Origin of the sequence: Caballeronia sp. INML2 (genome assembly GCF_023631365.1) — a bacterium.
Lineage (GTDB): Bacteria > Pseudomonadota > Gammaproteobacteria > Burkholderiales > Burkholderiaceae > Caballeronia > Caballeronia turbans.
The window spans coordinates 1-57,671 of record NZ_JALQDH010000042.1; the positions used below are offsets into that span (position 1 = coordinate 1).

Genomic DNA, 57,671 nt, shown 5'->3' on the forward strand with positions numbered 1-57,671 from the left:
TGGAGCGAGTCGCGCATCAAGAAAGTGATGGGCGAAAACTGGATGCGCTTCTTCGGCGAAGTCTGGAACGTCTGATCACCAACGACAAATACAAGGAACCCTGCGATGCAACCTCAACTGCCTATCGACGTCGATCCGCAAACCGGCGTCTGGACCACCGATGCGCTGCCGATGCTCTACGTGCCGCGCCATTTCTTCACGAACAATCACGTCGCCGTCGAGGAAGCGCTCGGCCGCGATGCGTATGCGGAGATTCTGTACAAGGCCGGCTACAAGTCCGCGTATCACTGGTGCGATAAAGAAGCCGAGAAGCACGGCATCAGCGGCATGGCCGTGTTCGAGCACTACCTTAAGCGTTTGTCGCAGCGCGGCTGGGGCTTGTTCGACATCGTCGAAGCCGATCCGGCGACTTCGCATGCGCGCATCCATCTGCGTCACTCGTCGTTCGTGCTCCAGCAGCCGGGCAAGCAGGGCAAGCTCTGCTACATGTTCGCGGGCTGGTTCGCCGGCGCGATGGACTGGGTGAACGACACTGCGCCCGACAGCGCGAAGAAAGGCCCGCGCTCGAAGTCGATCGAGACGCAATGCGCCGCCGAGGGACACGATCATTGCGTGTTCGAAGTGTCGCCGCTGTAAGCGCCACGCACCGAAGCAAATCCATTCCGAGGTCGATCGCAATGCGTTACCCGAACCTTTTCAAGCCTCTCCAGCTCAACAAGCTCACGTTGCGCAACCGCATCGTCAGCACCGCGCATGCGGAGGTCTATGCCGAACCGGGCGGCCTGCCCGGCGACCGCTATATCCGCTACTACGAGGAGAAAGCGAAGGGCGGCGTCGGCCTCGCCGTGTGCGGCGGTTCGAGTCCGGTTTCGATCGACAGCCCGCAAGGCTGGTGGAAGTCGGTGAACCTCGCGACCGACAAGGTCATCGATCCGCTCGCGCGTCTTGCCGAAGCGATGCATCGTCATGGCGCGTTCATCATGATCCAGGCGACGCACATGGGCCGCCGTTCCGCCTGGCACGGCGAGCACTGGCCGCATCTGATGTCGCCATCTGGCGTGCGCGAGCCGGTGCATCGCGGCAACGCGAAGATCATCGAAGTGGAAGAGATCAAGCGCATCATCGCCGACTTCGCCGCGGCCGCCAAGCGCGTGAAGGATGCGGGGATGGACGGCATCGAGATCTCCGCGGCGCACCAGCATCTGATCGATCAGTTCTGGAGCCCGCGCACCAACTTTCGTACCGACGAATGGGGCGGCTCTCTGGAGAACCGCTTGCGCTTCGGCACCGAAGTATTGAAAGCCGTACGTGAAGCAGTGGGCGCGGACTTCTGCGTCGGCCTGCGCATGTGCGGCGACGAGTTCCATGAAGACGGGCTTTCTCACGAGAACCTGAAAGAGATCGCGCAGGCGATGTCCGAAAGCGGCCTCATCGATTACGTTGGCGTAATCGGCTCAGGCGCGGATACGCACAACACGCTCGCCAACTGCATGCCGCCGATGGCGCTGCCGCCCGAGCCGTTCGTCCATCTCGCGGCGGGCATCAAGTCGGTCGTGAAGCTGCCGATCATGCATGCGCAGAGCATTCGTGACGCGGGTCAGGCCGAGCGCCTCCTCGCGAACGGCATGGTCGATCTCGTCGGCATGACGCGGGCGCAGATCGCCGATCCGCACATGGTCATCAAGATTCGCGATGGCCGCGAGGACGAAATCAAGCAGTGCGTCGGCGCGAACTATTGCATCGACCGTCAGTACAACGGCCTCGACGTGCTGTGCGTGCAGAACGCGGCGACCTCGCGTGAGGCGACGATGCCGCATGTCATCGAAAAGACGCGCGGGCCGAAGCGCAAGGTCGTCGTGGTCGGCGCGGGCCCCGCGGGCCTGGAAGCGGCGCGCGTCGCGCGTTCGCGCGGCCATGACGTCGTGCTGTTCGAAAAGAACGATTACGTCGGCGGTCAGATCATGCTCGCCGCAAAGGCGCCGCAGCGTGAGCAGATGGCCGGTATCGTGCGCTGGTTCGACATGGAGACGAAGCGTCTGGGCGTCGATCGCCGTCTCGGTGTCGCAGCCGACGACAAGATGATCATGGCCGAGAAGCCGGACATCGTCGTGCTCGCGACGGGCGGCTCGTCGTTCACGGGCCAGGTGCCCGCGTGGGGCGTCGAGCAAGGCCTCGCGGTCGGCTCGTGGGACATCCTCTCGGGCAAGGTCGAGCCGGGCAAGAACGTGCTCGTCTATGACGGCGTCTCGACGCATGCCGGCGCGGGCGTCGCGGACTTCATCGCGTCGAAGGGCAATAACGTCGAGATCGTCACACCGGACGTGAAGGTCGCCGACGACACCGGCGGCACCACGTTCCCGATTTTCTATCGACGCCTCTATGCGCAGGGCGTGATCCACACGCCGAACTACTGGCTCGACAAGGTGTACGACGAAGACGGCAAGAAGATCGCCGTCATCCGCAACGAGTACACGGAAGAGCAGGAAGAACGCGCGGTGGATCAGGTCGTGATCGAGAACGGCATCACGCCGAACGACGCGCTTTACTGGAAGCTCAAGCCCGAGTCGCTCAATCGCGGGCAAATCGATGTGCATACGTTGTTCGCATCGCAACCGCAGCCGTGCCTGAGCGAAGAACTCGGCAACGGGCGCTTCCTGCTGTTTCGCGTCGGCGACTGCATCTCGATGCACAACATCCACAGCGCGATCTACGATTCGCTGCGCCTCTGCAAAGACTTCTAACGAGGTATTCGACGATGAACCCCGTGTTTGTCATCACCGCGCTGCTGTGGCTTTCGGTGGCGGGCCTCGCGTTCGCCCTGCTCAAGCGCGCAGCGTATTGGCGCGAAGGGCGCGCGACGGCGGCCGGCGCGTACGGATGGGCGAATCTGCTCAACATCCCTAAGCGCTATTTCGTCGATCTGCATCATGTCGTGGCGCGCGACCCGTATATCGCGAAGACGCACGTGGCGACCGCGGGCGGCGCGATTGCCGCAATGGCGCTCGTCTTCATCAACTACGGCCTCGCGATCTACTCGCCGTGGCTCGACCGCGCGATCTTCCTCGCGGCGATCATCATGCTCGCCGGCGCGGTGTTCGTGTACCGGCGCCGTCATGCGAAGAACGTGCCCGCGCGCCTGTCGCATGGACCGTGGGACAGCCTGCCGCTTCTGCTCGGCTCGTTCGCGCTCGGCCTTGCGTTGTTCATGCTGCTGCCCGCATCGTGGATGTCCGGCGCGCTCGCGATCATCGTCGCGCTGCTGATCGCCGCGGGCGCATACACGATGACCTTCGGCGCGGCGCAGGGCGGCCCGATGAAGCACGCGATGGCGGGTCTGCTGCATCTCGCGTTCCATCCGCGTCAGGAGCGCTTCAGGGCGAACACGCACCAGGAAGTCGTGCCGCCGACCGCGCTGAAAAAGCCCGTGCTGGATGCGAAGGAATACGGCGTCGGCAAGCCGGTCGAGTTTCGCTGGAATCAGCTGTTGAGCTTCGATGCCTGCGTGCAATGCGGCAAGTGCGAAGCTGCGTGTCCCGCGTTCGCGTCGGGTCAGCCGCTCAATCCGAAGAAGCTGATTCAGGATCTGGTCGTGGGCATGGTCGGCGGCTCGGACTCGCAATACGCGGGCAGCCCGACGCCCGGCATTCCCGTCGGCAGGCACACGGGCGGTCCGGCCAGGCCGCTCATCTCGCAGATGATCGAAGCGGACACGATCTGGTCCTGCACGACGTGCCGCGCGTGCGTGCAGGAGTGCCCGATGCTGATCGAACACGTCGATGCGATCGTCGACATGCGGCGCAACCAGACGCTCGTCGAAGGCAGCGTGCCGGGCAAGGGGCCGATCACGCTCGCGAATCTGCGCGAGACGGGCAGTCAGAACGGCTACGACATCGGCGCACGCTATGACTGGTCGGTGGATCTGCAAGTGCAGGTCGCGCAACCGGGCCGTCCGGTGGATGTGCTGCTGATCGCGGGCGAAGGCGCGTTCGACATGCGCTATCAACGCACGCTGCGCGCACTGGCGAAGGTGATGAACAAGGCGGGCGTCGACTATGCGGTGCTCGGCGGCGCCGAAACGGATACCGGCGACACGGCGCGCCGTCTGGGCGACGAAGCCACGTTCCAGCAATGCGCGTCGAAACTGATGAACACGCTTTCGCAGTACCAGTTCCGCCGCATCGTCACGGCCGATCCGCACGTGCTGCACAGCCTGCGCAACGAATATCGCGCGCTCGGCGGCTATTACGAAGTGCAGCATCACACCGCGTTCATGGCCGAGCTCGTCGCGAGCGGCAAGCTCTCGCCGAAGGCCGCCGCCGTGCTCGCGGACAAGAAGATCACGTATCACGATCCGTGCTATCTCGGCCGCTACAACGGCGAAACGGAAGCGCCGCGCAAGCTCTTGAAGACCATCGGCATCAAGGTCGTCGAGATGGAACGTCACGGCATGCGCGCGCGCTGCTGCGGCGGTGGCGGCGGCGCGCCGCTGACCGATATCCCCGGCAAGCAGCGCATTCCCGATATCCGCATCGCCGATGCGAGATCGGTCAGCGCCGATGTGGTCGCGGTCGGTTGCCCGCAATGCACCGCGATGCTGGAAGGCGTGGTCGGTCCTCGTCCCGAAGTGCTCGACGTGGCGGAACTCGTCGCCGCAGCGCTGGAGTGAAGCCATGAACGACATCAAACGAATCGATCCGCGCCGGCCTTTCATCGTTACGGCCGCCGGGCTGAAGCGCATCACGCTCGGTGAAGTCGGCAACGGCGTCGTGCTGGATTTCACGCACGGCGGTCACAGGGAGGCGGTGAAACCGCGCCGCACGACGAAGCGCGCGACACGCTCGCTGCTCGTCGCGGCGCATACGGATCGCGGCGCGCTCGACGATCACGCGCGCCAGGCGCTCGCCGCCGCGGCCTTGCTCGCGGACGATCAGACCGACGTCGTGCTGATCGCGTTCGGCGAATTCAAGGACGATGCCGCGGCGCTGGGCGCGGATCGTTTCATCGAACTGCCCGCGTTCGACCGGCGCAACTACGCGCCCGATGAAGAAGTGCGGGCGTTGACGGCATGCGTCTCGGCTTTCGCACCGGCGCAGATCTTCATGCCCGACAACGCGACCGGCGACGGCGATCTCGGCCGCCGTTACGCCGCGCGCGCCGACGCGTCGATTGCAACGCACGTCGTCGAGCTCGATGCGGCGCATGCCGCGTCGTATGCGCATGCGGGGCGCGCGGTCGCATCGCGTGCATTGCCCGATGTGGTTCTGCTTGCAGCCAATGCCGTCGATGCGAAGCTGCCTTTCGTCGGCGCGGGCGAGGCGGTGAATCCGGAGGGTATCGTGCCGGCATCGAAAGCGAGCGCGTACGTCGATCTCGGCATCGAGGAAATGGACGCCGCGCAGGTCGCGCTGGAAGAAGCGGACTTCATCGTGTCGGCGGGCAACGGCGTGTCCGACATCGCCGCTTTCGAGGCACTTGCGGGCACGCTGGGCGCGGCGATCGGTGCGAGCCGCGTCGCCGTCGACGATGGCAAGTTCACGCGCGACAAGCAGATCGGCGCAACGGGCAAGACCGTGGAAGCGAGCGTGTATATTGCGTTCGGCATTTCGGGCGCCGTGCAGCACTTGCAGGGCATCAAGGATTGCCGTCACGTGATCGCCGTGAATCTCGATGCGAGCGCGCCGATTGCGAAGCGCGCGAACCTTACGATCGTCGCGGACACACAGGAAACGATCAAGGCGCTGACCGATGCCGCCGCCGCCGCGCGCGCCGCGCGTGCCAACGGCACATCGATCCTGCAGACCGCGCGCGTGGCCGAAGGAGTTGCAGCATGAAAATCGCCGTTCTGGTTTCCACCGGCCGCCATCCCGTCAGCGGCACGGCGCGCTACAGCCGCAACGATGCGGCCGCGTTGACGATCGCCATCGACATTGCCAAAGCGCAGCGCGCGCAACTCGACGTGCTGCACGCAGGCGATCCCGCGAATCCGGCGCTCGCCGAATATCTCGCGCTCGGCGCGCCGAAAGTCGAAGTGCTCAACACGCAAGGCGACGCGTGCGCCGCGCTCGGCGCGCGGCTCGCGGGTTATGACCTCGTGTTCACCGGCACGCGCGCCGAAGGCGCATTCGACAGCGGCACGCTGCCTTACAAGCTCGCGGATGCGCTGAACGTTCCGCTCGTCGGGGCGGCCGTCGATGTCAGCGTGACGCAGGAAGGCGTGGAAGTGCGCCAGTTCATGCCGAAGGGTTTGCGCCGCCGCGTGCGCACGACGCTGCCCGCGCTCGTCGCGGTGCATCCGCTCGCCAACGCCGCGCCGCGCTATGCGTATGCGCGCATGCGTGAAGGCCACGTCGCGCCGGTCGCCGCGAGCGCCCCCGCCGACAAGGAAGCTGCGGCATGGAACGTCGGCCCCATCACGGCGAAGCCGAAGAAGCTGGCCGCGCCCGAGAAGCGCTCGGGCCACGCGCGCATGCTCGGCGCGACGACGACCGAAAGCCGCGGCGGCAGCGTCGTAATTGAAGGGAGTTCCGTCGAAAAAGCACAAGTGATTCTGGCGTATTTGCGCGAGCATCAACTCGTCGATTACTGATTTTCAGCCCAGCCGGGCGACCCACACAAGAAAGCAGCAGCCCGCGTTCAAAGGTGTTTGGCGGGGCACCAGACGTGACGCAAAACGGAGCACACGATGAAAGTTTCGGCAGACGTTCGCGCTTTGATCGAACGCCGCAAAAAGGGCCACACGCTCGAGGCCCCGTTCTACACGAGCGAAGAAATCCACGCGCTCGACCTCGATGCCATTTTCCGCAAGACCTGGATTCAGGTCGCCGTAGAACCGGACATTCCCGAGCCGGGCGACTACACCACGATCGAGATCGGGCACGATTCGATCCTGATCGTGCGCGACGACGACATGGAGATCCGCGCCTTCTACAACGTGTGCCGCCATCGCGGCGCGCGCCTGTGCAATCAGGAGAAGGGCTCGCTCGGCAATATCGTGTGCCCGTATCACAGCTGGACTTACAACCTCTCCGGCGACCTGATGTTTGCCGAGCATATGGGCGACCAGTTCGACCGCTGCAAGCACAGCCTGAAGAAAGTGCACGTGCAGAATCTGGCCGGCCTCATTTTCATCTGCCTCGCCGACGATCCGCCCGCCGACTTTGCCGTGATGCGCGAAGCGATGGAGCCGTATCTTGCGCCGCATGGCCTGAAGGACTGCAAGATCGCGGCGAGCATCGACATCGTCGAGAAAGGCAACTGGAAGCTCACGATGGAAAACAATCGCGAGTGCTATCACTGCGTCGCGAACCATCCGGAACTGACCATTTCGCTCTATGAATATGGCTTCGGCTATCAGCGCTCGCCTGCCAACGAGGAAGGCATGGCGGCGTTCGAGAAGACCGTCGAAGAGCGCACGAAGCAATGGGAAGCGATGTGCCTGCCGTCCGCCGAAATCGAACGCCTCGCCGATCTCGTCACCGGCTTTCGCACGCAACGGCTGCCGCTCGACCGTGAAGGCGAATCGCAGACGCTCGACGCGAAGGTCGCATCGAAGAAGCTGCTCGGCGGTTTCGAGCGCGCGGACCTGGGCGGGCTGTCGTTCTGGACGCAGCCGAATTCATGGCATCACTTCATGAGCGATCACATCGTGACGTTCTGCGTGATTCCGCTTGCATCGGGTGAAACGCTCGTGCGCACGAAATGGCTCGTGCACAAGGATGCGCGCGAAGGCATCGATTACGACGTCGACAACCTCACGGCAGTGTGGCGCGCGACGAACGATCAGGACCGCACCCTCGTCGAGTATTCGCAGCTTGGCGTCGCCAGCAACGCGTACGAGCCGGGTCCGTATTCGCCGTTCACGGAAGGCCTCGTCGAGAAGTTTTGCGAGTGGTACATCGGACGTCTTGCCGATTACGCCGATACGCCGCAACACGGCGTCGATGCGTCGCACGGCGAGAAAGTCGTTTCCTTCATGCGCTAAAGCAGTCGTAGCAGGAGCAGAACATGATGCGCGATCAGGCTACGTTCGAGCCGACCGAAAGCCGCGTGACCCAGCCGAAATTCTGGGGAACGCTGCCCGTGCGCTGGGACTGCGACACCGACGAGACGCTCGTCTGCTGTCACGTCCGGCAGGAAACGCACGACGTCAAGAGCTTTTTCTTCAATGCGCCCGGCGAGCGCACGTTCGTATTCGAGCCGGGGCAATTCATCACGCTCGAACTCGATATCGACGGCGAGCAGATCAACCGCTGCTACACGATCTCGTCCGCGCCGACTCGCCCGCACACGATCTCCATCACGGTGAAGCGGGTGCCGGGCGGCAAGGTGTCGAATTGGCTGCACGATAACGTCGTCGCGGGCTCGACCGTGCGCGTGCTCGGGCCGTCGGGCGAATTCACGTGCGCGCGTCATCCGTCGCGCAAGTACCTGTTTCTGTCGGCGGGCTCGGGCATCACGCCGCTCATGTCGATGAGCCGCGCGCATCACGAGCTCGGCGACGATGCCGACATCGTGTTCGTGCACAGCGCGCGCACGCCCGACGACATCATCTTTGCGCGCGAGCTCGATCTGATCGCGTCGAATCACAAGAACTTCCGCACGTCCTTCGTATGCGAGCGTATCGGCGCGCGCACGAGCTGGCCGGGCGTGACGGGCTTTCTGAGCCTGCCGTTGCTCAAGCTGATCGCACCGGACTTTCTCGAGCGCGAAATCTTCACGTGCGGCCCTGCGCCATACATGAAGGCGGTGCGCGACCTGCTCGACGAAGGTGGTTTCGATCGCAAGCATTATCACGAGGAGAGCTTCTCGTTCGGTGTCGTCGAAGACGTCGCGGCGGAGCTGACGACTGCGCATGTCGCCGATGCGCTCGCGACGCAGACGGATTTCGTCGAAGCGCGTGAAGAAGCGGCCGGTTTCGAACCGGCGCCGATTGAACCGATCTCGACGATCGAGACGATCGAAGTCGCGCCAGTCGAAACGAGGTTCAAGGTGAGCTTCGCGAAGAGCCGGCGCGACATCGAATGCGGCAGCGGCGAACACGTGCTCGATGCCGCGAAGAAAGCGGGCGTGCGTCTGCCTTCTTCGTGCACGCAGGGCATGTGCGGCACCTGCAAGGTGAAGCTCGTGTCCGGCGAAGTGAGCATGAAGCACGCGGGCGGCATTCGTCAGCGCGAGATCGATCAGGGCATGGTGCTGCTGTGCTGCAGCAAGCCTTTGAGCGATCTCGTCGTCGATAAGTGAAGTCCTCGGACCCTGATCGGGGTGCGTCGTTTCTTGACAACTGAGTGTCGGAAAAGTGCGTTACGGGCCAATTCTGGCTGGTGATTCTGTTCGCTACACGGCGTGGGGCCGCAAAGGGGAAACCAAATGAAACCGATGAGAAGAATGCTCGTACTTGGGGCGATGACCGCTGCCCTGGCTTCGAGCTTTATGGCAAGCGCCGCGGATAAGCCGACGATCAAGATCGGTTACGTCGAGGGCTGGGACGATAGCGTTGCGACGTCGAATGTCGCGGCACGAGTCATCGAGAAGAAGCTGGGTTATCCGGTGCAGCTCGTGCCGGTGGCGGCGGGCGTGATGTGGCAGGGCGTCGCGCGCGGCGATCTGGATGCGACGCTTTCGGCGTGGCTACCGGTCACGCATGGCGCGTACTGGAACAACTTCAAGTCGAAGGTCGTGAATCTGGGGCCGAACTTTCAGGATGCGAAGATCGGTCTGATCGTGCCGGAGAATGTCGACGTCAACAGCCTGTCGGATCTCGAAGCGAAGAAGGCGGAATTCGATTCGCGCATCGTCGGCATCGACGCGGGCGCGGGCGTGATGCAGAAGACGAGCGAGGCCATCAAGGCCTACAACCTCGACTACAAGCTGCTGCCGAGCTCGGGTTCGGCGATGACGGCGGAACTGGCGCGTTCGGAAGCGGCCAACAAGCCGATCATCGTGACTGGCTGGAAGCCGCACTGGATGTTCGCCAAGTACAAGCTGAAATTCCTTGAAGATCCGAAGAAGGTTTTCGGCGATGCCGAGCACGTGGATAGCGTGGTCAATCCTGATCTCGAGAAGAAGGCGCCGCAGGTGGTGGCCTTTTTGAAGAAGTTTCAGTGGAAGCCAGGCGAGATCGATAGTGTGATGCTTGCTACGCAGAATGGTGAGAAACCGCAGGCGGCGGCTGATGCCTGGATCAGCGCGCATGGGGATCGGGTGGATAGCTGGACTAAGTGAGGTTTTTTTGCGTTGGGCAACGCTGGAGCGTCGTGGGTTTTATTTCCTGCGGCGCTTTTTTTTTCGCCGGATCCCGTTTTGTTATTGGTTTATTAGCGTTGCCCCTGTGCGGGGCGGCAGTCACTTTCTTTGCTGCTGCAAAGAAAGTAACCAAAGAAAGCAGCTCGATATGCCCGCGGTCACACGCAGTTTGGCCATGCTTGCCAGGCGATCGTGGGCTGCCTAAGTGTCGCCCTCAAAGGTCTGACCGGGCTTGGCTCGCGCACGGTCTGTCGCCTCGCACCGCTTGACTCACTGGCTCAGCGCCAAATGGCTCCGGCCCGCTTCGCGGCCGTTGGGTCAATCGGGTCCGCCCGTAATGTCTTGCTAATGCTTCCATCTCACTGCGTGGGTGCTTCGTTGGTTTCCCTTGTAGACCCAGCGGCAGCGCGTAGCGCTGTGCCGGCGCTATTTGGTGCTGAACCAGCAAGTGGAGTGGTGCGATGAGACAGACCGTGCGCGATCCAAGCGCGGTTGGGCCTATGAGGGCGACACTTAGGCAGCCCACGATCACATGGCAAGCATGGCCAAACTGCGTGTGACCGCGGGCGTGTGGAGCTGCTTTCTTTGGTTACTTTCTTTGCAGCAGCAAAGAAAGTGACTGCCGCCCCGCATAGGGGCAGTGCTAATAGACCACAAACAAAACGGGATCCGGCGAAAGCCGTTCTTCGGGGCAGCGCTAATAAACCAAAAAGAACCCGGAATCCGGCGCTACCGCAAAACCACCGTCCGCTCCCCATTGATAAACACCCGCCGCTCGATAAACGCCTTGACAGCCCGCGCCAGCGTAATGCACTCCACATCCCGCCCGGTAGCCAACAACCGCTCCGGGCCATAAGAATGATCGACCCGCTCGACTTCCTGCTCGATGATCGGCCCTTCATCGAGATCATCGGTGACGAAATGCGCCGTCGCGCCGATCAACTTGACCCCTCGCGTATGCGCCTGATGATAAGGCTTCGCACCCTTGAACCCCGGCAAGAACGAATGATGAATATTGATCGCACGCCCGGCAAGCTTGCGACTCGTCTCGCCAGAAAGAATCTGCATATACCGCGCAAGCACCATCAACTCCGCGCCTGAAGTCTCGAACAGATCGAGCAAACGCGCTTCCTGCTGCGACTTCGTATCGGCGGTGATCGGCAGATGGTGAAACGGCAAGCCATGCTGCTCGGCCAGATGCGCGAGATCAGTATGATTCGACCCGATACCGACGATATCCATCTTCAGCTCGCCCATGCGCCAGCGGAACAGCAAATCGGCGAGACAGTGCTCCAGCTTCGACACCATGATGAGCACCTTCGGCCGCACTGCGAGATCGTGCATCGCCCAGGTCATCGAGAAGCGCCCGGCAATCGGCTCGAATTCGCGCTTCAGCATCGCCAGATCGAGCGGCTCTTCAGGACGCGCGCCATGAAATACACAGCGCACGAAAAAGCGTTCCGATAAATCGTCATCGAAGACGGTGAGCTCGTCGATATAACCGTGATGCCGCTCCAGAAAACCGACGATGGCGGCGACCTGGCCCGCCGCGCTCGGGCACGAAACGGTAAGCACCAGTTGATCAAAGCGGGAATCGGCTGCCATGCGTGCTCCACATTCGAATGGTTGCAGCGCCGCGAAATGCGGCGAGCGTACGCGCTAGTAGAGCAAACGCGCGCTCGTCCCGGATAGAAGCGAACCGCCGAGCGAATAGTACGAAAGCGTCAGCCGGCGACGTCGCATTCGTCGAGCAGCCACTCGCTGAACGCGCGCACGGCCGCCGGCGGCTCGCGCGGCGTGACGAGCACGTAGCCGCGATCGGTGACGAGCGGCGCATCGCAGAGTGCGACGAGCTGCCCCGTCGCGACGAGTTCGTCGATGAGCGGCGCCCAGCCGAGCGCAATGCCCTGGCCCATCACCGCCGCATGCGCGACGAGCGCATAGCTGTTGAACGTGAAGCCGCCGTGCGTCGGCGGCGCCGTGAGGCCTTGCGCTTCAAACCACGCGCTCCACGAGAGCCAGCGCTCGGGAAAGGTCGGTTCGAGATGCAGAAGCGGCAGTCCGAGCAGATCGGCGGGCGACACGGGTTCGCTCCTGCCCGCGATCAGCGCGGGGCTGCATACCGGCATCACGCGCTCGGCAAAGAGCTTGACGGCGCTCTTCGTGCCCCATTCGGCTTGCGTATCGCCGAATACGATGACGACATCCGCATGATCGCCCGATGCGCTCGGCAGGCTCTGCGACGTGATGATCTTCACATCGACATCGGGCATCAGCGCCTTGAACTGCGGCAGGCGCGGCATCAGCCAATAGGTGGCGAAGCCGAAGTCCGTCGAGAGCGTAAGCGTGCGTTGCGCGTGACGCGCGCGGATCTCCGATGTCGCCGCGCGAATGAGGTCGAGCCCCTGACGCACCGCATCGAAAAGGCGGGCGCCGTCTTCCGTGAGCGTGACGCCGCGATGCCCGCGCTCGAAAAGCGGCGCGCCCAGCGATTCCTCCAGCTGCACGACGCGCTGGCTCACGGCGGGTTGCGTCGAGCCCAGCTCGCGCGCTGCTGCCGTGAAGCTCGCGAGACGCGCGGCGGATTCGAACATCGATAACGCCTGCATCGGTGGCAGGCGGTCCGGCCGCGGCATAACTCCCCCTTATGAACGCATAACGTTTTGCTGTCTTCACAGCCGCGATTTAAACGGCAATAGTGACGCTGAACGCTTCAATCAAAGATTCTATTCGAGGCACGCATTCATGCTTGAGACGAAACAAAATATCCTCGTGTTGATGGCCGATCAACTCACGCCCTTCGCGCTCTCCGCATACGGCAATCGCGTGACGAAGACGCCGCGCATCGATGCGCTCGCGAAAGAAGGCGTCGTGTTCGAATCCGCGTATTGCGCAAGTCCGCTGTGCGCGCCGTCGCGCTTCTCGCTACTCGCGGGCAAGCTGCCATCGAACATCGGCGCGTACGACAACGCCGCCGAATTTCCCTCCGAAACGCTGACCTTCGCGCACTATCTGCGCGCCGAAGGCTATCGCACGATCCTCTCGGGCAAGATGCATTTCTGCGGCGCGGATCAGTTGCACGGCTTCGAGGAGCGCCTCACGACCGACATCTATCCCGCCGATTTCGGCTGGACGCCCGACTGGCAGAACTCCGATGCGCGCCCGACGTGGTATCACAACATGAGCTCGGTCATCGACGCGGGTCCGTGCGTGCGCACCAATCAACTCGACTTCGACGACGAAGTGACGTTCACCGCGCGTCAGAAGCTCTTCGATATCGCACGAGAGCGCAATGCGGGCCGCGACGCTCGGCCTTTCATGATGGTCGCATCGCTCACGCATCCGCATGATCCGTATGCGATTCCGCGCAAGTACTGGGACATGTACCGCGATGAAGATATCGACATGCCTTCGTATCGCGATTCGCTCGACGCATGCGATCCGCATTCGAAGCGCCTGCGTCACGTGTATGAGGCGGACCGCACGCCTCCGACCGAGCAGCAGATTCGTCACGCGCGCCGCGCGTATTACGGCGCGGTGTCCTACGTCGACGATCAGTTCGCATCGATCCTCGAAGCGCTGGAACAGGCCGGCCTGGCCGACGATACGATCGTCGTCGTCACGTCCGATCACGGCGAGATGCTGGGCGAGCGCGGCCTCTGGTACAAGATGACGTTCTTCGAAGGCGGCTGCCGCGTGCCGCTCATCGTGCATGCGCCGAAGCAGTTCCGTGCGCGTCGCGTGGCGGAATCGGTCTCGCATCTCGACGTGCTGCCGACGCTCGTCGAGTTCGCGCGTGGAGAAGCGCCACAATCGTGGCCCGACAGCATCGACGGCCGAAGCCTCGTGCCGCATCTGCGCGCTAGCGGCGGCCATGACGAAGCGATCGGCGAATATCTCGCGGAAGGCGCGGTCGCGCCCATCGTGATGATCCGGCGCGGGCGCTTCAAATTCATTCACTCGAGCGTCGATCCCGATCAGCTCTTCGATGTGAAGGCGGACCCGTTCGAGCGCGAAAATCTCGCGGGCGATGAACGTCACGCCGCGCAAGTGGCCGAATTCCGCGCTGAAATCGCGCGCCGCTGGAACCTCGACGCGTTGCATCAGGACGTGCTGAAAAGCCAGCGGCGGCGCCACTTTCATTTCGCGGCGACGACACGCGGCACGATCCAATCGTGGGACTGGCAGCCTCACGTCGATGCGAGCCAGCGCTATATGCGCAATCACATCGATCTGGACGATCTCGAAGCGATGGCGCGCTTTCCCGCCGTCGAGCACTGAGAACGCGATTCCCTTCACCTTCATCATCCCATCCGACAGGAACGCACCATGAATAAGGGGTTCATCCATGCGCTCTTCGCCGCCGCGCTGGCGTGCGTGGCGTCTCACGCGTTTTCAGCCGAGCCGCAGGCCTGCACGCAGGTGCGCATGGCGGGGCCCGGCTGGACCGACATCGACGCGACCAACGCGATGAGCGGCATCGTGCTCAAGGCGCTGGGCTATCGGCAGAACGTCGCGAACCTGTCGGTGCCGATCACGTATCAGGGCATGAAGAAAGGGCAGATCGACGTCTTCCTCGGCAACTGGATGCCCGCGCAAGCGCCGCTCGTGAAGCCGTTCTTCGAGGAGAAATCGATCGACGTGGTGCGCCCGAATCTCTCCAACGCGAAGTTCACGCTCGCCGTGCCGGACTATGTGGCGGCGGCCGGCGTGCACTCGTTCGCGGACCTCGCGAAGAACGCCGACAAGTTCGATAACCGCATCTACGGCATCGAGCCGGGCGCGCCCGCGAATCAGAACATCAAGCGCATGGTCGACGACAAAGCCTTCGGCCTCGGCGACTGGAAGCTGGTCGAATCGAGCGAAACCGCGATGCTCACGCAAGTGGAGCGCGCGGTGCGCGACAAGAAGTGGATCGTGTTTCTCGGCTGGGAGCCGCATCTCATGAACACGAAGTTCAAGCTCGCCTATCTGGATGGCGGCGACAAATATTTCGGCCCGAACTACGGCGGCGCGACGGTCAATACGGTGGCCCGCAGCGGCTACGAGCAGCAATGCCCGAACGTGAGCCGGCTCTTCAGGCAGATGGCGTTCAACGTCGATCTTGAAAACGGCGTGATCGCCGACGTGCTGGAGAAGAAGACCAATGTCGATGCAGCCGCGACGGATGCGCTTAAGCGTCATCCGGAACTGCTGAAGTCGTGGCTCGACGGCGTGACCACGGCGAGCGGCGGGAACGGCCTGGAAGCCGTTCAGAGCGCGCTCGGGGTGAAGTGAAGGAAAAGAGACGAGAGAAGCGGAGAACTCGATCAGCCGAGCTGCATGCTGGCGCGATCCTGTACGCCCATCAGCACGGCGCGCATGGACGACTGGATCGCGACGAAATGCACCATCAGGCTGTCCGCCTGCTGGAAGTACCACGGCGTGTTGATGGTCATGCAGTCGAGGCCGTGCTCGAGCTTCCAGCCGAGCCGGTCGATCAGCAGGTTCGCGATGATCGTCTGGTCGCCGCCGTTCGCGTAAGTGGTCGATTTATCGGGCGCCGCGCTCACGTGCTCGTAGATCTCTTCGACGAACGCGATGGTCGCGGGCTTGCTGCGGAAACCGAGCACGCCGGCGTTGATGACCCACGGGCCGATGTCGTGCGCCGCGAGAATGTCGCGTCCGACGAGCAGCGGTTCGAGCGGCTCGCGCTGATTGAAGAAGAGGATATCGGCATCGACCCAGATCACCCATTCGTGATGCGGCAGATATTTGCGCAGGAACCACGGCTTGAGCCACGTGCCCGATGTGCCCGGCCCGACTTCGGCGGGCGTCTCGCGATAGACGTAGAGCGTGTAGCCGTGGCGTTCGCAATAGCGGCGCATGTTCCGTTCGGCGATTGCGCCGTACGCGCGCACGTTGGGCGTGTAGTACGTGACGAGCGCGATGGGCTTGCCGGGGTTATAGACGCTGCACGCCTCGTCCGGCGTCGCGCTTTGTGCCGGAAACTGCAGCAGCGGCAGGCCCTTCTGCTGACAGTCGTTGATGTGCCCTGCGAGCGCGTTGCGAAAGCTCGACGGGATGCCGCCGTAGACCGCTTCCTCGGCCACCACGATGGTCCAGAGGTGCGGGTACTTCGTCCAGACCGGTTCGAAGCGCGGACCGCAATGCATCGTGCACGTGATCCCGCCGCGTGCGCCGTGCGGCTCGATGTAGTCGAGCGACGAGAGCATCGCGACCTCGTTTTGCGGCGCGCCGCCGAGCTTGCATTGCCCGATGAAATAAACGATGAGCTGGCGGATTTCCGCCGTGTTGCGCCAGATCTGCACGGCCGTCTGATGCGCTTCGCCATTCCCGGATACGGCCATGAGCGTGTGTTGCCGTCCGTCGGCGATCGGTTCGACGGGATGCATATTCAGCACGATGCAGTCTTCGCCCATGCACACGAGCAGCGCCATATCGGCCATCTGACGCAGGTGATGCAGGACGGCTTCGTACTTGAGCAGCAAACGTTGTGAAGGGCAGGGTATGCCCGCCATCGAGATGGTGGCGTGGTCGTAACCCAGGCGCGCCGCGTAATGCTTGTGGTTGATGAGAACTTCGGGTGCTTCGGCTTGGAGGATGCTCAGGCAGCGGGTCGTCATATCGTTCGGATCGAATTCAGGTCGTGCGGCAATGCGGGTTTTTTACAGATTCGGAAGTATGGGAGCCATACCCTGCCGTGCATATCGGGCATGTCCGAAATCGAAAGAGTTCTATCGACGCCGCACGCCGCAATGCCGTAGTCGCAACTGGGCAGATTTGCGTCGCACCGGGTCGAGCCGCGACATATATGGGGCCTTATTTTTGACAACGTCGACGCAACGCATCTTCATCGCGTCGCATAGCCGCTCAAGGGCACTTCGGCAGTTACCGGCAACGTCAGCCTGGCGCTATGTCCTCACGCCGCGCGCGAGGCAGGGCATCGCTTTTTCCAACGCAATATCGATCAAGACGAGCAAAGGACCAGCATATGAAAAAAGGACATGCCGCGAAGATCGCCGGCCTCGCGTTTGCAGCGGGGACCGCGACCATGCCGATGGCGGCGCATGCACAAAGCAGCGTGACGCTCTACGGCATTCTCGATGCGGGCATCACCTGGGTGAGCAACACCGGCGGCTCGCACGTGGTGAAGTTCGACGACGGCATCTCCTACGGCAACCGCATCGGCTTTCGCGGCACGGAGGATCTGGGCGGCGGATTGCAGGCGGTTTTCGTGCTGGAGTCGGGCTTTCATCTCGGCAATGGCCAGTACGCATTCGGCGGCGCCGAGTTCGGCCGGCAGGCCTATGTGGGCCTCAAGAACCAGTGGGGCACGCTCTCGCTCGGCAATCAGCTCGACATGACCGAGGAGTTCGTCTATCTCTACAACATCTCGGCGTGGGCGAGCGGCTATGCGATTCACCAGGGCGACTTCGACCGCATGAACGGCGACCGCCTGCCGAACTCGATCAAGTTCCTGTCGAACAACTTCGGCGGCTTCACGTTCGGCGGCATGTATTCGTTCGGCAACCAGGCGGGCAACTTCCATCGCAACAGCGCGTGGAGCGTGGGCGCGCACTATGCGGCGAACACCTTCAACGTCGGCGCGGCGTACACGCAACTCAACAATCCCAACGGCATCTATGCGTTCGATCCCTACGCGATGATCGGCGCACGCACGTTCCTCGGCCAGCCCACCGTATCCGTCGATCCGGCGACGGGCGCCGTCACCGATCTCTACAGCGCGAACCCGTTCCCCGTCGATAAGCAAGGCGCGTTTGCCGTGGGCGCGGCGTGGACCATCGGCAACCTGATGCTGTCGGGGAACTTCACGTACACGACCATCAAGGGCCTCGGCCAGACGTCGCACATGCAGGTGTACGAAGGCGGCGCGTCATATAGCTTCATGCCCGACCTGAGTCTCTACGGCGGCTATCAGCACACGCGCTTCGAAGGCAATCACTGGAATCAGGGTTCGCTCGGCCTGCACTATCTGCTCTCGAAGCGCACCGATGTCTATGTCTCCGGCGACTATCTGCGCGCATCCGGTCCGATCGATGCGGTGATCGGCTACAGCTTCACGCCGTCGTCATCGAATACGCAGGCCGATGTGCGTGTCGGCATGCGGCATTCGTTCTAGGGAACAGACCTAAGCCGCGGCGAGCCGCGCGGGCAGGACGGCGCGCAGTGCGCTGCGGTCCTGCCTCGGGCTCGTGCCGAAGCGCGTGCGATACGTGCGCGAGAAATGCGACGGCGATTCGAAGCCGCACGCGACGCAGACGGCAAGTATCGACATGTCGGTCTGCTGAAGCAGTTCGCGCGCGCGCGTGAGGCGCAGGCCGAGATAGAAATGCGTCGGCGTGTCCTTCATCGACGCGCAGAACAGCCGTTCGAGCTGACGCCGCGTCACGCCGATGGATTCGGCAAGCGCATCGGGCGAGAGCGGCTCCTCCATATGCTGCTCCATCAGTTCGATCACCTGGATCAGCTTGCGATTGTGGATGCCGTAGCGCGCCGCGATCTGCAGACGCTGGTGATCCGAGCGCTGCCGGATGCGGCCCAGCACGAACTGCTCGGACACCTGCGCGGCGAGGCTCGCGCCGTGCTCGCGCGCGATCACGTCGAGCATCAGGTCGATCGAGGCCGTGCCGCCCGCGCACGTGATGCGCCGCGTGTCGATTTCGAAGAGCTCCTGACTCGTCTCGATAGCCGGATAGCGTTCGGCGAACGCCGCTGCCGCTTCCCAATGCAGCGTTGCGCGCTTGCCCGCGAGCAGCCCCGCTTCGGCGAGGATGAAGCTGCCGGTGTCGATGCCGCCGAGCGTCGCGCCTGCACGGTCGAGCCGCTTCAGCCAGTCGCCGATCGCGCGCGTGTAGCCCGAGAGCGGCTCGAATCCAGACACGACGAACACGGTGCGCGCGTCGCTCACCTGATCGAACGCGCTTTCGGCGTTGAGCGTGATGCCGTTGCTCGCGGCGACGGGCCCGCCATCGACGCTCAGAATATGCCAGCGATACAGGTCGCCCGCGAAGCGATTCGCGACGCGCAGCGGTTCGATCGCGGACATGAATCCGATCGACGAGAATTCGGGCAGCAGAAGGAAATGGAAATCGTGGGGCGCGGACATCGGATCGATAGCGACGGGTCGATGAGCAAGCCGTCCACGCTAGCAAGCGCAAAAAACGCGCGCAATCCGGCGCGCCCCGTAGGGCGGCCGGATTCGGTGCTACTTCTATGCGGAGTCAGGCGCTCGCGAGCGCGTTCGAGAGCGTCCGCGCGACGGTGGCGAGCTGCGGCTCGACGACGAGATCGGTGTGCCTGCCATCGACCTGCATGACCTGCAGGCCACGCTTCGCTACGCGCTGCCAGACCGGTAGCGGATCGCTGCGCGAGTTGTCGAGCAAGCTCGCGCGCACGTAGACGATCGGACCGCCTTCATAGCGGCGTGGCTTGTAGGTCGACATCGCGACGCGCATCGATTCGCGCACGCGCTGCAGCACGGGCGGCAGGGCGGCCGCATCGGGCGCGGGCTTGTGCGCCTGCTTGCCCATGCGCATGCGCACGCGGTCGGTGATGACCGCCGCCTTGCCGCGCATGTAGCCCAAACGCTGGCTCGCTTCGAGCGAGCGCAATTCGCGCAGCCGTTCCACGACCACCGCGGCCTGATAGCGCGTCCACTGTGACAAGGGCAGGCAGCGCGTGTGAACGTAGGTATCGAGCAGGCAGAGCATTTCGATCTTCTCGCCCGCCGCGACGAGCTGCTGCGCGATCTCGAACGCAATCAGGCCGCCGAACGAATAGCCGACGAGCGCATACGGCCCGCTCGGCTGCACCTCGCGCATACGCAACACGTAGTCGCGCGCCATCGCTTCGACGCTATGCTGCGGGGCTTCGTCGCCGTCGAGGCCGAGCGCCTGCAGGCCGTAGACGGGCCGCTCGTTCTGCACCATGCCCGCGAGCGTCAGGCACTCCATCACCGAACCGGTGATGCTGTGCAGCATGAAGAGCGGCCGGCCGCTGCCCGCGCGCATCTGCACGAGCGTCGAGTCTCCCGCGCGCATGTCCGCGCCGGCGACGAGAACCGCCGCGAGGCGCGCGATGGTGGGCGCGACGATCATCGTCGAAAGCGGCAGCGTGCGGCCGGTCGCGCGCTGCACGTCGGCGAGCATGCGCGCGGCGAGCAGCGAATGGCCGCCCAGTTCGAAGAAGTTGTCGTCGCGGGCGATGGGCGAGAAGCTGAAATGCTGCTCCCAGAGCGCGCACAGATACGCTTCGATCTCTTCGGCCGATTTGCCCGGCGCGGGCAGATCGCGCTTCACGCGCGTGAGCGACGGATGCTCGCGAATCTGATCGAGACATTCCGGATTGGCGAGCGACGAAACGTTGCGCGCGGGCAGCCCGTTGACCGCATCGCGCGCGGCCGCTTCCGACGGCTTGTTGTTGTGCGTGACGGGCAGGCCGTCGACTTGCGCGATCACGTCGGGCACGAGCGCGGCGGAGCCCTGGCGCGTGAGGTCGCGGCGCACGCGCGCGGCGAGCGCAGCGTTCAGTTGCTCACCGGGCCGCAGCACGAGCAGGAGCACGATACGCTGGCCTGCATCGCCCGCATTGGCGCCGGTCTGGGCCACGACCATCGCATGACGGATTTCGTGAATCTCGCTCAGGATGCGGTAGATCTCGCCCGGGCTCACGTTGATGCCGCGCACGTTGAGCACGCCGTCGCTGCGCCCGTGCAGGCGCGCGGAGCCCTCCGGCGAGAACTCGATGACGTCGCCGTGCGTCCACACGCCTTCGTTGGCCGCGAAATAGGCCTTGTGAAAGCGCGAGCCGTCGTCGTCGCCGAAGAAACCGAGCGGCCTCGACGGGAAGGGATTCGTGCAGACGAGCTCGCCCGGCATGATCGTGCTCGCGCCCTGATCGAACGCCTGCACGTCGAGGCCGAGACTCTTGCACTGCGCTTCGCCCGCATAGACGGGCAGATTCGGATTGCCGAGCACGAAGCAGCCGATGATGTCCGTGCCGCCCGAAATCGATTGCAATTGCAACTGCTTCACGTGCTCGTAGACCCACTGGAACTGCGAGTCGTAGAGCACGGCGCCGGTCGACATCATCGCGCGCAGTGCGGAGAGATCGAACTGCGCGGCGGGCTCGATGCCCGCGTCCTCGCTCATCTTCAGATAGGCGGGACTCGTGCCGAAGACGGTCGCGCGTTCGCGGGCGACGAGGCGCCAGAGCGTGTCGACGGCGGCCACGGGACCGTCGTAGGTGATGATCTCGACGCCCGACGCGAGCACCGACATCTGCCAGTTCCACATCATCCACGAGCAGCTCGTGTGGAAGAAAAGCTTGTCGCCGGGACCGAAGTCGCTGTGCAGGCGATGCTCCTTCACGTGTTCGAGCAGCGTGCCGCCCGCGCCGTGCACGATGCATTTCGGCTTGCCCGTCGTGCCCGACGAAAACATGATGAAGAGCGGATGATTGAACGGAAAGCGCTTCCATGCGAAGCGCATCGCGTCGCCTTGCGCGATCAGCGAGCGCAGTTCGTGCTGGCGCTGCGTCACCGTGCTTGGCAGCTCCATGTCTTCGAGGCAGACGATGTCGGTCAGCGACGGGAGTTGCGCGGCGACTGCCGCAACGTGTCCCGAGAGCGAGCCGCCGGTGTCGAAGGGGCGCTGCATCGTGTGCGCGAACATCATCGTCGGTGCGAGCGGCGCGAAGCGATCGAGAATCGCCTGCACGCCGTTTTCCGGCGCGGCCGTCGAGAGCGTTGCGCCGAGCGCGGTGACGGCGAGCGCCGCGGTGATCGCCTCGCAGTCGTTGCGCATGATCGCGACCACGCGGTCGCCTTGCGTCAGGCCGAGTTCGGAGAGCGCCTGCGCGAGGCGCACGACGCGCTCGCGCAACTCGCCGCGCGTATAGGTGACGCGGCTGCCATCGGCGAAGCACGAGGTGATGGCGGGGGCGTCATCGGGCGCAATGCGTTTGCCGAGCAGATTCTCGGCGTAATTCAATTCGATATTGGGGAAAAACCGTGCGGTTTCGCATTGATCGCCGATGCAAACCGGCTCATCGGATCCCGACCATTCGAGTCCATGCGCCGATTCGAGAAAGCATTTCCAGAATTGGCGATATTCACGGGCTGAATAGACGTGTAATGCCGAATAGTCGGTGAATCGCTCGCCGGTCGCTTTCTGGAAGGCCTCGGTAAAGGCCGTCATGCGCGATGCGGAAATCTGGTCGGCGGAAGGCGAGAACAGCGGTTCGCGCGCGTACAGCCGCGCACTCTCTCGGATGGCGTCTTGACGGTCCATTATCCAGGCCTTTGATTGGAAGCGTGCAGTAAACAACATGTGCCCGGCGGCATCGCGGGAAACCTCTCCATTTCCTTTGGCCGAGCCATTGCGAGCCGAGCATAACCCTTTGCCCGCACATTACCCGGTTAGAAATCCTTGCTATGTGCGACCAACCACAGACGCTGTGGCGTTTCGGCAAAGATTGACCTTGCGCAAGCGCGCCGGACATGTATTCGAATGATTAAGTGCGGCAATAAATACGCATCCGTACCGAACTCATCAGTTCAATGCGCGTTAACGCTGAGACGCGCGTCCGGCGGACGTGCATCCGCAAGAGAACGTTGCGGCGAGGTCGCAAGCGGTCAAGTCACGGTCGCACGCGGGCGTTCGGGCGCTTTTATGCGGCGGTACTTTTGATGCACGCCGGCACTCGAACCGGCGCATCGATTCAACCCTCCACGGAAGGCTCGTTATGACACAACGCCTGATTTCCACTCTGCTATTCGCCGGCGCATGCGCCGCGTTCGTCGCGCCGGGCGCGCACGCGGAGGACGCGAGTTGCCGCACGGTGCGCTTCGTCGATATTGGCTGGACCGACATCACGTCGACGACGGCGCTTGCCTCGGTCGTCTTCGAAGGGCTCGGCTATGCGCCGCGGACCACGGTCGCCTCGGTGCCGATTTCGCTCGCGGGCCTGAAGAGCAAGCAGATCGACGTGTCGCTTGGTTACTGGTGGCCAGTGCAGCAAAAGGCGGTCGAGCCGTTCCTCGAAGCGAAGAGCATCGAGAAGCTCGAGCCGCCGAATCTGTCGGGCGCGAAGGCGACGCTCGCGGTGCCGAGCTACGCGTATGACGCGGGCATCAAGACGTTTGCGGATATCGCGAAGCATCGCGATGAGCTGGGCGGCACGATCTACGGCATCGAGCCTGGCAGCAGCGCGAACGCCAAGATCCAGAAGATGATCGACACGAACCAGTTCGGACTTGGCGGATTCAAGCTCGTGCAGTCGAGCGAGGCGGGAATGCTGGTGACGGTCGAGCGCGCGATCCGCGAGAAGAAGCCTGTTGTGTTTCTTGGCTGGGAGCCGCATCCGATGAACATTCAGATGAAGATCAACTATCTCGCTGGTGGGGATGAGGTGTTCGGGCCGAACTATGGCGAGGCGCGGGTCTATACGCTGACTAACACGGACTTTTTGACGCGGTGTCCTAATGCGGGGAAGTTTGTTTCCAATTTGCGGTTTACTACCGATCTCGAGAATCGGTTGATGCAGCCTGTGATGAACAAGGAACGGCCTTCCGATGCGGCCAAGGCTTATCTCAAGCAGAATCCGCAGGTGTTGGATGCGTGGCTTGCAGGCGTCAAGACTGTGGATGGGAAGGAGGGGCTGCCGGCGGTTCGGCAGTATTTGGGGCTTTGATTTTTTTGTTTTTCGGCGGATCCCGCTTTGTTATTGGTTTATTAGCGTTGCCCCTATGCGGGGCGGCAGTCACTTTCTTTGCTGCTGCAAAGAAAGTAACCAAAGAAAGCAGCTTGTTAGGCCCGCGGTCACACGCAGTTTGACCATGCTTGCCAGCCGATCGTGGGCTGCCTAAGTGTCGCCCTCATAGGCCCAACCGCGCTTGGATCGCGCACGGTCTGACTAGCTAGTTGTTCAAACGCGCTGGTTCAGCACGAAACAGCGCCGGCACAGCGCTACGCGCTGCCGCTGGGTTTGCAAGGGACAACCTCGGTCGGCACTTACAGTGAGATGGAGGCGTTAGTAAAGAAAGTTCGGGCAAACCCGATTGACCCAACGGCCGCGAAGCGGGCCGGAGCCATTTGGTGCTGAACCGCTCCGCTGTGCGACGCGCGGTGACAGACCGTGTGCGATCCAAGCCCGGTTAGTCTTGTGAGGGCGACACTTAGGCAGCCCACGGTCACCTGGCAAGCGTGGCCAAACTGCGTGTGACCGCGGGCGTGTGGAGCTGCTTTCTTTGGTTACTTTCTTTGCAGCAGCAAAGAAAGTGACTGCCGCCCCGCACAGGGGCAGTGCTAATAAACCAAAACCAAAACGGGATCCCAAGAAGGCGCAAGCAACCAGGAAAAAGAAGGAACCCTAACCAACCCGAGGAAGCAAAAACCCATGAACTACGAAGTGATAGTAACGTGCGCAGTGACGGGCGCCGGCGACACCACCGGCAAGCACCCTGCAGTCCCCGTAACGCCGAAGCAAATAGCCGAAGCAGCAATAGAAGCGGCCCGCGCCGGCGCCACAGTCGCCCACTGCCACGTCCGCGATCCGAAGACTGGAAGAGGCAGCCGCGACCCGGCGCTATACCGGGAAGTGGTAGACCGCATCCGCTCCTCCGACACCGACGTCATCATCAATCTGACCGCAGGCATGGGCGGCGATCTCGAGATCGGCCCGGGCGAGGAGCCGATGCGCTTCGGCAAAGGCACGGATCTCGTCGGTGGCCTCACGCGCCTCGCCCACGTCGAAGAACTGCTGCCCGAAATCTGCACGCTGGATTGCGGCACGCTCAACTTCGGCGACGGCGACTACATCTACGTATCGACACCCGCGCAGCTACGGGCCGGCGCCAAGCGCATCCAGGAACTCGGCGTGAAGCCCGAACTGGAAATCTTCGACACGGGTCACCTGTGGTTCGCCAACCAGCTGCTCAAAGAAGGCCTGCTCGACGACCCGCCGCTCTTTCAACTGTGCATGGGCATTCCGTGGGGCGCGCCGCCCGACACCGGCACGATGAAAGCCATGGTCGACAACCTGCCGCCCGGCGCGCACTGGGCAGGCTTCGGCATCGGCCGCATGCAGATGCCGATGGTCGCGCAGGCGATGCTGCTCGGCGGCCACGTGCGCGTCGGTCTCGAAGACAACCTGTGGCTCGATCGCGGCGTGCACGCGACCAACGGCTCGCTCGTGCAGCGCGCGGTCGAAATCATCGAGCGTCTGGGCGCACGCGCGCTCACACCCGCCGAAGGACGCAGAAAGCTCGGACTTCCCCCGCGCGGCGAACGTCCGCTGGAAAAGCGCATCGCCGAACAATTCGCCTGACAAGACAAGGACACATCGACATGCAAGTGAAGCAATTCGCCGCGCTCGGCGCGGGTGTGATCGGCAGCGGCTGGGTGGCGCGCGCGCTCGGAGCAGGCCTCGACGTCACCGCGTGGGACCCGGCGCCCGGCGCCGAGGCGCAGCTTCGCGCGAACGTCGCGAACGCGTGGCCGGCGCTCGAACGCGCTGGACTGGCCAAGGGCGCATCGCAGGAGCGGCTGCGTGTCGTATCGACGGTCGAGGAATGCGTCGCCGACGCGGACTTCATCCAGGAAAGCGCGCCCGAGCGCGAGGAACTGAAGCTCGCGCTGCACGAGCGCGTGAGCCGCGCGGCGAAGCCCGATGCGATCATCGCGTCGTCGACGTCCGGGCTCCTGCCGAGCGATTTCTATGCGCGCGCCGTCAATCCCGGGCGCTGCGTCGTCGGACATCCGTTCAATCCGGTGTATCTGCTGCCGCTCGTCGAAGTGCTCGGCGGCGAAGCGACGTCGGGCGAGGCGATCGATGCGGCAATGAGCTTCTACGCATCCATCGGCATGCGGCCCTTGCGCGTGCGCAAGGAGGTGCCGGGCTTCATCGCGGACCGCCTGCTCGAAGCGCTCTGGCGCGAGGCGCTGCATCTCGTGAACGACGGCGTCGCGACGACCGGCGAAATCGACGATGCCATCCGCTACGGCGCGGGCATCCGCTGGTCGTTCATGGGCACGTTCCTTACGTACACGCTGGCGGGCGGCGAGGCGGGCATGCGACACTTCATGCAGCAGTTCGGCCCTGCGCTCGAATTGCCGTGGACGAAGCTCGTCGCGCCGAAGCTGACCGACGAGCTCATCGACCGCGTGGTCGAGGGCACGTCGCGGCAGACGAGCGGGCGCGGCATCAAGGAACTGGAGCGTTATCGCGACGACTGCATCGCGAGCGTAATCGAGGCGATCGCACAGGCGAAAGCACGCCACGGCATCGAAGACTAGAGGAACGACGACGATGATCTATCGCGATACGGTCAAACCCGAATGGGTCGACTACAACGGCCATCTGCGCGATGCGTTCTACATGCTGATCTACAGCCTCGCGACCGATGCGTTCATGGACCGCATCGGTCTCGACGACGCGGGCCGCCGCGCGAGGCAGCGCACGCTCTACACGCTCGAAGCGCACATCAGCTATCTGCGCGAAATCAAGGAAGGAGCGGCGGTGCGGGTCGTTGCACACGTGATTGCGCACGACAAAAAGCGCATCCATCTATACATGGAGATGTTCGAGGGCGATGCCGCCGAGCCGGTGTCGGCGTGCGAGCAGATGATGCTGCACATCGATTCGAGCGGCGCGCCGAAGTCCGCATCGTTCGATGAAGACATCGCCGCGCGCATCGCCGCCGAGCCGGCCATCGCGCTCACGGATGCACCTTACGCCGGACGCGTGATCGGTTTGCCCGCGCGCGCTTCCTCGACGGCGCCGGCCTGAGCGCGCCACGTTCTCAGCAACAGCGCGTTGGTCACCACGCTCACGCTGGAGAACGCCATCGCCGCGCCCGCGAACATCGGATCGAGCAAGCCGAATGCCGCGAGCGGAATGCCGATCAGGTTGTAGACGAACGCCCAGAAGAGGTTCTGCCGGATCTTGCGGTACGTGCGCCGCGAGATGTCGATTGCATCAGCGACGAGCGCCGGATCGCCGCGCATCAGCGTGAGGCCGGCCGCTTCGATCGCCACATCGGTACCGCTCGCCATCGCGATGCCGATGTCGGCGGCGGCGAGCGCGGGCGCGTCGTTGATGCCGTCGCCGGCCATCGCCACGATGCCGCCCGCCGACGCCTTCAGTTGCGCGACGACGCGCGCCTTGTCGTCGGGAAGCGTCTGTGCGAACACGAGATCCGATGGAATGCCCAACGCACGCGCGACGCTTCGCGCGCTGCCTTCGTTGTCGCCGGTGACGAGCGCGCTTTTCACGCCCATGCTCGCCAGGCGTTCGACGGCGGCACGCGCGGTCGGCTTCATCGTGTCGCCGAATGCCAGCAATGCAAGCACGGCGCCATCGAGATCGATGAGCCAGGAAATCGTGTTGCCCTGCGCCTCCAGTTCGCGCGCCCGCGCTTCGAGCGATGCCGGCACGCCCGCGCCCAGTTCCGCGACCCAGCGCGCGCTGCCGATCGCGACGCGCCGCGCCCCGACCTTCGCCTCCACGCCGCGCCCGGCCACCGCGCGCGCCGCACTCGCCTCGAAACGCGGCGCGTCGTTCGCGGCGGCCACGACGGCCTTCGCCAGTGGATGCTCGCTCATGCGCTGCACGGCGGCGGCGAGCCCGAGCGCTTCGGCCCGGTCCTGCCCGGGCGCGGCATCGAACGCGACGAGGCTCGGCCGGCCGACGGTCAGCGTGCCCGTCTTGTCGAACGCGACGATCCGGATCGCATGCGCCTGCTCGAGCGCCTGCGCGTCCTTGATGAGAATGCCCTGGCGCGCCGCGACGCCGGTGCCGGCCATGATCGCGGTTGGCGTCGCCAGGCCGAGCGCGCACGGGCAGGCGATCACGAGCACCGCGACCGCGTCGAGCAGCGCCGTTTCGGCGCCTGCGCCGTGCAGCAGCCAGCCGGCGAGCGTGACGAGCGCGATCGCCAGAATCGCCGGCACGAACACCGCCGATACGCGATCGACGAGCCGCTGAATCGGCGCCTTCTCCGCCTGCGCCGATTCGACGAGCCGGATGATGCGCGCGAGCGTCGTTTCCGCGCCGATCGCCGTGGTTTCGATCGCAATGACCCCTTCGCCGTTGATCGAGCCGCCGGTCGCACGGGCGCCCGGTTCCTTCGCGACGGGCAGGCTTTCGCCCGTGATCAGCGATTCGTCGATATGCGTGCGGCCCTCGCGCACGATGCCGTCGACCGGCACGCGCTCGCCCGGCCGCACGATGGCGATATCGCCGACGCGCACATCGGCGAGCGCGACGTCCCGTTCGCGCGCCGGATCGTCGCGGTCGCGCACGCGTGCCTTGTCCGGACGCAGCGCATTGAGCGCGCGGATCGCGTCGGTGGTCTGGCGCTTCGCGCGCGCTTCCAGCCACTTGCCGAAGCGCACCAGCGTGATGACGACCGCCGACGCCTCGAAGAACAGATGCTCCGTCATGCCGCCGTGCGCGAACATCTGATAGACGGACAAGCCCCAGGCCGCCGACGTCCCGAGCGCGACGAGCAGGTCCATGTTGCCCGCGAACGCCCGCACCGCGCGATAGCCGCCGACGTAGAAACGCGCGCCGAAGCCGAACTGCACGACGCTCGCGAGCACGAGTTGCAGCCACGGATTCAGCGCGAGCCCGAACATCGGCGCGAGGAGCGGCACGGTGAGCACGGCGGCGGCGAACACCGCGGCGAACTCGCGATCGAATGCGGCCGGCGCGGCGGCGGGCGCGGCTTCGGGCAGAATCGGCGCGGCTTCATAGCCGGCCTTCGCGATGGCGGCGACGAGCTGATCGTCCGTCACGGCGCCGTTCGCGTGCACGGTCGCCTTCTCGGTCGCGAGATTGACCGCGACGCTTTCGACGCCAGGCACGCGCTTGAGCACTTTCTCGACGCGCGCCACGCACGAGGCGCACGTCATGCCGCTCACGGCGAGTTGCGCGGTTCTCGGATTCTCGGATGATGCTGTGGACATAGTGAAACGCTCCGGTCTGGCTGGGATCGCGCAGATCCCTCACGACACGAGTATCGACCTTCCAATGATTGGAAGGTCAAGGACGCAATGGACGGCGTCGTGCGATCGTGCAATACATCGAAAATCATCGTATTCGAAGGACGAAACGCGCGACATTCAGTGCTTTTGACCGGCATCTGGTGCATTCTTCGACCTGCCGGAGCGCTTTTATACGCTTCATCTTGCCTATCGTCAGCGGTTAAGTTAAAACCCGAATTTCGAGATAATGCTCGTGGCGCGCCGCGCGGGGATTCGGGGCGGCATCGAGCCGCTTGCGAGCGTGCCGTGAATCGATCCCGAACCGGATCGCGCGAAGACCCAAATCGAAAGAAGAACCGGATTTACATTCGAATGAAGAACAACCGACGCTGGACGTTTCCGCTCAACACCGCAACCTGGATGAGCGTGAGTCTCGCCGGCATGGCGCTCCTGGCGGGCTGTGCGACAAAGCAGCCCGAGGTGAAGCCGACCAGCACGGGCTGGGTGAAAAATCAGGTCGCCGACGCCTATACGTTCGGATTTCCGCTCGTCGCCTCAGACATCGCCCGCGAGCGTGCCAGCGGCCGCACCGGGCAGCCCGGGCAGACGCCGCTCAACACGTTCCGTCACGCGATCGCGCTGCCGCCCGCAGGCGCGGCGGGCTGGCCGAGCGTCGATACGCTCGAATCGACCGCCTGGCTCGATGTCTTTGCCGATCCGGTGATCGTCTCGTTGCCCGCCGCGCCGCACGGCCGCTATCTCGACGCCCGCGCGTTCGACGCGTGGACCAACGCGCTCTATTCCAGCGCCGACACGACGCCGTATCCCAAGATGCAACTGATCGCGTTCGTGCCCGCGGGCTGGACCGGCACGCTGCCCGCCGTTGCGACGCGCGTCGAGACGCGCACGCGTTACGTGTGGCTTTCGGTGCGCGTGCGCGTGAACGGCCCGCGCGATGTGCGCGAGGCGCGCAAGCTGCAGACGTCGATGCGCATCGACACGCTGACGCCCGCGAAGGGCTCGGCCGCCGATCCGACGCCGGCGGTGGCCGGCGCGTGGCCCGCGAACGGCGCGCGCCAGCCCGCGGTGCCGCCGCTGCCCTCCGCACTGGCAACGGTAGCACCCGGCGCGCAGGCCGAAGCGCTCGACGCGAACGCGTTCTTCGCGCGCCTTGCCCGCTCGCTCGACGACAATCCCGCCGCCACCGACGATGCCCACGCGATGAGCCAGCTCGCCGAACTCGGCGTGAAGCCCGGCGAGCCGGTGCAGTTCAGGAAGACCGATGCGCCGCTCCTCGATTCCGGCCTCGCCGATGCGCGCGAGCGGCTCGCGACGGTGCCGCCGAACGCGATCACGAAGAACGGCTGGACCTGGTTCGGCGATGGCGTGGGCATCTACGGCACGGACTACACGCTGCGCGCCTATCTCGCACGCCGCCAGACTGCGACGAGCACGAAGGAAGGCGAAGTGAAGCCGGTGACGCGCGTGGACAGCGAAGGCCACGCGCTCGACGGCACGAAAGCGTACACGCTGCACTTCGCGCCCGATCAGTTGCCGCCGGTGCGCGGCTTCTGGACGATCACCGCGTATACGAAGGACGGCGCGCTCGCGAACGAGACGCTGCCGCGCCTGTCGCTCTCCGACCGCGACCGGCTCAAGAAGAATCGCGATGGTTCCGTCGACGTGATCGTGTCGGCGAAGTCGCCGGGACGCGCGCGCGACGCGAACTGGCTGCCCGCGCCCGAAGGCGAATTCCAGCTCGCGATGCGTCTCTATGCGCCCAAGGCGCAAGCGAGCGACGGCACATGGGCGCCGCCGCCCGTTCACCGGCAGTGAGTCAGACTCGCGAAAGCAATCAGACTGAAACATGAAGGCCGCGATTTTTTCGCGGCCTTCATGTTTTTGATACGCGGTTTGGGCAACGTTTGCGAGCCGCCTCGTCGTATACTCGAACATCATCTTTCCGGGACGGCGAAGCTCGGGCGGCGCTCATACGGGCGGCCTGTCGCCGCGCATCGAATGTCAAGCATCACCAGGTCTTCTCTTGCCTCCGCCGGTCAAACCCTGCGCGGAGTCGTTCATGCGCGGCGCACGCGGCGCATCTTCATCGGCTTGCTGATTGCGTTACTCGTCATCGGCGCGCTCGGGTTTTTCGTCGCGCCGCCGGTCATCCGGCATATCGCCGAGCAGCAGCTCGCGCAGCAGCTCGATCGCCCGGTCAGCATCAGGCGCATCTCGCTCAATCCCTACACGCTCGATTTCGAAGCCGATGGCGTGCATATCGGCGAATCGCCCGCGAATCTCGCGAAGACGCCGGGCGCCCCGGCCGATTTCGTCGATGTGTCGCGGCTCGTCGTGCGCACCTCGTGGTCGTCGGTGTTCAGGCTCGCGCCGGTCGTCAATGAACTGAAAATCGATTCGCCGCGCATCAACGTCGTGCGCTTCGACGGCGAGCATTTCAACTTCTCCGATCTGATCGCGAAGTTCTCGAAGCCCTCGCCGACGCCCTCGGACAAGCCCGCGCGCTTCTCGGTGTCGAACATCCGGCTCGAAAATGGCCAGATCACATTCGATGACAGGCTGCTGAAGGCGAAGCACGTGATAGACCGCTTCGCGCTCGGCATCCCGTTCATCGCGACGCTGCCGTCGGCCACGGACATTTTCGTGACGCCGCTGTTGCAGGCGCGTATCGACGGCTCGCCGCTCGTCGTGAAAGGGCGCACCAAGCCGTTCGCGCAGTCGCGCGAATCCGAGATCGCGCTCACGCTCGATGGCCTCGACGTGCCGCAGATGGCGTCATACGCGCCGGCCTCGGTGCCGGTCGCAGTGAAGAGCGGCAAGCTGTCGACGGATCTCAACGTGAACTTCGCGATCTCGGGCGACACGCCGACGATCCGCATTGCAGGCACCGCCGATCTCGCCGATCTCGCCGTCATCGACAAGGCGAACGCGCCGCTCGTCGCGGCCCGCGCGCTGCACGTGAAGATCGCGAACGCAGAGCCGCTGCGCGACATCTATCACTTCGACGAAGTGACGCTGTCGAACCCCGATGTGCATCTCGCGCGCGATCCGGCGGGACAGTTGAATGTGCAGAAACTGGCCGGTCCCGCGCCGGCGAAAGACGCGAAGGAAGCGCAAAAGGCCGCGCCTCCGCTCGATCTGACGATCCGTCATCTCGCGATCGACGGCGGCAGGATCGCCCTCGATGACCAGTTGCTCAAGACACGCGCGCAGGGTGCGCTCACCGGCCTCGCCGTCACGCTCGACGGTTTCTCGACGCTCGCGAAGACCCCCGCGAAATACACGCTCAAGACCGCATTCGACAAGGGCGGCGCGCTCGATGCCTCGGGCAACGTGACGCTCGCCGCGAAGACGGCGGACGTGAAGCTGGCGCTGAACGCGTTGGCGCTGCCGCCGCTGCAGCCGTATCTCGCGAACCTGATGGCCGCGCGGGTGACGAGCGGCACGCTCGGCGCGAACCTGCCGGTGTCGGTCGACTGGAGCAAGCCGGATGGCGGCGTGCAGGTCGGCGCGGGCAATGTGAAACTCGATGCGCTCGCGCTCGTGCCCAATGCGGGCGGCGGCGCGCCGATCAAGCTGGCGTCGGCGGTGGCGAAGATCGGCAAGGTCGATGTATCCGCGCGCAACGCATCGCTCGACAGCGTCCAACTGAGCGGTCTCGCGCTCGACGCGACGCGCCGCAAGGACGGCAGCATCGATCTCGCCGCGCTCGCGGGGCCGCACGAGGCCGCGCCCGAGCAGACCGCGACGCGCAAGATCCAGAAGGCGCAGGCGGCCGGCCCGGCGTGGCGCTATCAGATCGGCGAGATCACGCTCGCCGATGCATCGGCGAATATCACCGACGAATCCACGGCGCGGCCGGTCAAGCTGCGCGTCGCGCCGCTCGCGGTGAACGTGAAGCAGTTCAGCGACGATCTGACCAAACCGCTCGCCGTCGATGGCAAGCTCACGTTGAACGGCCGTGGCGCGCTCGCGATCGGCGGCAATGTCACGGTCACGCCGCTCAAGCTCGCGCTGCACGTGAAGGGCGATCAGGTCGATGCCTCCGCGTTCGAGCCGTATTTCGGCGACAGGCTGAACATCGAAGTGACGAGCGCCTATCTGAACGCGAACGGCGATGTCGCGATGTCGGGCAGCGGCAAGACGCTCGCGGCGTCGTATAAGGGCGATGTTTCGTTGTCGGATGTGCGCATGCTCGACAAGGCGACGTCCGACCGCTTCGCGGGCTGGAAGCTGCTCGGCCTGACCAACGCGAAGGTGAACTACAGCGAGCGCGGCACCGATATCGACGCGGCGCGCGTGACCTTCGCGAAGTTCTACGGCCGCGTGCTGCTCGACGCGCAGGGCAGGCTGAACCTGAAGAGCGTGGTGGCGGGTGAGGGCGGGCCGCAATCGGTGACGCGCGGCGGAGCGAAGGAGGAAGGCGCGTCTGCGCCGGCGGCGGCGAGCGCGCCCGCGACTGTGCCGGTGAAAACCGCGTCGGATTCCGGGCCGCCGGTCAACATGCACTTCGGCCAGCTGGTGCTGCAGGACGGCCGCGTGACCTATACCGACAACTTCATCAAGCCGAACTACACGGCGAATCTCGTTGCGATCAACGGCACGATCGGCGCATTCGGCACGCGTTCGACGACGCCCGCGCCCGTCGATGTATCGGCGAAGCTGGCGGCGAACGGGCCGGTATCGATCAAGGGGCAAATCAACCCGCTGATCGAGAAGCCGGCGCTCGATCTGACGGCGAGCGCGCACGGCGTCGAGCTGACGAACCTCACGCCGTATTCGTCCAAGTACGCGGGCTATCCGATCACGAAGGGCAAGCTCAACGTCGATCTGCACTACATGCTGGCCGACAACAAGCTCACGGCGAACAATCATCTCTTCATCGATCAGCTGACGTTCGGCGATCACATCGACAATCCGACGGCGACGAAGCTGCCGGTGAGGCTCGCGGTGTCGCTCTTGAAGAATTCGCGCGGCGAGATCGACGTCAACATTCCGATTTCCGGGTCGCTCGACAATCCGGAGTTTTCGATCGGCGGGCTCGTGTGGCAGGCGATCGTGAATCTCGTGCAGAAGGCGGTGACCGCGCCGTTCACGCTGCTCGCGCACGCGTTCGGCGGCGGCAGCGGCGAGGATCTCAACTACATCGAATTCGATGCGGGTTCGGCCGCGTTGAACGATGCCGCGCAGAAGAAGCTGGATACGATTGCCAAGGCGCTGGTGGACAAGCCGTCGGTGCGAATGGACGTGACGGGCCGTGTCGATCCGAATACGGACGAGCCGGCGTTGCGGGCCGCGTGGCTCGACGGCCAGGTCAAGCGCGCGAAGGTGCGCGACATGTCCGACAACGGCGAGACCGTGGACTGGAACGCGATCAAGATATCGGATGCCGACTACGACAAGTATCTGGCGAAGGTGTACAAGTCGGCGGAGTTCAAGAAGCCGACCAACTTCATCGGCATGACGAAGACGGTGTCCGATGCGGACATGAAAGCGGCCTTGACGAAGAATGCGCCGGTGGATGACGGGTCGCTGCGCGATCTGGCGCAGCGTCGCGCGCAGGCGGTGCAGGAGTACTTCGACGGGAAGATCGACAGCAAGCGGATTTTTGTCGTCGCGCCGAAGATGTCCGCGGACGATATCAAGGACAAGGGGGCGGGTTCGCGCGTGGAACTCGGTTTGAAGTGAGTCGCGTTAGCCGTCTGGACGATCTGCATGAACAAGGGAATGCAAACTAGCATGGGCGATACCGAAAATCCGAAGGAAAACGGGAATCTGCCGATGGGAACACCTTATGAAAAGGACGTGGTGGCGTGGGCCTATGAACAGGCCGCGCTGCTGCGTGCAGGGAAGCTTGCGTCCATCGATATCGAGCATATCGCTGAGGAAATCGAGGACGTCGGTAAGAGTGAACAAAGGGAATTCGCGAGCAGGATGGCGATCTTGCTGGCGCATTTGCTGAAGTGGCAGTTTCAGCCGGAGCGGCGAACCAATAGCTGGACGAACACCATCCTGACTCAGCGCGCCGCAATCGAGCGACGGCTCAGGAAAACGCCGAGTCTGAAGCCGATGCTCACCGAAGAGGACCGGATCGCCGATATGTGGGGCGATGCGCGCGAACAGGCGGCGAATGAAGCGCGTATCGGTTTCGCAGATTTCCCGGAAAGCTGTCCGTGGACGATGTCCTCGGTACTGGAGCAGGGGTTTTTGCCCGAGTAACACGCCACGCGAGCCACGCGAGCCGCGCGAGGCTCGCGCTACCTTCAATGCGCCCCCGAAGCCGCCCCGCCCCCGCCTCCCTTCGCCACCTTCGTAATCCAGATTAGCGGAATGATCAAAATGAAGATCACCGCCGAGATCAGAAAGATATCGTTGAGCCCCATCATCGCGGCTTGCGTGTTGACGGTGAAATTGAACATCCCGCGTGCTTGCGCTTCGCTGACATCGAGTGTCGATTGCGATAGCCCGAGCGACTGCAGAAACGCCGGGTTGTAGACATTCGCCTGCTCGGTGAGCCGCTCGTGATGCAGCGCGATGCGGTTATCCCACGCGTTGCCCGCGAGCGAGGTGCCCACCGCGCCGCAAAACACCCGCGCGAAATTCGACAGCCCCGCCGCCGCCGGAATCTTCGACGGCGGCAATCCCGAGAGCACGATCGCTGTGAGCGGCACGAAGAACATCGCCATGGGGATGCCTTGCAGGAGCGTCGGCAGCACGAGATGCCACGTGTCGATCTCGATCACGTACTTCGAGCGCAGCCAGAACACGAACGCGAAACCGATGAACGCCATCGTCGCGATGATGCGCGCGTCGCTGCGCGGCAAGACCTTGCCCATCACCGGCGCGAGGATCACGGCGAAGATGCCGAGCGGCGCGGTGACGAGCCCCGCATCGACGGATCGATAGTTCAGATACTGCTGCATCCATTGCGGCAGCAGCACGAGATTGCCGAAGAACACGCCGTACGCGACCGAAATCGCCACCGTCCCGCCGAAGAAGTTGCGCCCCGCGAAAAGACGCAGATCGACGACCGGATTCGGGTCGGTCAACTCCCACACGACGAAGAACGCAAACGCGATGGCCGCGACGATCGCGAGCACCACGATCAGCGGCGACGAGAACCAGTCGAGGTCGCGGCCCTTGTCGAGCATGATCTGCAGCGACGCCACCCACGAAACGAGCAGCAGCAGACCGATGACGTCGATCGGCGCTTTGCGCGTCGGCGATTCGCGATCGCGGTAGATGAGCCACGTGACGCCCGCCGCGAAGATGCCCACCGGAATGTTGATGTAGAAGATCCACGACCACGAATAGCTGTCGGTGATCCAGCCGCCGAGCGCGGGACCGGCGATCGGCCCGACGGTCGCGGTCATCGCCCAGAGCGAAAGCGCCATCGACGATTTCTCTTTCGGATACGAGCCGAGCAGGATCGCCTGCGACAGCGGAATCAGCGGCCCGGCGACCGCGCCCTGCAACACGCGCGCGAACAGCAGCACCGGCAGATTCGGCGCGAGGCCGCACAGCCACGACGACAGCACGAACATCAGGATTGCGCCGACGAAAAGGTGCACTTGCCCGAGCCGCTGTGTGAGCCAGCCGGTCAGCGGAATGGAGACGGCGTTCGATGCCGCGAACACGGTGATGACCCACGTGCCCTCGTTGACGGACACGCCGAGATTGCCGGAGATCGTCGGAATCGCGACATTGGCGATCGACGAATCCAGCACGTTCATGAAGGTCGCGAGCGCCACCGCGAAGGTGGCGAGGACGAGCTGGCCGCCTGCGAGCGGCGCAGGCGGCGCAGGTGGCGATGCGGCGGCGGAACGGGGCGTCGTCGGCGTGCTCATGCGGCTCCAATGCTCGGGGCCGCGATGGTCGCGCCGCGGCCGAGAAGGTCAAGCCGCCAGTGTGCCTGCGCTCAAAAAAAGCTGCTGAAGCCGCCGCCGTGTCACTTCGCTGAAATATCGATATTGCCGAGATACTTCTTCGCGTACTTGTCGATGGTCCCGTCCGCCCGAACCTTCTCGATCGCCGCGTTGAGTTTCGCCTTCAGCGCATCGTCGCCCTTGCGCACGCCGTAAGCGATGCCGCTGCCGAGAATCTTGTCGTCGCGCACCGGCGCACCGACGAACGCGAAGCCTTCGCCGTCCGGCTTCGACAGGAACCCGGTCTGTCCGGCGGGCGCGAGCACGAGCGTCGCGTCGAGACGGCCGGACTTCAGATCCGCATATACCTGGTTCTGATCCTGATACGGCACGACCTTCACGCCTTCGTTCTCCCAGTGCGCCTTCGCGAACGTCTCCTGAATGGAGCCTTGCAGCACGCCCACGCTCTTGCCCTTCAACGATGCCGACGTCGGCTCCAGACCGCTGCCTTTCTTCGCGATCAGTTGCGTCGGCACGCGATACACGACCGTCGTGAAGTCGATCGCCTGGCGGCGTTGGTCGGTCGCGTTCATCGCGGAGTTGATCGCGTCGAACTTGCGGCCCTGCAGCGCGGGAATCAGGCCGTCGAACGACGTCTCGACCCACTTGCACTGCATCTTCGCGGCGGCGCAGACCGCGTTGCCGACGTCGATGTCGAGCCCTTGCAGTTCGCCCGTCGACGATTTGGATTCGAACGGCGGGTATTGCGCCTCCAGTCCGAAGCGCAGCGTATCGGCGGCAAGCGCCGCACCGCTCGCGAACGTGCATGCGACGAACAGGGCGCTGGCGATGTGTTTGAGTTTCATCGTGTTGGTCTCCAGGGAAATCGTCAGATCGAACAAAGGCGGCGCGCGCCTTCGACGAGCGTGTCGTCGTCTTTCGCGAACGAAAGACGGATCAGGTGGTTGTCGGTGCCGTCGGTGTAGAACGCGGACAGCGGAATCGTCGCGACGCGCGCTTCCCGGATCAGGCGCAGCACGAAGTCGCTGTCGGACTCGTTCGAGATCGCGTCATACCGCGCCAGCATGAAGAAACTGCCCGCGCTCGGCAACAGTTCGAAGCGCGATTGCCTCAGCGATTCGGCGAGCAGGTCGCGCTTGTGCTGATAGAACGGCCCGAGATTCAGATAGCTCGCTTCGTCCGCGAGTGCTTCGGCGAAAGCCATTTGCATCGGCGTATCGGCGGAGAAGGTCATGAACTGGTGGATCTTGCGGATCTCGGCCGTCAACGGCGCCGGCGCGAGACAGTAGCCGACGCGCCAGCCCGTGACGTGATACGACTTGCCGAACGACGACACGATCACGCTGCGTTGCGCCAGCTCGGGATAGCGGGCCATGCCGTGATGCGGCGCGCCATCGAAGACGACGTGCTCGTAGACTTCATCCGACAGCACGACGATCTTCGTGTCGCGCGTGAGGGCGGTGAGCCGTTCGATGTCGGCGGATGTGAACGCGCTGCCGGTCGGATTGTGCGGCGTGTTGACGAGGATCATGCGCGTGCGCGGCGTGATCGCGGCGGCGACTTCGTCCCAGTCGATGTGGAAAGTCTCGGGCGAAAGCTTGATTGCGACGGGCGTGGCGCCCTGCAACTGCACGATCGGCGCATAGCTGTCGAAGGACGGCTCGAAATAGATGACCTCGTCGCCGGGATGCACGAGCGCGCTGATCGTCGCGTACAGGCCTTCGCTCGCGCTCGCGACCACCGTGATTTCCGTGTCCGGATCGTACTGCGCGCCATACAGCTTCTGCGTCTTCACGGCGATTGCCTCGCGCAGCGCGAAGACGCCGGACATCGGCGAATACTGGTTATGTCCTGCCCGCATGGCTCGCTCGACGCCTTCGATCAGCTTCGGATCGCACGCGAAGTTCGGCGCGCCCTGCGACAGGTTGAGCGCGTGATGCTCCTCGGCCAACTGGCCGATGACAGAGAAAATGGTCGTGCCGACTTTCGGCAGCTTCGATTCGGGAATGCAGGCGCTTTGCACGGCGAGTGTCTCCGGTATTGCGGTTCGGCGATGACTGCCGTCGATTCAACCGCAGCAATAAAGCGCGGACAATCGAAACTTTGTCATACTAGCCATGCTTGCAATTCATGGCTACATGTCAAAAACCCGATAGCTCCGATGAAACAGCTCCCCTCCCTCGACCTGCTCAAGACCTTTCTCGTGGTCGCGCAGAAGCTGAATTTCACGCGCGCCGCCGAGGTGCTGAACGTGACACAAGGCGCGGTCAGCCGCCAGATTGCGGGACTCGAGGCGCATCTCGGCTACGCGCTTTTCACGCGGCAGGCGCGCGGGCTCGCGTTGACGCAGCACGGCGCGCTGCTCGTCGCGCCCTTGCAACAGGCGTTCGCGCATATCGACGATGCGCTCGCGAAAGGCGGCGCGCAATCCGGCATTCTGCGCGTGAAGTGCCCGACCTGCGCGATGCGCTGGGTGCTCCCGCGCGTCATCCGCTTGCAGAATGAGCGCCCGGAGCTGGTGGTGGAGGTGACGGCGTCGGTGTCGCACGGCGTCGAGTTCGGCGCGGAGGCGTTCGATGCGGCGATCGTGTTCGGCGCCGCGCCGTCGCTCAGAGGCGTGGTGTCGCATCATCTTTTCGATGAAGTGCTGACGCCCGTCTGCGCGCCCGAATTGTGGAAGCCGAAAAAGCACGCCGCGCCCGCGCCCGACGATCTCGCCGGCAAGACGCTTCTGCATCCCACGCGAGACCGCCGCGACTGGCTTCTGTGGCTCGGCGCCTACGGCTATGCGGGCCTGCCGTCGACGAAAGCGCAGCATTTCGACACGCTCGATCTGGCGATGTCGTCGGCGATGCAGGGTCTGGGCGTGACGATCGGCGATGTCTCGCTGATCGAGGAAGATTTGCGCGCGAAGCGCGTGATCGCGCCGTTCCCGCTGTGCGTGACGAGCGGCGCGGCGTATTACCTCGCGTATCCGGAGCGGCCCGCGCCGTCGCCCGCATTGCAGCAATTCGCGCAATGGCTGGGCGACGAGGCGGCGAAAACGCGCGCGGGACTTCAGGCGCGGACGCACGCGGCGCCGGCCTGAAGCATCGTTACATGCCGTGCTTGGTGACGACCGACGCCCACTGTCCGTTCTTCACCTGATACAGCGTCGACGATGCGTTCTTCAGCGCGCCGTTGCTGTCGAACGCGATCGGCCCGGTGATGCCCTGGAACGTGTTCGTTTTCAGCACGGGCCGGTACACGTTCGGATCGATGGAATTGGCCTTCTGCATCGCGTTGATCGCGGCCCATGCGGCGTCGTAGCCAAACGGCGCATACGAGAGAATCGCGACGCCGAAGCGCTTCTGGAACTTGTCGCTGAACGCCTTGCCTTCGGGCAGCTTGTCGAGCGGGCTGCCGTATTCCCACGCCTGCGCGCCCTCGGCGGCATCGCCCGCGAGCTTGAGGAAATCGGCGTCCATCACGCCGCCGCCGCCGACGAACTGCGCGTTCATGCCGAGCTGCTTCATCCGCTTGACGACTGCCGCCGCCTGGCGGTCGAGGCCGCCGAAGAAGATCAGATCGGCGTTGGCGGCCTTGATGCGCGTGAGCTGCGCGCTGAAATCGACGGTCTGATTGTCGCTGTACTCGCGCGTGACGATCGTGCCGCCTTTCGCCTTCACTGCCTTCTCGAACTCGTCGGCTTCGCCCTGACCGAAGGCCGTGCGATCGTCGATGATCGCAATGCGCTTCGCCTTCGTCGTCGTCACTGCATACGCGCCGGCGTTGCCCGCGTTTTGCGCGTCGCTCGAAATCACGGTGAACATGTTCTCCAGGCCGCGTGTCGTGATGGTCGGATTGGTCGCGGCGGGGTCGATCGTCGGGATGCCGGCGCTGTTGTAGATCGGCGAGGCGGGCAGCGTCGTGCCCGAATTGAAGTGCCCGACGACGACTACCACGCCATCATCGACGAGCTTCTGCGCCGCCTGAACGCCGACGCGCGGGTCGGCCTGGTCGTCTTCCGCGCGGATCTCGAACTTCGCCGTCTTGCCGCCGATCATGATCTTCTTCGCGTTGGCTTCGTCGAGCGCGAGCTGCACGCCGTTCTGGAGGTCTTTCCCGTAACCCGCGTTCGCGCCGGTCAGCGGCGCGGCAAAACCCACTTTCACCGGCAGTTCGTCGGCGCTCGCGGCGAAGGGCGCGGCGGCGAAGGTGGCCGCGGCGCATGCCACGAGCCATGCCAAAGGTTTGGTACGGATGCGCATGGTTTTCCTCTCCCTTTTGATTTGGCAATCGAATGGAACACGACCGGTCCAGTGCCGGCAAGACGGACTTGCCCTCGACGGCCGGCAATCCGGCGATGAAAGCAGCCGCTTCGCGCGCGGCCCGGCACAGGCAGCGGACATGCGCAATGTAGAAAGCCAATTTCGCCGCGTCTTGGTGTTAAGTCGCGCGTCCGATGCGGATTTCGGCACAGGCCCGATGTGCCGCGATCGCAAGCCGGGGGCGGCTCGGCGCGTTTCGGCACCGCGCGGCGAACGACGATTCCCGACCATCGCCGGGCGGCGCCTATCGCAACGATCGATATTCCCTTGCTTGACAAAGTGCATATGCACTCATATCCTGCTCGACATGACTTCCCACTCTTCTCCTCTCGACTGCAACTGTTTCGCTATCCGCCAGGCGGCGCGTTATGTGTCGCAGATGTACGAGCGGCACCTGAACGTGGTCGGCATCACGGCGGCGCAGTTCACGATTCTCGCGGCGATCGGGCGCAGGCCCGGCGTGCAGATGGCCGAGCTCGCCGAGTCGATGGTGATGGACCGCACCACGCTCGTGCGCGCGCTCAAGCCCTTGCAGCGCGACGGCCTCGTCGAAGCGGCGCAGGAATCCGCCAGCTCGCGCGCGGTCGGTCTGCGGCTGACGGCATCCGGCAAGGACACGCTCGTCAAGGCATCGGCGCAATGGCGTGTCGCGCAGGCGGAATTCGAAGCGAAGTTCGGCGAAAAGCGCGCGAAGGCATTGCGTCAATCGCTGTTCGAACTGACGACGATGGAGTGAGCGGCATCGACCAGGCTCGCCGGGCGCGGGCCTTTTTCGTATCGTATTAGTGCATATGCACAGTTTGATGGAGCACATCATGCAGATCAAAGGAAAAGTCGTTCTCGTCACCGGCGCCAATCGCGGCCTCGGCAAGCAATTCGCAAAGTCGCTGCTCGAAGCGGGCGCGGCGAAGGTCTACGCCGCCGCTCGCGATCCGAAGAGCGTCGATATTCCCGGCGTCGAAGCGATCCGCCTCGACGTGACCAACGCGGCCGACATCGCCGAAGCGGCCGCGACTTATAGCGACGTGCAGGTGATCGTCAACAACGCGGGCGCGACGACGCGCGGCCTGCTCGTCGATCCGGCATCGACGCAAGGCATCCGCGATCTGCTCGAGATCAACACGTTCGGCCCGATCGCGCTCACGCAGGCGTTCGCGCCCGTTCTGAAGAGGAACGGCGGCGGCGCGGTCGTCAACATTCTGTCGGTGCTGAGCTGGGTTTCGTTGCCGGCGGGCGGCGCGTATCACATTTCGAAGGCGGCGGCGTGGGCGGCCACCAACGCATTGCGCGAGGAATTGCGCGAGCAGGGCACGCTCGTCGTGGCGGCGCATCCCGGCTACATCGACACCGACATGACGGCGCAGGTCACCGCGCCGAAGTCGACGCCGGCGCATGTGGTGAACGAAGTGCTCGCCGCGCTGGAAAAGAACCAGGAAGAAGTGCTCGTCGATGACACCGGGCGCGACGTCAAGCGTTCGCTCTCCACCGACACGCCGATCTATCTCACCGGCATCCCACGCTAAGCGAGGCACCGCCATGTTTGCGCAAGACATCGTTTTGTCTCATCCGGTGCGCACGGCGATCGGCGCGTTCAACGGCGCGCTCAAGGACACGCCCGCCGTCGATCTCGGCGCGGCGGCGATCGCGGAAACGCTGCGGCGGGCGGGCAGCGCGCTCGATCCCGCGTCGATCGACTCGGTCGTGTTCGGCAACGTGATCCAGGCGGGCAACCGCATGAATCCGGCGCGGCAGGCGTCGGTCGGCGGCGGCGTGCCCGTCTCCGTGCCCGCGCTGAGCGTCAATCGCGTGTGCGGCTCGGGCGCGCAAGCCATTGCGACAGCCGCGACCGAGATCGCGGCGGGCATCGCCAGGCTCGCGGTCGCGGGCGGCATGGAGAACATGGATCGCGCGCCGTATCTGCTCGACGGCGGGCGCCGCGGCTATCGCATGGGTAACGCGCAGATCTACGACAGCATGCTGCGCGACGGCCTCGTCGATGCGTTTTCCGGCGAGCATTCGGGCTGGCACACCGAAGACCTCGTGACGAAGCTGGATATCACGCGTGAAGCGCAGGACCGCTGGGCCGAGCGTTCGCAACAGTTGTTCGCGGCCGCGCAGCAGGACGGCGCGTTCGATGCGGAAATCGTCGGCGTCGATGTGAAGGCGGGCCGGGAAACCGTCACGTTCGCGCGCGACGAGCAGCCGCGCCCCGACACGAGTCTCGCGACGCTCGCCAGACTGCGCCCGGCGTTTCGTCCCGACGGCACGATCACGGCGGGCAATGCGCCGGGGCTGAACAGCGGCGCGTCGGCGATGATCGTGACGAGCCGCAAGGAAGCCGATGCGCGCGGTATCGAACCGTTCGTGCGGCTCGCGGCGTTCGGCGTGGCGGCGGTCGAACCGGGCATGTTCGGGCTCGGGCCGGTGCCTGCGGTGCAGCAGGCGTTGCAGCGCGCGGGATGGAACCTCGCCGATGTGGAGCGCTTCGAGATCAACGAAGCCTTCGCGGCGGTGCCGATCGCCGTGGCGAGGACGCTCGGCGTGCCGGACGATATCGTCAACGTGGAGGGCGGCGCGATTGCGCACGGGCATCCGATCGGCGCGACCGGCGCGGTGCTCACGACGCGTCTCGCGCACGCAATGCGCCGTGACGGCGTGAAGCGCGCGATCGTCACGTTGTGCATCGGCGGCGGGCAGGGCATTGCGCTCGCGCTGGAGCGCCTGATCTGAGCGTCGTGACGTGAGCGGGGCCGGCACGATCGGGGCCGGCTCTCGCTCATTTCCTGACCGCTTTCTGCATCTCGTCGAACCCCGCCGCGGCTGCCTTCACGTCCGGCGGGAAATCCTCCATCTCCTGTACCTGCCGCACTTCGATCATCTCGTTCTCCGATCCGGGACAACGCTTGGCCCATTCGATCGCTTCCTCGCGCGACTTCACCTGGATCATCCAGTAGCCGCCGAGCACTTCTTTCGCCTCGGCGAACGGTCCGTCGGTGACGCGCGGCTTGCCGCCTTCGAACGTGACGCGCGCGCCCATCGACGGCGGATGCAGTCCGTCGAGCGCGAGCAGCACGCCGGCCTTCTGCAATTCCTCGTTGTACTTCATCATGGCGGCGACGGCTTCCGCACTCGGCATCGCGCCCGGCTCCGCGCTTTCGTAGCCGCGCGGGATCATCAGCATCATGAATCGCATGTGGATTGCTCCTTCAAAAGAGTGTATTGGTGTCGAGCGTGATCGGCCCGCTCACACCTTACGACGCGCAACCCTGCAAGGGATCGACACATGCCCGTGGATTTCTGTCTTAAGCGTTTGTCCCTAGTCGATTGCTGTTGCCATTGCGCTCGTACGATCAAATAATGTAATCCATTACATCTCGATCGCCGCGAGCGACGCCGCAATGTCAGATACGGTTCGTCCACGTGAGGAAGTATCGATTGCCGACGTCGCCGAGCGCGCGGGCGTGTCGGTGGCCACCGTTTCGCGCGTGCTTAACGGCCACACGAACGTTCGCGAGGCGACGCGAGAAAAAGTCCGCGAAGCGGTCGCGCTGAGCGGCTATCGCATCAACGAGCTCGCGCGCAATCTGCGCACGGCGGAAAGCCGCCTGCTGCTCACGATGGTCCCCGACTTCGGCAACCCGTTCTATGCGGCGATCGTGCGCGGCATCGACAGCGTCGCGCGCCAGAACGGCTACTTCATGCTGCTGTGCGACACCGGTGCGGACCCGCTACGCGAGCGCAGCTATTTCGATCTTCTGCGCGGACGCCGCGCCGATGGCGCGATCTGCCTCGATCCTGCCGCCGTGCAAAAGGCGCTCGCCGAAGAAGCGTCGGCGCTGCCGTGGGTCGCGTGCTGCGAGTTCGATCCGGCGGCGGGCGTGCCGTATGTCGGCATCGACAATCATCTCGCGGCAGGCGACGTCGTGCGCTATCTGACGGCCAAGGGTCATCGGCGCATCGCGCTCATCAACTCGGGACAGGGCTATCTGTACGGGCGTCAACGCCTCGCGGGTTATCGCGACGCGCTGAAGGACGCGGGCATCGAGCCGCGTGCGGAGTGGCTGATCGAGCTCGACAGTCTCGACTACGACGCCGGCGAACGCGCGGCCGTGCAACTGGCTTCACTCGGCGATGCAAGGCCGACCGCCGCCTTCGCCGTCTCCGATACGCTCGCCATCGGCGTGATGAACGGCTTTCGCGGCGTGGGGCTCGCGGTGCCGGACGATGTCGCGGTCGTGGGCTTCGACGATATCGCCGTCGCCGCGCATGTCTATCCGCCCCTGACGACCGTGTCGCAACCGATGCAACTGCTCGGCGAAACCGCCGCTGAACTCTTGCTCAAGCGCCTGCGCGATCCGCGCGCCGAAGTGCCGGGCGTGCTGCTGCCGCATCGGCTGATTCAAAGAAGGAGCGCGTGACGATGAGCCTCGCCGTGCGCTTTCAGGGCATCGAAAAACAGTTCGGGCCGGTGCGCGTGCTGCACGGCGTCACCTTCGATATCGCGCCGGGGCGCATCCATGGATTGCTCGGCGAAAACGGCGCGGGCAAATCCACGCTGATGAAGATCCTCGCGGGCTACGAGCGCGCGAACGCGGGCGAGCTGTATATCGACGAACGCGTGCGCGACTTCGCGAGTTCACGCGAGGCCGAACACGCGGGGATCGTGCTGATTCACCAGGAACTCAATCTCGCGGATCATTTGAGCATCACGCAGAACATGTTCCTCGGCCACGAGCTGAAGAAAGGCCTTTTCCTCGACGAACCGGCGATGCGCGAAGCCGCGCGTGCGCGACTGAACGACGTCGGCCTGCACAAGAATCCGGATACGAAGGTGCGCGACCTGATCGTCGCGGAGAAGCAGCTCGTCGAGATCGCGAAGGCGATGCTGCGCGACGCGCGGCTGCTCATCATGGACGAGCCGACCGCGACGCTGACGCCATCGGAGACACAGCGTCTGTTCAGCCTCATGGCGCGCCTGAAGGATGCGGGCACGACCATCGTGTATATCTCGCACAAGCTCGACGAAGTGGAGCGCGTGACCGACGAAGTGATCGTGATGCGCGACGGCCGCTTCGTCGCGCGCGCGCCGACCGAGGAGCTCACGCGCCAGCAGATGGCCAATCTGATGGTCGGCCGCGAAGTCTCCGACATGTTTCCCGACAAGCCACCGCTGACCGACGACGCGCCGGTCGCATTCGAGGTCGAAGGCGCATCGGTTCCGGGCTGGGCGAACGGCATCGGCTTTTCGGTGCGCAAAGGCGAAGTGTTCGGCTTCGCGGGACTCGTCGGCGCGGGACGAACGGAGTTGTTCGAGGCACTCGTCGGCTTGCGGCCGTTGAGCGCGGGACACGTCGTGATCGACGGCAAGACCGTCAGCCTGACGAGCCCGCGCGAAGCGATGAAGCAGGGCCTCACGTACCTGAGCGAGGATAGAAAAGGACGCGGACTGCACGTCGACATGGCGCTCAAGGACAACCTGACGATGATGACGCTGGAGCGCTATGCGCATCCGTTCATCGACATGCACGCCGAACGCGACGCGTTGAAGAAAGCCGTGAACGATTTCGGCATTCGCACGGGGAACACGTCGATTCGCGCGCGCATGCTGTCGGGCGGCAACCAGCAGAAGCTCGCGCTCGCGAAGTTCCTGAATCCCGATCCGCGCGTGATCGTGCTCGACGAACCGACACGCGGCGTGGATGTCGGCGCCAAGCGCGACATCTATTTCCTGATTCACCGGCTGGCCGCCGAGGGCCGCGCGGTGATCGTGATTTCATCCGAGCTGATCGAGCTGATCGGCTTGTGTCATCGCGTCGCGGTGATGCGCGCGGGCGAGCTCGTCGCGACGCTCGGCATGGATCTTTTGACCGAAGAGAGGTTGATCGCGCATGCGACCGGCACACACTGAAGACATCGACAGCGAGAGCCGTCTTTCCGCCGCCGCGCGCTTTCTGTTCGGCGTCGGGCCGCTGATCGGGCTGATCGCGCTGTGCGTCGGCGGCACGTTGCTCAACGGCGACTTCGCCACCCTCGACAACGCGATGAACGTGCTCACGCGCACATCGTTCATCGGCATCATCGCGGTGGGCATGACCTTCGTGATCATCTCGGGCGGCATCGACCTGTCGGTCGGGTCGATGGCCGCGCTGATCGCGGGCAGCATGATCTACATGATGAACGCGCTCATGCAGGGCTTTCACGGGCACGCGGTGCCGCCGCTCTTGATCATCGCGCTCGGCGTCGTGCTCGCGCTCGTGCTGGGCGGGCTGTTCGGCTTCGCGCACGGCGTGCTGGTGACGAAGGGGCGCATCGAGCCGTTCATTGTCACGCTCGGCACGCTCGGCATTTTTCGCGCGCTGCTCACATGGCTCGCGGACGGCGGCGCGCTCACGCTGGACAACTCGCTCGTCGATCTCTACGGGCCGGTCTATTACGCGAGCCTCTTCGGTGTGCCGGTGCCGATATGGATCTTCCTGATCGTCGCGGCGGGCGGCGCCGTCGTGCTCAATCGGACGGTGTATGGACGGCATGTGCAGGCGATCGGTTCGAGCGAGCAGGTCGCGCGTTATGCGGCCATTCGCGTGGATCGCGTGAAGATCGTCACCTATGTGCTGCTCGGCTTGTGCGTTGCCGTCGCGACGATTCTGTACGTGCCGCGCCTCGGCTCCGCCACGCCGACGACGGGCCTCCTCTGGGAGCTCGAAGCGATCGCGTCCGTCGTGGTCGGCGGCACTGCGCTGAAAGGCGGCGAAGGGCGCGTGATCGGCACCGTCATCGGCGCGATTCTGCTTTCGGTCATCAACAACATCCTGAACCTGACGAGCATCATCAGCGTGTATCTGAACGCGGCGGTGCAGGGCGCCGTGATCATCCTCGTAGCATTTTTGCAGCGCGGTCGTCGTTAGCCGGAATATCCACAAGACAAGGAGACTTCGTCATGAAGAACATGCTTCGCGCGCTCGGCGCGCTCACGCTTGCGGCGAGTGCGTTCGCCGCCTCATTGCCGTGCGCTCACGCCGCCGACAAGGTCGTGCTCGGTGTCGCCATTCCGACCGCGGATCACGGCTTCACGGGCGGCATCGTGTGGTGGGCCAACGAAGCGAAGAAGGAGCTGGAAAAGGCGCACCCGGACCTGAAGGTCATCGTGAAGACCGCCGGCACCGCGCCCGAGCAGGCGAACCAGTTGCAGGACCTCGTGACCGTCAACAAGATCAATGCGCTCGTGATTTTCCCGCAGGAATCGGCTTCGCTCACGCAACCTGTCGCGCAGGTGAAGAAGAAGGGCGTCTATGTGACGGTGGTCGATCGCGGTCTCACCGACCCCAGCGCGCAGGATGCCTATGTCGCCGGCGACAACACCGCATTCGGCAAGATTCCCGCGGAATACATCGCGAAGACGCTGAACGGCAAGGGCGACATCGTCGCGCTGCGCGGCATTCCGACGACCCTCGACAACGAGCGCTGGACCGCGTTCGAAGGTGTGATCAAGCAGCATCCGGACATGAAGATTCTCGACGCCAAGTACGCGAACTGGAACCGCGACGATGCCTTCAAGGTGATGCAGGACTATCTCACGCGCTTCAAGCACATCGACGCCGTCTGGGCCGCCGACGACGACATGATGGTCGGCGTGCTGAAGGCGATCGATCAGGCGAAGCGCACGGACGTCAAGATCGTTTTCGGCGGCGCCGGATCGAAGGAAGCCGTGAAGCGCATCATGGACGGCGACAAGCGCGTGCAGGCCGACGTGTCGTACTCGCCGAAGTTCATCTATGACGCGATCAAGCTGACCGCCGAGGCGCGCCTCAAGGGCGACAAGCTGCCGCCGACGACCATCATCCCGTCGGTGCTCATCACGAAGGACAACGCCAAGCAGTTCTCTTTCCCGAACTCGCCGTTCTGATGTGCGAAGGCCGTTCACCCGGCCTTCTTTCTCCTAGAGGCGAAAGATGAAGACCATCAAAGGGCCGGCGATATTTCTCGCGCAGTTCATGGGCGAAGAGCCGCCGTTCGATACGTTGGAGAACCTCGCGTCGTGGGCGGCTTCGCTCGGTTATCAAGGCATCCAGGTGCCCGCCGATCCGCGCCTGATCGATCTGGAAAAAGCCGCCTCGAGCGATGCCTATTGCGACGACATCCGCCGCACGGTGGACGATGCGGGCGTGGCGATCACCGAATTGTCCACGCATCTGCAAGGCCAGTTGGTCGCGGTGCATCCGGCGTACGACACGCTGTTCGACGGGTTCGCCGCACCGCACGTGCGGGGCAATCCGGCGGCGCGCACGCAATGGGCGATATCGCAATTGAAGCTCGCGGCGGCGGCGTCGAAGCGTCTTGGCCTGAGCGCGCACGTGACGTTTTCGGGCGCGCTCGCGTGGCCCTATGTCTATCCGTGGCCGCAGCGTCCGGCGGGTCTCGTCGAAGCCGCGTTCGAGGAACTCGCGAAACGGTGGCGCCCGATTCTCGACGAGTTCGATCGCGCGGGCATCGACGTGTGCTACGAACTGCATCCGGGCGAGGACTTGCACGACGGCGTCACGTTCGAGCGCTTTCTCGCGGCGGTGGACGATCATCCGCGCGCCAACATCCTGTTCGATCCGAGTCACTTCGTGCTGCAGCAACTCGATTACCTCGCGTTCATCGACATCTATCACGCGCGCATCAAGGCATTTCATGTGAAGGACGCGGAGTTCCGGCCGAATGGAAAGCAGGGCGTGTACGGTGGCTATTCGGGATGGACCGATCGCGCGGGACGTTTCCGTTCGCTGGGCGATGGCCAGATCGACTTCAAGGCAATCTTCTCGAAGATGGCGCAATACGATTTTCCCGGCTGGGCCGTGCTCGAGTGGGAATGCGCGTTGAAGCATCCGGAAGACGGCGCGCGCGAGGGCGCCGTGTTCATTCGAGATCACATCATCCGCGTGGCCGAGCGTGCATTCGATGACTTCGCGGGCAGCGGCGCGAGCCGCGAGCAGATGCGCGGTGTGCTCGGGATCGGAGACCAGGCGGGAGAGACGCGATGAACCGCGTGCGGCTGGGCATGGTCGGCGGCGGCGAGGGCGCGTTCATCGGCGCGGTGCATCGCATCGCGGCGCGGCTCGATGATCGCTATGAACTCGTCGCGGGCGCGTTGTCGTCGGATGCGCGGCGTGCGGCGTCGAGTGCGGCGGCGATCGGGCTTGCGCGCAGTTACGACGATTATCGCGAGATGGCGCGCGTCGAGGCGGGGCGCTCGGACGGCATCGAGGCGGTGGCGATCGTCACGCCGAATCATCTGCATGCGCCGATCGCGACGGCGTTTCTCGAAGCGGGCATTCACGTGATTTGCGACAAGCCGCTCGCAGTATCGCTCGATGAAGGCGAGGCGCTCGCGAAACTCGCGCGCGAGAAGGATCGCGTGTTCGCGGTGACTTATACCTATACGGGCTATCCGCTGGTGCGTCATGCGCGCGGAATGGTTCGACGCGGCCTGCTCGGCGATATTCGCGTCGTGCAGGTGGAGTATGCGCAGGACTGGCTTTCGCTGCCCGTCGAGACGCAGGCGAACCGCCAGGCGGTGTGGCGCACCGATCCTGCGCTGGCGGGTCCGGCGGGTTGTCTCGGCGATATCGGCACGCACGCGTATCAGCTCGCGGACTACGTGACGGGCATGCGGCCGGCGGAGTTGTCGGCGGAGGTGACGACATTCGTGCCGAATCGCCGTGTGGACGATCACGTGCAGGCGATGTTCCGATATACCGGCGGCGCACGCGGAATGTTGTGGGCGAGCCAGATTGCGGCGGGCGAGGAGAACGCGCTGCGTTTGCGTGTGTATGGGACGAAGGCGGGCATCGCATTCGATCAGCAGAAGCCGAATGAGTTGTGGTTCACGACTATCGGCGGCGCGTCGGAACGGATCACGCGTGGCCGCGTGCAAAGCCCCGAAGCGCAGCATGCGACGCGCGTGCCGGCGGGGCATCCCGAAGGGTATCTGGAAGCGTTCGCGCAGCTTTATACGGATGCGGCGGCGTGCATCGCGAGCGGAACTACGCAAGGGGATGACTGGCTTACGACGGTCGAGGACGGCGTCGCGGGATTGAGGTTCGTGGATGCGGTGTTGAGAAGCAGCGAGAGGAATGCTGGATGGGTGACGCTTGCTTGATTCGGATGCTTTAGTCGATCACCCATTTTCCCCGAATCATCGCTTCCTCCAGCATGCCGAGTGTGAGCTGCCATCCGCCGAGCGTTTCTCGAGCCTCGAGGCTGAAGGGGGACTTGAGTACTGTTCAGAAAAACGCCGGCTTGCTCAACTGAATGAAGGGGTAATAGTGGCCAAGCTGGAATTCGCTCATGTCGACGTCGAATTTCGTTCCCCACTCGCTGAGCAACGCTGAAATCTCCGGTGGATTCAAGTCGAGGTCGTGATACAGATCGGTCTCGGGCGCGAGGCTGTTCTGTCCCAGGAACGGTTTGCCCAGCTTGGCTTCTATGAAGTCGACGAGCCGCTCCCACGCTTCCGGTCGAGCAATCATTTACAGCCGATCCTCGGGTTTCACGATACCGTTGTAAGACTGAACCGATCGAAACAGAATGGTCGATACATCGGTGGCGAGAAGCACCCAGCCGACGCCCGGAATCGCCCTTGCAACGAAGGCTCCCAGATTGCGAGTGAACTTGACGCGCAAAAGGATGTCACCGTCGGCAAAATTCTGTACTTGATGTCGAAGGGCAGCATCGTTCTGGAGACGATCGACGCAACTGACCCAGCAGGGTCATCGCGATGCTCGACAGATCGTCTATGCCGGTCTCTCTGTAAATCTCATCGATTGTGATAAGAAAAACAGCTCGGCGGGCTCTAAATCCGTATGCATGCCGTATTGGTAGCGCTGGCCCATGTTCGTCCGTGAATCATTCATAAGTCGGACGATATTAATTTGGTACATCCGAAAAAACGCGACTCCCGCAAGAGCCGCGTTTCTCAACTCAGAGCCGCAATCGTTACGGAATCACGCCCAATTCGCGTGAAAACTTCCCGCCTTGTCCACGCGTTCGAACGTATGCGCACCGAAGAAATCGCGCTGCGCCTGCACGAGATTCGCGGGCAGCCGCTCGGAGCGATACGCATCGAAATAGGCGATCGCCGATGAAAACGCGGGCACCGGAATGCCCGCCTTCACCGCCGCGACGACCACATCGCGCAATGCGTCCTGATACTTCGCGGCGATATCGCTGAAATACGGATCGAGCAGAAGGTTTGCGAGTTGCGGATTCTTCTCATACGCGTCGGTGATCTTCTGCAGGAAGCGCGCGCGGATGATGCAGCCCGCGCGGAAGATCTTCGCGATCTCGCCGTAATGCAGGTCCCATTTGTACTCTTCCGATGCGGCACGCAACTGCGCAAACCCTTGCGCATACGAAACGATCTTCGACAGATACAACGCGCGCCGCACCGACTCGACGAACGCCGCGCGATCGCCATCGAACTTCGGCGACGGGCCGCTCAAAACCTTGCTCGCCGCCACGCGCTGATCCTTCAGCGAAGACAGCACGCGCGCGAACACCGCTTCGGTGATCAACGGCAGCGGTGCGCCGAGATCGAGCGCATTCTGGCTCGTCCACTTGCCCGTGCCTTTTTGCGCGGCGCGATCGAGAATCACATCGACGAGATCCTTGCCGGTTTCCTCGTCCTTCTTCGAGAAGATCTTCGACGTGATCTCGATCAGGTAGCTGTCCAGCTCGCCCTGATTCCACTCGACGTAGACCTTGCCCAGTTCTTCGTTCGACAGACCGGCGACACGTTTGAGCACGTCATAGCTCTCGGCGATCAGTTGCATGTCGCCGTACTCGATGCCGTTGTGCACCATCTTCACGAAATGGCCCGCGCCGTCCGGACCCATGTAGGCGACACACGGCTCGCCGTCCGGCGCCTTCGCCGCGATCTCGGTGAGGATCGGTGCGACGAGTTCGTAGGCTTCTTTCTGTCCGCCCGGCATGATCGACGGGCCTTTCAGCGCGCCTTCCTCGCCGCCCGACACACCCGTGCCGATGAAATGCAGGCCCGACTTCGCGAGATCCTGATTGCGGCGGATGGTGTCGGTGAAATGCGTGTTGCCGCCGTCGATGAGAATGTCGCCCTTCTCGAGCAGCGGACGCAGCGAAGCGATGGTCTCGTCGGTGCCGGCACCCGCCTTCACCATCATCAGGATGCGGCGCGGCTTTTCGAGCGACTCGACGAACTCTTCGAGCGTGTAGGTCGGCACGAGCTTCTTGTCGGGATGTTCGGCAATCAGTTCGTCGGTTTTGGCGCGGCTGCGGTTGTAGACCGAAACGGCGTGACCGCGGCTCTCGATGTTCAAGGCCAGATTGCGGCCCATGACGGCGAGGCCCACCACGCCGATAGCTTGTTTGCTCATGCTTGATCTCCGGATAACCGAAGCGGACGCGGCTCGTGGCGCGGCTTCGGGATGAAAACGTGTCGATGGGAGCGGCGCTCGCGTGAGAGGTCGTCTCAGTCTTGATCGGCGGCTCGACGGGCGGTGCGGCGATCCGATCATCTTGCGCGAGCGCAGACCGCCCCGAATTTACCACTTCGAGCCGCATCCGGCAGGCCGCGCGCCGGACGATCGAGCGCGTTGCGTCACGCAGTCTTAGAATGAACGCCCGCAACGAGCACGCCGCGAAGGCCACCCGAGACATGCCGCCATCCCGGCGCGCGCGCAGCCATCATTACTCCGTCTATGTGATCGAACTGTCCGGCACGGTCTGGAACGAAGCGCGCTTTCGCCGCGCGAATCCGGACTACGTGACCGGCATGCCGTTCGTGTATGTGGGCATGACGGGCATCGATCCCGACGTGCGCTTCGACAAGCACAAGGCGGGCATCCAGTCGAACCGCTTCGTACGCGAGTTCGGGCTGCGGCTTCTGCCGCATCTGTACGACATGTACAACCCGATGCCCTACGACGGCGCGCGCGACATGGAAGTGGAACTGGCGATAGGTTTGCGGGAAGCGGGTTATGGCGTGTGGCAGGCGTAAAGCGGTGCATCAAACCATGAGGAGCGATACATGCGGATTCTGATAGTGGGCGCGGGGGCCATCGGCGGATATTTCGGCGCGCGGCTGCTCGATGCGGGCAGGGACGTGACCTTCCTCGTGCGCGAGCGGCGCGCCGAGCGGCTGCGGCAATGCGGCCTGAAAGTGAAGAGCCCGGAGGGCGATCTCGCGTTCGCCTGTCCGCCGATGGTGCTCGCAAAGGACATCGACCGGCCTTACGACCTCGTGTTGCTGAGCTGCAAGGCTTACGACCTGCGAGGCGCGATCGATTCCTTCGCGCCCGCGGTCGGCCCCGGCACCGCGATCCTGCCGCTTTTGAACGGCATGGGCCATCTCGATGCGCTCGATGCCCGCTTCGATCCGGCGAACGTGCTCGGCGGCCAATGCGTGATCGCCGCGACGCTCGACGCCGAGGGCGAGATCCTGCACCTGAACAAGATGCATTCGATGACCATCGGCGAACGCGCCGGCGGCCGCACAACGCGCATCGACGCGATCGCTGCACAACTCGGCGGCGCGGGCTTCGATCTGGACGTAAGCGGAAACATCCTGCAATCGATGTGGGACAAGTGGGTGTTCCTCGCGACGCTCGCGACGGGAACGTGCCTGATGCGCGCACCCATCGGCGATATTCTCGCGGCACCGGGCGGCGAAGCGCTGCTGTTCCAGCTCTTCGACGAATGCCGCGGCATCGCCGCCGACAACACGCACGCGCCGGGCGAGGCGGTCGTCGCGCGCGCCCGTGCGTTCTTCGCGGAACGCGGCTCGCTGATGACCGCGTCGATGCTGCGCGATCTGGAGAACGGCGCGCCGATCGAGGCGGATCACATCGTCGGGGATCTGCTGGCACGGCGGCGCACCGCTTTCAGCGGTGTGTCGGCGCTCGCGGTGGCTTATGCGCATCTGAAGGCCTACGAGGCACGGCGCGCTCGCATGTCCCGCGCCTGAGCATTACCTGCCACGATTCACGCGCCGCCGAAATGGCGGCGTTGGATTTTTATGTCAGTGACATCTCAAAAAATGACAATTACTAAATTGACTGACATAATTTTCGCTACTAGATTTTGCCTGCGACAAGTCGCGAATATCGGCGCTGATTAATCGTTTTCCTGACCGCATTAGTAATATTAAATAGCTTGTTTATGGCCACGCAACGCCTTTTGGCGATGCGCGCGGACTTTGTTCGCCGTTGAATTTTTACTGGTTGACGCGAATTTGTACGAAAACATGATTAAGAATTTACATACCAAGCGTGATATATGTCAATCAGCGTAAAACTGAGAAGAGCCTTTCAACGAACGATAATCGCCTTGTTCGCATAAACATCCATTTCCCTGAATGGCCAATTACATGTCAGGAGACGTTTAAATGAAAATCAGAAGTTCGCCTGTAATCCCATCGCTCATCTGCCCCGGGGTTCCCCTCGATGGCGCGCAGGCCGGCGTGGTCGTGCGTATCATCGACTCGGATGCGTCGGTGTATGCGAATTACCTCGTTCAGACGGCGGACGGCACGCAATACTGCGGGCAGATGGACGTCCGGCGCCGGCGCAATCGCGATGCGCTGCTGCGGCTCGCGCTGGAATCAGGACGCTCGGTCATGGTTATCGGCGGAATCAACAGTTATGTGAAGGCGGCGATGGTCGGCGCTCCCAGTCATGCGCTTTTTGAATCGACTGGTGGATCGAACCCAAACGACGCGCGTAGCGGGCGCCCGTAAAAAGTCACATGCCGCGTCGCTCCATTATCCAGAGGCGCGCGATTTTGGAATCATGAAAAAAGGATCACGAGTGAGAAACATTGATAGTTCCGTCAACCTCGGCCTTGTGCGAGGCGGCATTCCGCTCACGGGCGTCAAGGGTGGTTTTCTCACCCGCATAATCGATTCGAATGATCTCGAGAACGTTAATTTCGTCATTCGAACCGGAGAGGGCGCGTTATATTGTGGTCAACTGAATATCGTCACTCACGAAAATAGAAACAATCTCCTGATGATGGCGCTGGATTACGGTCTGCCCGTCACACTCTCGGGTGACGATTCGGGAAACATAACCGGCCTCGCCGTTGCGAAGAGTGATTCGCCGATTCCATCCCTGAATTCCGCGTTTCTAAAGTTGCAGGACACGCGTACCGGCACGGTGGTGAGAATCGTCGACAAGGATCCAGGTTCGGCGGTCACCTACGTGCTCCAGACGAGCGACGGCTCGCGATACTGCGCCCAGATGTGGCCCAACAGGGATAACTACGACAACCGAAACAGCCTTTTCATGATGGCGCTGCGGATGAACATTCCGGTCACGATAACGGGCGGCGCCAATCATGAGGTGACTGCGATCGCCGTCGGATCGTAATATCCCTGCTCCCGCGCCCGCTCGCTACGGCGGGTGGGCAAGTTTTCTGCTAGTTTCACCGAAATCACAAGGGAGCAAGGACGAGCGTCATGAGCATGAATATCGAATACGCGAAGACCGCGCCCGAGCGCGCCGAAATCGACGCGCTGAGCGGCCCGATGGTCGTCGAGTTCGGCACCGACTGGTGCGGCTTCTGCCGCGCCGCGCAGCCGCTCATCGCGCAGGCGTTCCAGGGTCATGGCGCGGTGAAGCATATGAAGATCGAAGACGGCAGCGGCCGACCGCTCGGCCGCTCGTTTCGCGTGAAGCTCTGGCCGACGCTCGTCTTCATGCTCGGCGGCAAGGAAGTCGCGCGCCTCGTGCGCCCCGGCGACGTCTCCGAAATACGCGACGCGCTCGCGCTCATCGACGAACCGCTCGCGCAATAGCGTTCCTCCGAGGGTTATTCCTCGGTCAACGCCGCTCCCGAAACTTGTATGATGACCCGATGACTTTACGCGTTCCATCGAGTCGCATGTTCGAGAAGATCCCGCCGCGCGCCCTGTCGGACACGGTCGCGCAGAAATTGCAGAAGCTCATCGAGACCGGCAGCTTCGCCACGACCGGCAAGCTGCCGACCGAAGCCGTGCTCGCGCAGGAATTCGGCGTGAGCCGCACCGTGATCCGCGAAGCCATCTCACGGCTGAAGAACGAAGGCATGGTCGAGCCGCGCCAGGGCAGCGGTGTGTTCATCGTGGAGCGGGCGGGCATCCGGCCGTTGCGCATCGATTACGCGCAGGCCGTCGAGCCGGGCGCGGTCGTCCAGATTCTCGCGCTGCG

General features: G+C 63.8%; 47 protein-coding genes and 1 pseudogene (1 of these 48 running past the window's edge). 34 read left to right on the plus strand and 14 right to left on the minus strand.

Annotation, left to right across the window (positions count from 1 at the left end):
• Positions 1–105: 105 nt before the first annotated feature.
• From NCT32_RS14155 to NCT32_RS14190, 8 genes are all read left to right on the plus strand, one after another.
• Positions 106–636, plus strand: coding sequence for a DUF5943 domain-containing protein (locus NCT32_RS14155; RefSeq protein WP_061120796.1), 531 nt, complete (start codon positions 106–108; stop codon positions 634–636).
• A gap of 41 nt (positions 637–677) precedes the next feature.
• Positions 678–2,741, plus strand: coding sequence for an NADH:flavin oxidoreductase (locus tag NCT32_RS14160; RefSeq protein ID WP_061120797.1), 2,064 nt, complete (start codon positions 678–680; stop codon positions 2,739–2,741).
• Between the two features lie 14 nt (positions 2,742–2,755).
• Entirely contained in the window at positions 2,756–4,666 is a 1,911-nt protein-coding gene (locus NCT32_RS14165; RefSeq protein WP_061120798.1) for a (Fe-S)-binding protein, read from the plus strand.
• Between the two features lie 4 nt (positions 4,667–4,670).
• The gene (locus NCT32_RS14170) at positions 4,671–5,831 is read left to right on the plus strand and encodes an electron transfer flavoprotein subunit alpha/FixB family protein (protein WP_061120799.1); all 1,161 of its coding nucleotides are present in this window, start codon (positions 4,671–4,673) and stop codon (positions 5,829–5,831) included.
• A complete protein-coding gene (locus NCT32_RS14175) occupies positions 5,828–6,586 on the plus strand; it encodes a drug:proton antiporter (protein ID WP_061120800.1) in 759 nt (252 codons plus the stop codon). The genes NCT32_RS14170 and NCT32_RS14175 overlap by 4 nt, the downstream gene beginning before the upstream one ends.
• 96 nt (positions 6,587–6,682) lie before the next feature.
• Positions 6,683–7,981 (plus strand): SRPBCC family protein, encoded by a 1,299-nt coding sequence (locus NCT32_RS14180; protein WP_061120801.1) that lies wholly within the window; start codon positions 6,683–6,685, stop codon positions 7,979–7,981.
• Positions 7,982–8,004: 23 nt separating this feature from the next.
• Complete coding sequence (locus NCT32_RS14185) at positions 8,005–9,240, plus strand: hybrid-cluster NAD(P)-dependent oxidoreductase (RefSeq protein ID WP_061120802.1); 1,236 nt, start codon at positions 8,005–8,007, stop codon at positions 9,238–9,240.
• Between the two features lie 126 nt (positions 9,241–9,366).
• On the plus strand, positions 9,367–10,221 hold the full coding sequence (locus NCT32_RS14190) for a glycine betaine ABC transporter substrate-binding protein (protein WP_061120803.1): 855 nt from the start codon (positions 9,367–9,369) through the stop codon (positions 10,219–10,221).
• 750 nt (positions 10,222–10,971) lie between these two features.
• Here the strand turns inward: NCT32_RS14190 and purU are convergent.
• Positions 10,972–11,847 (minus strand): formyltetrahydrofolate deformylase, encoded by an 876-nt coding sequence (purU, locus tag NCT32_RS14195; protein WP_250477262.1) that lies wholly within the window; start codon positions 11,845–11,847, stop codon positions 10,972–10,974.
• Positions 11,848–11,966: 119 nt separating this feature from the next.
• Positions 11,967–12,878 carry a choline sulfate utilization transcriptional regulator gene (locus NCT32_RS14200; RefSeq protein ID WP_061120805.1) on the minus strand — a complete coding sequence of 304 codons (912 nt, stop codon included), beginning with the start codon at positions 12,876–12,878 and terminating at the stop codon, positions 11,967–11,969.
• Between the two features lie 109 nt (positions 12,879–12,987).
• On the opposite strand from NCT32_RS14200, the gene betC reads away from it, so the two are divergent.
• Positions 12,988–14,523 carry a choline-sulfatase gene (betC, locus tag NCT32_RS14205; RefSeq protein WP_061120806.1) on the plus strand — a complete coding sequence of 512 codons (1,536 nt, stop codon included), beginning with the start codon at positions 12,988–12,990 and terminating at the stop codon, positions 14,521–14,523.
• Positions 14,524–14,571: 48 nt separating this feature from the next.
• Positions 14,572–15,519 carry a choline ABC transporter substrate-binding protein gene (locus tag NCT32_RS14210; RefSeq protein ID WP_061120807.1) on the plus strand — a complete coding sequence of 316 codons (948 nt, stop codon included), beginning with the start codon at positions 14,572–14,574 and terminating at the stop codon, positions 15,517–15,519.
• 32 nt (positions 15,520–15,551) lie between these two features.
• Here the strand turns inward: NCT32_RS14210 and NCT32_RS14215 are convergent, their stop codons facing one another.
• On the minus strand, positions 15,552–16,868 hold the full coding sequence (locus NCT32_RS14215) for a hypothetical protein (protein ID WP_061120808.1): 1,317 nt from the start codon (positions 16,866–16,868) through the stop codon (positions 15,552–15,554).
• 368 nt (positions 16,869–17,236) lie between these two features.
• Here NCT32_RS14215 and NCT32_RS14220 point away from each other — a divergent pair, with 368 nt between their 5' ends.
• Entirely contained in the window at positions 17,237–18,385 is a 1,149-nt protein-coding gene (locus NCT32_RS14220) for a porin (protein WP_061120809.1), read from the plus strand.
• A gap of 9 nt (positions 18,386–18,394) precedes the next feature.
• Here the strand turns inward: NCT32_RS14220 and NCT32_RS14225 are convergent, their stop codons facing one another.
• Both NCT32_RS14225 and NCT32_RS14230 read right to left on the minus strand, forming a co-directional pair.
• Positions 18,395–19,372: a GlxA family transcriptional regulator gene (locus NCT32_RS14225; protein WP_061120810.1), complete on the minus strand. Its 978-nt coding sequence runs from the start codon at positions 19,370–19,372 to the stop codon at positions 18,395–18,397.
• A gap of 115 nt (positions 19,373–19,487) precedes the next feature.
• Positions 19,488–22,556 carry an acetoacetate--CoA ligase gene (locus tag NCT32_RS14230; protein ID WP_061120811.1) on the minus strand — a complete coding sequence of 1,023 codons (3,069 nt, stop codon included), beginning with the start codon at positions 22,554–22,556 and terminating at the stop codon, positions 19,488–19,490.
• Between the two features lie 454 nt (positions 22,557–23,010).
• Between NCT32_RS14230 and NCT32_RS14235 the strand changes: the two genes are divergently transcribed.
• The 4 genes from NCT32_RS14235 to NCT32_RS14250 all read left to right on the plus strand — a co-directional run bounded on the left by NCT32_RS14235 (position 23,011) and on the right by NCT32_RS14250 (position 27,054).
• The gene (locus NCT32_RS14235) at positions 23,011–23,958 is read left to right on the plus strand and encodes a choline ABC transporter substrate-binding protein (protein ID WP_061120812.1); all 948 of its coding nucleotides are present in this window, start codon (positions 23,011–23,013) and stop codon (positions 23,956–23,958) included.
• 705 nt (positions 23,959–24,663) lie between these two features.
• Complete coding sequence (locus NCT32_RS14240; protein WP_061120813.1) at positions 24,664–25,593, plus strand: 3-keto-5-aminohexanoate cleavage protein; 930 nt, start codon at positions 24,664–24,666, stop codon at positions 25,591–25,593.
• Positions 25,594–25,613: 20 nt separating this feature from the next.
• Positions 25,614–26,561 carry an L-carnitine dehydrogenase gene (locus NCT32_RS14245; protein ID WP_061120814.1) on the plus strand — a complete coding sequence of 316 codons (948 nt, stop codon included), beginning with the start codon at positions 25,614–25,616 and terminating at the stop codon, positions 26,559–26,561.
• 13 nt (positions 26,562–26,574) lie between these two features.
• On the plus strand, positions 26,575–27,054 hold the full coding sequence (locus NCT32_RS14250) for a thioesterase family protein (protein ID WP_061120815.1): 480 nt from the start codon (positions 26,575–26,577) through the stop codon (positions 27,052–27,054).
• On the opposite strand, the gene NCT32_RS14255 is transcribed toward NCT32_RS14250, so the two are convergent.
• On the minus strand, positions 26,997–29,234 hold the full coding sequence (locus NCT32_RS14255) for a cation-translocating P-type ATPase (protein ID WP_086961472.1): 2,238 nt from the start codon (positions 29,232–29,234) through the stop codon (positions 26,997–26,999). The two genes, NCT32_RS14250 and NCT32_RS14255, sit on opposite strands and share 58 nt — an antisense overlap.
• Before the next feature lie 390 nt (positions 29,235–29,624).
• Between NCT32_RS14255 and NCT32_RS14260 the strand changes: the two genes are divergently transcribed.
• From NCT32_RS14260 to NCT32_RS14270, 3 genes are all read left to right on the plus strand, one after another.
• Positions 29,625–31,088 carry a DUF1254 domain-containing protein gene (locus NCT32_RS14260; RefSeq protein WP_061120816.1) on the plus strand — a complete coding sequence of 488 codons (1,464 nt, stop codon included), beginning with the start codon at positions 29,625–29,627 and terminating at the stop codon, positions 31,086–31,088.
• A 183-nt stretch (positions 31,089–31,271) separates the two neighbouring features.
• Positions 31,272–34,961, plus strand: a complete 3,690-nt coding sequence (locus NCT32_RS14265) for a DUF748 domain-containing protein (RefSeq protein ID WP_250477264.1) — start codon at positions 31,272–31,274, stop codon at positions 34,959–34,961.
• A gap of 93 nt (positions 34,962–35,054) precedes the next feature.
• Complete coding sequence (locus NCT32_RS14270; protein WP_061120857.1) at positions 35,055–35,492, plus strand: DUF29 domain-containing protein; 438 nt, start codon at positions 35,055–35,057, stop codon at positions 35,490–35,492.
• Positions 35,493–35,536: 44 nt separating this feature from the next.
• On the opposite strand, the gene NCT32_RS14275 is transcribed toward NCT32_RS14270, so the two are convergent.
• The 3 genes from NCT32_RS14275 to NCT32_RS14285 all read right to left on the minus strand — a co-directional run bounded on the left by NCT32_RS14275 (position 35,537) and on the right by NCT32_RS14285 (position 39,182).
• On the minus strand, positions 35,537–37,120 hold the full coding sequence (locus tag NCT32_RS14275; RefSeq protein WP_061120818.1) for a DHA2 family efflux MFS transporter permease subunit: 1,584 nt from the start codon (positions 37,118–37,120) through the stop codon (positions 35,537–35,539).
• Positions 37,121–37,221: 101 nt separating this feature from the next.
• Positions 37,222–38,004, minus strand: coding sequence for an ABC transporter substrate-binding protein (locus NCT32_RS14280; RefSeq protein ID WP_061120858.1), 783 nt, complete (start codon positions 38,002–38,004; stop codon positions 37,222–37,224).
• A 23-nt stretch (positions 38,005–38,027) separates the two neighbouring features.
• Positions 38,028–39,182: a methionine aminotransferase gene (locus tag NCT32_RS14285; RefSeq protein WP_061120819.1), complete on the minus strand. Its 1,155-nt coding sequence runs from the start codon at positions 39,180–39,182 to the stop codon at positions 38,028–38,030.
• A gap of 138 nt (positions 39,183–39,320) precedes the next feature.
• On the opposite strand from NCT32_RS14285, the gene NCT32_RS14290 reads away from it, so the two are divergent.
• Positions 39,321–40,247, plus strand: coding sequence for a LysR substrate-binding domain-containing protein (locus tag NCT32_RS14290; protein ID WP_061120820.1), 927 nt, complete (start codon positions 39,321–39,323; stop codon positions 40,245–40,247).
• Between the two features lie 7 nt (positions 40,248–40,254).
• Here NCT32_RS14290 and NCT32_RS14295 read toward each other — a convergent pair whose 3' ends face one another.
• Positions 40,255–41,409 carry a branched-chain amino acid ABC transporter substrate-binding protein gene (locus NCT32_RS14295; RefSeq protein ID WP_061120821.1) on the minus strand — a complete coding sequence of 385 codons (1,155 nt, stop codon included), beginning with the start codon at positions 41,407–41,409 and terminating at the stop codon, positions 40,255–40,257.
• 367 nt (positions 41,410–41,776) lie between these two features.
• On the opposite strand from NCT32_RS14295, the gene NCT32_RS14300 reads away from it, so the two are divergent.
• The 3 genes from NCT32_RS14300 to NCT32_RS14310 all read left to right on the plus strand — a co-directional run bounded on the left by NCT32_RS14300 (position 41,777) and on the right by NCT32_RS14310 (position 44,199).
• The gene (locus NCT32_RS14300; protein ID WP_061120822.1) at positions 41,777–42,205 is read left to right on the plus strand and encodes a MarR family winged helix-turn-helix transcriptional regulator; all 429 of its coding nucleotides are present in this window, start codon (positions 41,777–41,779) and stop codon (positions 42,203–42,205) included.
• Positions 42,206–42,284: 79 nt separating this feature from the next.
• The gene (locus NCT32_RS14305) at positions 42,285–42,992 is read left to right on the plus strand and encodes an SDR family oxidoreductase (protein ID WP_061120859.1); all 708 of its coding nucleotides are present in this window, start codon (positions 42,285–42,287) and stop codon (positions 42,990–42,992) included.
• Positions 42,993–43,005: 13 nt separating this feature from the next.
• Entirely contained in the window at positions 43,006–44,199 is a 1,194-nt protein-coding gene (locus tag NCT32_RS14310; protein ID WP_061120823.1) for a thiolase family protein, read from the plus strand.
• A 46-nt stretch (positions 44,200–44,245) separates the two neighbouring features.
• On the opposite strand, the gene NCT32_RS14315 is transcribed toward NCT32_RS14310, so the two are convergent.
• Positions 44,246–44,662 carry a YciI family protein gene (locus tag NCT32_RS14315; protein WP_061120824.1) on the minus strand — a complete coding sequence of 139 codons (417 nt, stop codon included), beginning with the start codon at positions 44,660–44,662 and terminating at the stop codon, positions 44,246–44,248.
• A gap of 205 nt (positions 44,663–44,867) precedes the next feature.
• Here NCT32_RS14315 and NCT32_RS14320 point away from each other — a divergent pair, with 205 nt between their 5' ends.
• The 6 genes from NCT32_RS14320 to NCT32_RS14345 are packed head-to-tail and all read left to right on the plus strand — an operon-like array spanning position 44,868 to position 51,610.
• Complete coding sequence (locus NCT32_RS14320) at positions 44,868–45,887, plus strand: LacI family DNA-binding transcriptional regulator (protein WP_061120825.1); 1,020 nt, start codon at positions 44,868–44,870, stop codon at positions 45,885–45,887.
• Between the two features lie 2 nt (positions 45,888–45,889).
• On the plus strand, positions 45,890–47,377 hold the full coding sequence (locus tag NCT32_RS14325) for a sugar ABC transporter ATP-binding protein (RefSeq protein ID WP_061120826.1): 1,488 nt from the start codon (positions 45,890–45,892) through the stop codon (positions 47,375–47,377).
• Complete coding sequence (locus NCT32_RS14330; protein WP_061120827.1) at positions 47,358–48,374, plus strand: ABC transporter permease; 1,017 nt, start codon at positions 47,358–47,360, stop codon at positions 48,372–48,374. Before NCT32_RS14325 ends, NCT32_RS14330 begins: the two co-directional genes overlap by 20 nt.
• A 32-nt stretch (positions 48,375–48,406) precedes the next feature.
• Positions 48,407–49,372, plus strand: coding sequence for a substrate-binding domain-containing protein (locus NCT32_RS14335; protein WP_250490419.1), 966 nt, complete (start codon positions 48,407–48,409; stop codon positions 49,370–49,372).
• A 46-nt stretch (positions 49,373–49,418) separates the two neighbouring features.
• The gene (locus tag NCT32_RS14340) at positions 49,419–50,492 is read left to right on the plus strand and encodes a sugar phosphate isomerase/epimerase (RefSeq protein ID WP_061120829.1); all 1,074 of its coding nucleotides are present in this window, start codon (positions 49,419–49,421) and stop codon (positions 50,490–50,492) included.
• On the plus strand, positions 50,489–51,610 hold the full coding sequence (locus NCT32_RS14345) for a Gfo/Idh/MocA family protein (RefSeq protein WP_250490420.1): 1,122 nt from the start codon (positions 50,489–50,491) through the stop codon (positions 51,608–51,610). The genes NCT32_RS14340 and NCT32_RS14345 overlap by 4 nt, the downstream gene beginning before the upstream one ends.
• Before the next feature lie 124 nt (positions 51,611–51,734).
• On the opposite strand, the gene NCT32_RS14350 is transcribed toward NCT32_RS14345, so the two are convergent.
• The 3 genes and pseudogenes from NCT32_RS14350 to gndA form a co-directional block, all read right to left on the minus strand.
• Positions 51,735–51,980 carry a DUF1493 family protein gene (locus NCT32_RS14350; protein ID WP_250477265.1) on the minus strand — a complete coding sequence of 82 codons (246 nt, stop codon included), beginning with the start codon at positions 51,978–51,980 and terminating at the stop codon, positions 51,735–51,737.
• Positions 51,981–52,343 (minus strand): annotated as a pseudogene (locus NCT32_RS37590) (STM2901 family protein). It abuts the gene before it with no gap.
• Between the two features lie 111 nt (positions 52,344–52,454).
• The gene (gene gndA / locus NCT32_RS14355; RefSeq protein ID WP_061120831.1) at positions 52,455–53,861 is read right to left on the minus strand and encodes an NADP-dependent phosphogluconate dehydrogenase; all 1,407 of its coding nucleotides are present in this window, start codon (positions 53,859–53,861) and stop codon (positions 52,455–52,457) included.
• A gap of 281 nt (positions 53,862–54,142) precedes the next feature.
• On the opposite strand from gndA, the gene NCT32_RS14360 reads away from it, so the two are divergent.
• The 6 genes from NCT32_RS14360 to NCT32_RS14385 all read left to right on the plus strand — a co-directional run.
• A complete protein-coding gene (locus NCT32_RS14360; protein ID WP_061120860.1) occupies positions 54,143–54,484 on the plus strand; it encodes a hypothetical protein in 342 nt (113 codons plus the stop codon).
• Positions 54,485–54,514: 30 nt separating this feature from the next.
• A complete protein-coding gene (gene panE, locus NCT32_RS14365; protein ID WP_061120832.1) occupies positions 54,515–55,450 on the plus strand; it encodes a 2-dehydropantoate 2-reductase in 936 nt (311 codons plus the stop codon).
• 420 nt (positions 55,451–55,870) lie between these two features.
• Positions 55,871–56,221 carry a hypothetical protein gene (locus NCT32_RS14370; protein ID WP_143756420.1) on the plus strand — a complete coding sequence of 117 codons (351 nt, stop codon included), beginning with the start codon at positions 55,871–55,873 and terminating at the stop codon, positions 56,219–56,221.
• 70 nt (positions 56,222–56,291) lie between these two features.
• Positions 56,292–56,852 carry a hypothetical protein gene (locus NCT32_RS14375; RefSeq protein ID WP_061120834.1) on the plus strand — a complete coding sequence of 187 codons (561 nt, stop codon included), beginning with the start codon at positions 56,292–56,294 and terminating at the stop codon, positions 56,850–56,852.
• A gap of 89 nt (positions 56,853–56,941) precedes the next feature.
• Complete coding sequence (locus NCT32_RS14380; protein ID WP_061120835.1) at positions 56,942–57,280, plus strand: thioredoxin family protein; 339 nt, start codon at positions 56,942–56,944, stop codon at positions 57,278–57,280.
• 86 nt (positions 57,281–57,366) lie between these two features.
• Positions 57,367–57,671, plus strand: partial view of a FadR/GntR family transcriptional regulator gene (locus NCT32_RS14385; protein ID WP_061120836.1) — the 5' portion only. Its footprint extends 400 nt past the window's final position; 305 of the gene's 705 nt are visible here — the first part of the coding sequence; its start codon is at positions 57,367–57,369; its stop codon lies beyond the right edge, outside the window.

What these genes read in the sequence shown, in the direction of transcription:
- NCT32_RS14155 (WP_061120796.1), top strand. Translation starts at nt 106, where the DNA reads ATGCAACCTCAACTGCCTATCGACGTCGATCCGCAAACCGGCGTCTGG.
- NCT32_RS14160 (WP_061120797.1), top strand. Translation starts at nt 678, where the DNA reads ATGCGTTACCCGAACCTTTTCAAGCCTCTCCAGCTCAACAAGCTCACG.
- NCT32_RS14165 (WP_061120798.1), top strand. Translation starts at nt 2,756, where the DNA reads ATGAACCCCGTGTTTGTCATCACCGCGCTGCTGTGGCTTTCGGTGGCG.
- NCT32_RS14170 (WP_061120799.1), top strand. Translation starts at nt 4,671, where the DNA reads ATGAACGACATCAAACGAATCGATCCGCGCCGGCCTTTCATCGTTACG.
- NCT32_RS14175 (WP_061120800.1), top strand. Translation starts at nt 5,828, where the DNA reads ATGAAAATCGCCGTTCTGGTTTCCACCGGCCGCCATCCCGTCAGCGGC.
- NCT32_RS14180 (WP_061120801.1), top strand. Translation starts at nt 6,683, where the DNA reads ATGAAAGTTTCGGCAGACGTTCGCGCTTTGATCGAACGCCGCAAAAAG.
- NCT32_RS14185 (WP_061120802.1), top strand. Translation starts at nt 8,005, where the DNA reads ATGATGCGCGATCAGGCTACGTTCGAGCCGACCGAAAGCCGCGTGACC.
- NCT32_RS14190 (WP_061120803.1), top strand. Translation starts at nt 9,367, where the DNA reads ATGAAACCGATGAGAAGAATGCTCGTACTTGGGGCGATGACCGCTGCC.
- purU (WP_250477262.1), bottom strand. Translation starts at nt 11,847, where the DNA reads ATGGCAGCCGATTCCCGCTTTGATCAACTGGTGCTTACCGTTTCGTGC.
- NCT32_RS14200 (WP_061120805.1), bottom strand. Translation starts at nt 12,878, where the DNA reads ATGCCGCGGCCGGACCGCCTGCCACCGATGCAGGCGTTATCGATGTTC.
- betC (WP_061120806.1), top strand. Translation starts at nt 12,988, where the DNA reads ATGCTTGAGACGAAACAAAATATCCTCGTGTTGATGGCCGATCAACTC.
- NCT32_RS14210 (WP_061120807.1), top strand. Translation starts at nt 14,572, where the DNA reads ATGAATAAGGGGTTCATCCATGCGCTCTTCGCCGCCGCGCTGGCGTGC.
- NCT32_RS14215 (WP_061120808.1), bottom strand. Translation starts at nt 16,868, where the DNA reads ATGACGACCCGCTGCCTGAGCATCCTCCAAGCCGAAGCACCCGAAGTT.
- NCT32_RS14220 (WP_061120809.1), top strand. Translation starts at nt 17,237, where the DNA reads ATGAAAAAAGGACATGCCGCGAAGATCGCCGGCCTCGCGTTTGCAGCG.
- NCT32_RS14225 (WP_061120810.1), bottom strand. Translation starts at nt 19,372, where the DNA reads ATGTCCGCGCCCCACGATTTCCATTTCCTTCTGCTGCCCGAATTCTCG.
- NCT32_RS14230 (WP_061120811.1), bottom strand. Translation starts at nt 22,556, where the DNA reads ATGGACCGTCAAGACGCCATCCGAGAGAGTGCGCGGCTGTACGCGCGC.
- NCT32_RS14235 (WP_061120812.1), top strand. Translation starts at nt 23,011, where the DNA reads ATGACACAACGCCTGATTTCCACTCTGCTATTCGCCGGCGCATGCGCC.
- NCT32_RS14240 (WP_061120813.1), top strand. Translation starts at nt 24,664, where the DNA reads ATGAACTACGAAGTGATAGTAACGTGCGCAGTGACGGGCGCCGGCGAC.
- NCT32_RS14245 (WP_061120814.1), top strand. Translation starts at nt 25,614, where the DNA reads ATGCAAGTGAAGCAATTCGCCGCGCTCGGCGCGGGTGTGATCGGCAGC.
- NCT32_RS14250 (WP_061120815.1), top strand. Translation starts at nt 26,575, where the DNA reads ATGATCTATCGCGATACGGTCAAACCCGAATGGGTCGACTACAACGGC.
- NCT32_RS14255 (WP_086961472.1), bottom strand. Translation starts at nt 29,234, where the DNA reads ATGTCCACAGCATCATCCGAGAATCCGAGAACCGCGCAACTCGCCGTG.
- NCT32_RS14260 (WP_061120816.1), top strand. Translation starts at nt 29,625, where the DNA reads ATGAAGAACAACCGACGCTGGACGTTTCCGCTCAACACCGCAACCTGG.
- NCT32_RS14265 (WP_250477264.1), top strand. Translation starts at nt 31,272, where the DNA reads ATGTCAAGCATCACCAGGTCTTCTCTTGCCTCCGCCGGTCAAACCCTG.
- NCT32_RS14270 (WP_061120857.1), top strand. Translation starts at nt 35,055, where the DNA reads ATGGGAACACCTTATGAAAAGGACGTGGTGGCGTGGGCCTATGAACAG.
- NCT32_RS14275 (WP_061120818.1), bottom strand. Translation starts at nt 37,120, where the DNA reads ATGAGCACGCCGACGACGCCCCGTTCCGCCGCCGCATCGCCACCTGCG.
- NCT32_RS14280 (WP_061120858.1), bottom strand. Translation starts at nt 38,004, where the DNA reads ATGAAACTCAAACACATCGCCAGCGCCCTGTTCGTCGCATGCACGTTC.
- NCT32_RS14290 (WP_061120820.1), top strand. Translation starts at nt 39,321, where the DNA reads ATGAAACAGCTCCCCTCCCTCGACCTGCTCAAGACCTTTCTCGTGGTC.
- NCT32_RS14295 (WP_061120821.1), bottom strand. Translation starts at nt 41,409, where the DNA reads ATGCGCATCCGTACCAAACCTTTGGCATGGCTCGTGGCATGCGCCGCG.
- NCT32_RS14300 (WP_061120822.1), top strand. Translation starts at nt 41,777, where the DNA reads ATGACTTCCCACTCTTCTCCTCTCGACTGCAACTGTTTCGCTATCCGC.
- NCT32_RS14305 (WP_061120859.1), top strand. Translation starts at nt 42,285, where the DNA reads ATGCAGATCAAAGGAAAAGTCGTTCTCGTCACCGGCGCCAATCGCGGC.
- NCT32_RS14310 (WP_061120823.1), top strand. Translation starts at nt 43,006, where the DNA reads ATGTTTGCGCAAGACATCGTTTTGTCTCATCCGGTGCGCACGGCGATC.
- NCT32_RS14315 (WP_061120824.1), bottom strand. Translation starts at nt 44,662, where the DNA reads ATGCGATTCATGATGCTGATGATCCCGCGCGGCTACGAAAGCGCGGAG.
- NCT32_RS14320 (WP_061120825.1), top strand. Translation starts at nt 44,868, where the DNA reads ATGTCAGATACGGTTCGTCCACGTGAGGAAGTATCGATTGCCGACGTC.
- NCT32_RS14325 (WP_061120826.1), top strand. Translation starts at nt 45,890, where the DNA reads ATGAGCCTCGCCGTGCGCTTTCAGGGCATCGAAAAACAGTTCGGGCCG.
- NCT32_RS14330 (WP_061120827.1), top strand. Translation starts at nt 47,358, where the DNA reads ATGCGACCGGCACACACTGAAGACATCGACAGCGAGAGCCGTCTTTCC.
- NCT32_RS14335 (WP_250490419.1), top strand. Translation starts at nt 48,407, where the DNA reads ATGAAGAACATGCTTCGCGCGCTCGGCGCGCTCACGCTTGCGGCGAGT.
- NCT32_RS14340 (WP_061120829.1), top strand. Translation starts at nt 49,419, where the DNA reads ATGAAGACCATCAAAGGGCCGGCGATATTTCTCGCGCAGTTCATGGGC.
- NCT32_RS14345 (WP_250490420.1), top strand. Translation starts at nt 50,489, where the DNA reads ATGAACCGCGTGCGGCTGGGCATGGTCGGCGGCGGCGAGGGCGCGTTC.
- NCT32_RS14350 (WP_250477265.1), bottom strand. Translation starts at nt 51,980, where the DNA reads ATGATTGCTCGACCGGAAGCGTGGGAGCGGCTCGTCGACTTCATAGAA.
- gndA (WP_061120831.1), bottom strand. Translation starts at nt 53,861, where the DNA reads ATGAGCAAACAAGCTATCGGCGTGGTGGGCCTCGCCGTCATGGGCCGC.
- NCT32_RS14360 (WP_061120860.1), top strand. Translation starts at nt 54,143, where the DNA reads ATGCCGCCATCCCGGCGCGCGCGCAGCCATCATTACTCCGTCTATGTG.
- panE (WP_061120832.1), top strand. Translation starts at nt 54,515, where the DNA reads ATGCGGATTCTGATAGTGGGCGCGGGGGCCATCGGCGGATATTTCGGC.
- NCT32_RS14370 (WP_143756420.1), top strand. Translation starts at nt 55,871, where the DNA reads ATGAAAATCAGAAGTTCGCCTGTAATCCCATCGCTCATCTGCCCCGGG.
- NCT32_RS14380 (WP_061120835.1), top strand. Translation starts at nt 56,942, where the DNA reads ATGAGCATGAATATCGAATACGCGAAGACCGCGCCCGAGCGCGCCGAA.